This is a genomic window from Streptomyces spororaveus (genome assembly GCF_016755875.1).
GTDB classification, from domain to species: domain Bacteria; phylum Actinomycetota; class Actinomycetes; order Streptomycetales; family Streptomycetaceae; genus Streptomyces; species Streptomyces spororaveus.
On record NZ_BNED01000005.1, the window covers coordinates 6,477,501 to 6,534,743 of the forward strand.

Genomic DNA, 57,243 nt, shown 5'->3' on the forward strand with positions numbered 1-57,243 from the left:
GAAACGCCCAATATCGAATCAGGCGATGCTAAGTCCGTGAAGCCGTTCCGGACCCTTCGGGGAAAGGAAAGTGGTGGAGCCGACGAACCAGACTTGTAGTAGGTAAGCGATGGGGTGACGCAGGAAGGTAGTCCAGCCCGGGCGGTGGTAGTCCCGGGGTAAGGGTGTAGGCCGAGGGGTAGGCAAATCCGTCCCTCATTAAGGCTGAGACCTGATGCCGAGCCGATTGTGGTGAAGTGGATGATCCTATGCTGTCGAGAAAAGCCTCTAGCGAGTTTCATGGCGGCCCGTACCCTAAACCGACTCAGGTGGTCAGGTAGAGAATACCGAGGCGTTCGGGTGAACTATGGTTAAGGAACTCGGCAAAATGCCCCCGTAACTTCGGGAGAAGGGGGGCCATCACTGGTGATCGGACTTGCTCCGTGAGCTGGGGGTGGCCGCAGAGACCAGCGAGAAGCGACTGTTTACTAAAAACACAGGTCCGTGCGAAGCCGTAAGGCGATGTATACGGACTGACGCCTGCCCGGTGCTGGAACGTTAAGGGGACCGGTTAGTGACCTTTCGGGGTTGCGAAGCTGAGAACTTAAGCGCCAGTAAACGGCGGTGGTAACTATAACCATCCTAAGGTAGCGAAATTCCTTGTCGGGTAAGTTCCGACCTGCACGAATGGCGTAACGACTTCTCGACTGTCTCAACCATAGGCCCGGTGAAATTGCACTACGAGTAAAGATGCTCGTTTCGCGCAGCAGGACGGAAAGACCCCGGGACCTTTACTACAGTTTGATATTGGTGTTCGGTTCGGCTTGTGTAGGATAGGTGGGAGACTTTGAAGCAGCCACGCCAGTGGTTGTGGAGTCGCCGTTGAAATACCACTCTGGTCGTGCTGGATGTCTAACCTCGGTCCGTGATCCGGATCAGGGACAGTGTCTGATGGGTAGTTTAACTGGGGCGGTTGCCTCCCAAAGGGTAACGGAGGCGCCCAAAGGTTCCCTCAGCCTGGTTGGCAATCAGGTGTTGAGTGTAAGTGCACAAGGGAGCTTGACTGTGAGACCGACGGGTCGAGCAGGGACGAAAGTCGGGACTAGTGATCCGGCGGTGGCTTGTGGAAGCGCCGTCGCTCAACGGATAAAAGGTACCCCGGGGATAACAGGCTGATCTTCCCCAAGAGTCCATATCGACGGGATGGTTTGGCACCTCGATGTCGGCTCGTCGCATCCTGGGGCTGGAGTCGGTCCCAAGGGTTGGGCTGTTCGCCCATTAAAGCGGTACGCGAGCTGGGTTTAGAACGTCGTGAGACAGTTCGGTCCCTATCCGCTGTGCGCGTAGGAATATTGAGAAGGGCTGTCCCTAGTACGAGAGGACCGGGACGGACGAACCTCTGGTGTGCCAGTTGTCCTGCCAAGGGCATGGCTGGTTGGCTACGTTCGGGAGGGATAACCGCTGAAAGCATCTAAGCGGGAAGCCTGCTTCAAGATGAGTATTCCCACCTCCTTGAGAGGGTAAGGCTCCCAGTAGACGACTGGGTTGATAGGCCAGATGTGGAAGCCCGGTAACGGGTGAAGCTGACTGGTACTAATAGGCCGAGGGCTTGTCCTCAGTTGCTCGCGTCCACTGTGTTAGTTCTGAAGCAACGAACAGTTGCTGGTTTCTAGAGCTAGAACATAACTACAAAGTGTGCTTGTTCGCTCGAAACCGATAGGGTTTCGGTGGTCATAGCGTTAGGGAAACGCCCGGTTACATTCCGAACCCGGAAGCTAAGCCTTTCAGCGCCGATGGTACTGCAGGGGGGACCCTGTGGGAGAGTAGGACGCCGCCGAACAATCTTTCAAAGGACCCTTGGTCCAGCGTTCAACGCTGGACCAAGGGTCCTTTTTGTTTTTCACCTCTTTACGCCGAAGCGCGGCCATGGGTTGGTTGCGCGAGAATGACTAGCGGTACCCCGAAGACAGGAGTCACACCCATGTCCAACTCTCCCGACGATCGTCCGGAGCGCGAGCCTCGTCGCAACGACGGCGGTGACAGGGGCGGCTACCGCGGGGGCCGTGACGACCGTGGCGGCGACCGTCCCCCCTTCCGCCGTGACGACCGCGGTGCCAGCGGCCGGCCGTCCAGTGGCGGTGGCGGCTTCCGTCGCGATGACCGTGGTGGCCGTCCTTCCGGTGGCGGCGGCGGTGGCGGCGGTTTCCGCCGTGACGACCGCGGTGGCGACCGTCCGTCCTACCCGCGCCGTGACGACGACCGTGGTGGCCGTCCCTCCGGCGGCGGTAGCGGTGGCGGCGGTTTCCGCCGTGACGACCGCGGTGGCGACCGTCCGAGCTTCCCGCGTCGCGATGACCGTGGTGGCGACCGTCCCTCGTACCCCCGCCGTGACGATGACCGTGGTGGTTTCCGCGGTGGCCGTGACGACCGTGGTGGGGACCGTCCGTCCTACCCGCGCCGCGACGACCGCGGTGGCGACCGCCCCTCGTACCCGCGTCGCGACGACGACCGTGGTGGCCGTCCCTCCGGCGGCGGTAGCGGTGGCGGCGGCTTCCGCCGTGACGACCGCGGTGGCGACCGCCCGTCCTACCCGCGTCGCGATGACCGTGGTGGCGACCGTCCCTCGTACCCGCGTCGCGATGACGACCGTGGTGGTTTCCGCGGTGGCCGTGACGACCGTGGTGGGGACCGTCCGTCCTACCCGCGCCGCGACGACCGCGGTGGCGACCGCCCCTCGTACCCGCGTCGCGACGACGACCGTGGTGGCCGTCCCTCCGGCGGCGGTAGCGGTGGCGGCGGCTTCCGCCGTGACGACCGTGGCGGTGACCGTCCGAGCTTCCCGCGTCGCGATGACCGTGGTGGCGACCGTCCCTCGTACCCGCGTCGCGACGATGACCGTGGTGGTTTCCGCGGTGGCCGTGACGACCGTGGTGGGGACCGTCCCTCCTACCCGCGCCGCGACGACCGCGGTGGCGACCGCCCCTCGTACCCGCGTCGCGACGACGACCGTGGTGGTTTCCGCGGTGGCCGTGACGACCGTGGTGGGGACCGTCCGTCCTACCCGCGCCGTGACGACCGCGGTGGCGACCGCCCGTCCTACCCGCGTCGCGACGACGACCGCGGTGGGCGTCCCTCGTACCCGCGTCGCGACGATGACCGTGGTGGGTTCCGCGGTGGCCGTGACGACCGTGGTGGGGACCGTCCGTCCTACCCGCGCCGTGACGACCGCGGTGGCGACCGTCCCTCGTACCCCCGCCGTGACGACGACCGCGGTGGCTACCGTGGCGGCCGTGACGACCGTGGTGGCGACCGTCCGTCCTACCCCCGTCGTGACGACCGCGGTGGCGACCGTGGCGGGTTCCGTGGTGGCCGTGACGATCGCGGTGGTGACCGTGGTGGCTACCGTGGTCGCGATGACCGTGGCGGCGACCGCGACTTCCGCTCCGACCGGGACCCGGTCAAGCGCCTTCCGATCGACGAGGACGTCACCGGCCTCGAGATCGACGCCGACGTGCGCCAGGAGCTGCTGAGCCTGCCCAAGGGTCTGGCCGAAGAGGTTTCCAAGAACCTGGTCATGGTCGCGCGCCTGATCGACGAGGAGCCCGAGCAGGCGTACGCGTACTCGCGCATCGCCCTGCGGCTGGCCTCCCGCGTCGCCGCCGTCCGCGAGGCCGCCGGCTTCGCCGCGTACGCCACGCAGAAGTACAGCGAGGCCCTCGCCGAGTTCCGCGCCGCCAAGCGCATGACCGGCTCCGTCGAGCTGTGGCCCGTCATGGCCGACTGCGAGCGCGGCCTCGGCCGTCCCGAGCGGGCGCTGGCCATGGCCGGCGAGCCCGAGGTGCAGAAGCTGGACAAGGCCGGCCAGGTCGAGATGCGTCTGGTCGCGGCCGGTGCCCGGCGGGACCAGGGGCAGCTCGAAGCGGCCATCGTGACCCTGCAGAGCCCGGAGCTGGCCTCCAGCTCCGTCCAGCCCTGGACTGCGCGCCTGCGGTACGCCTACGCCGACGCGCTGCTGGCGGCCGGTCGTGAGGACGAGGCGCGCGAGTGGTTCGGCAAGACCCTCGAAGCGGACAAGGACGGGGCCACCGACGCCTCCGACCGTCTCGCCGAGCTCGACGGTGTCGAGTTCGTCGACGCCTCGATCGACCTGTCCGACCTCGCCGAGGACCAGGACCAGGACGACGACCGGAACGACGACGAGGACGACGAGGACGACGAGGACGCTGCGGAGATCGCCGCGGCCGAGCGTGCCTCCGACGTCGCCGAGTACTACGACGAGGACGACGAGGAGTACGAGCCGCTGGAGCAGTCCGCGGCCGGCGCCGACGCCGACGTCGAGGACGACAAGGCCTGAGTCACGGTGACATGAGGAAGGGCGGTACCCCGGTCGGGGTACCGCCCTTCGTCATGTCCGGGGTCCGGCGTCCGGAGGCGCTCAGCCCAGGCCGCGCAGGACCAGGCCGGTGGCTGGTTTCGGTCCGAAGGACGTGGACTTGCGGGGCATGGTGACGCCCTGGCGGGCCAGATCCCGTACGACCTCCTCGCGTACGGGGTGGAGCAGGACAGCCGTGCCGCCGTGCCGCTCGGCCATGGCCACGGTGGAAGCGGCGTCGTGGATGTACGTGATCTGGTCCGGGGCGTCGGGGATGTTCCAGAGGGCGTCGAGCAGGGTCGCGTGCAGAACGGTGGCGTCCAGCCGGCGCCAGGCTTCGGGACGGTCGTGCCGGACCGTGGTGTCGAGGAGCGCCGGGTCGGGGTCGGTGACCAGGTGGAAGGTGCCGTCGCCGGCGATCAGGAAGGCGTTGCCGCGTTCCGCGGCGTCCGCGAGCGCGTCCAGGGCCAGCGGGAGCGGTCCGTCGACCGGGTGGACGCGGAAGTGCCCGTCGACCGCGGCGAGGGCGTCCGCCACCGGGAGGCGGCGCAGCATCCGGTGGATGGCGCGGACCTGGAGCGGGTAGCGGGCGGTGTCCACGAGGAGGACCAGGCCGAAGTCCCAGGGGGTGGGGGAGTCGTGCTCCTCCTGGAGGCGCAGGTACGTCGCCCAGCGGTGGTGGCCGTCGGCGATGAGGGCCTGGCGGTGGCTGAGATCCGCCGTCACGGTGGCGAGTTCGTCCGGATCCGTGATGGCCCACAGGCGGTGCCGGAAGCCGTCCTCGGTGGTGGTCGACAGGAGGGGGGCGAGCTGGGCCGTCCGTTCGACGACCGCGGCCGCGCCCGTGTCGGGGTCGTCGCCCCGGTAGGTCAGGAGGAGCGGTTCGAGGTTGGCGGAGGTGGCCCGCATCAGGCCGGCCCGGTCGGTGACCACGTCCGGCATGACGTCCTCATGGGGCAGGACGATGCCGGCGTCGGCGGTGGACAGGGCGAGTGCGCCGATGACGCCGCGCTGGAGCATGCCGAGCCGGCGCTGTTCGTACACGTAGAGCGCCGGTTCGGGGTCGGAGCTGAGGACGCCTTTGGCGAGCCATTCGTGCAGGGTGCGCGCGGCCTGCTCGTTGCGCGCCGCCGGGGTGTCCGCCTGCGGGAGGATCAGGCGGACGATGTTGTGCGGGTCCGCGGATTCGAGGTGGTCGACTCCGTCGGGGCGCACGACCACGTCGTACGGCGGCGAGGTGACGGCGGCGAGGCTGCCGACACGCTCGGGGACGTAGCGCAGGCCATGGAACGGGGTCAGGCTCAGCCCTTGTCCCGCGGTGCCAGAAGTGGTCATTGGTGCATCGTAAGACGCGTCTCGCCATACGGGATGATCGGGGGAGTACAGAATTCGGACAAGATCGATCTCATGAGGAGCGGACAGGATGACCCGGCAGAGCAGGACCAGTCCCGCGGCGAGTGAGCAGAGTCTGCACCAGGCGTACGACACCGCTCTGCTGGATCTGGACGGTGTGGTGTACGCCGGTGGCGAGGCCATCGCGCACGCAGTGCAGTCCCTCGCCACGGCCCGGGCGGACGGGATGCACCTGGCGTACGTCACGAACAACGCGCTGCGGACGCCGGACGCGGTCGCGGAGCACCTGGGTGAGCTGGGCATCCCGACGGAGCCGGCCGAGGTGATCACCTCGGCGCAGGCGGTGGCCCGGCTGATCGCGGAGCAGGTGGAGCCGGGGTCGAAGGTGCTGGTGATCGGCGGGGAGGGGCTGCGGGTCGCGCTGCGCGAGCGTGGCCTGGTGCCGGTGGACTCGGCCGAGGAGGAGGGGCTCGCGGCGGTCGTCCAGGGGTACGGGGGTCCCGATCTGCCGTGGGGGCGGTTCGCGGAGGCCTCGTACGCGATCAACCGCGGGGTGCCGTGGTTCGCGTCGAACACCGACCTGACGATTCCGGGCGCGCGGGGGATCGCACCGGGCAACGGGGCCGCGGTGGAGGTCGTACGGATCGCCACGGGCGCGGAGCCGCAGGTGGCGGGCAAGCCGCTGCCCCCGATGCACCGCGAGACGGTGCTGCGTACCGGGGCCCGGCGGCCGCTGGTGGTCGGGGACCGGCTGGACACCGACATCGAGGGCGCCTTCAACGGGGAGGTGGACTCGCTGCTGGTGCTGACCGGGGTCACGGACGCGGAGCAGCTGTTGCGGGCCGAGCCCAGGCACCGCCCCACCTATGTGGACCGGGATCTTCGGGGGCTGCTGGCCGGGCAGCCGGAGGTGGAGCCGTACGCGGAGGGTTTCCGCTGCGGTGGTTGGACGGCGGTCGCGACGAACGGCGGTGCGCTGGAGTTGCGCGAGGCCGACGAGCACGGCGAGGGCGGAGGGGCCGGAGAGAGCGGGGATCCGCTCGACGGGCTGCGGGCGCTGTGCGCGGCGGCCTGGACGGCCGCCGGGGACGGGGTCTGCACGCTCGACGCGGCGAAGGCGCTGGCCAGGCTGGGTCTTTAGGGCCGTCCGGGAACCGGTCGGCGCACAAGATAGGTTAGCCTAACCTGTGTGTTGGTCGAGAGTCCCCCTGAACCCGAACGGAGCGCGGTGCCCCGAGAGGGCGCCGTCGCCGCCGTAGCCCGCCCGCGCCATGCCGCGCGCGCCGCCGGTCTGCTCGCCGCTCTCGCGGTGCTGGCCCTGGTCGCCGTCACGAGCATCGCCGTGGGCGCCAGGCAGATGTCCCTGGACGAGGTCTGGCACGGCCTGTTCGCCTACGCGGGTACGCCCTCCGACGTGGTCGTGCGGGACCTGCGGATCCCCCGCACCCTGCTCGGGCTGATGGTCGGTCTCGGACTCGGCCTGTCCGGTGCGGTGATGCAGGCGCTGACCCGCAACCCGCTGGCCGAGCCCGGCATCCTCGGCGTCAACGCGGGCGCCGCGGCCGCCGTGGTCTCCGCGATCAGCTTCCTCGGTGCGAGTTCGCTGAGCGAGTTCGTGTGGTGGGCCTTCCTCGGCGCCGCCTTCGTCTCGGTCCTCGTGTACGTGCTCGGCGGCAGCCGCAGCGCGACCCCGGTGCGCCTCGCGCTCGCCGGTACGGCGGCCAGCGCGGCGCTCGTCGGCTACATCAACGCGGTGCAGCTGATGGACAGCAAGGCGCTGGACAAGCTGCGCTTCTGGACGGTGGGTTCGCTGGCCTCGGCGAACATGGACACGGTCCGGCAGGTGGCCCCCTTCCTGCTCGCCGGCGCGGTGCTCGCGCTGCTGCTGGGCCGGCCGCTGAACGCGATGGCGATGGGCGACGACACGGCGCGGGCACTCGGCGCGCACCTGACGCGGACCCGGATCGGCGCCATGGTCGCGATCACACTGCTGTGCGGTGCGGCGACCGCCGCGTGCGGGCCCATCGTGTTCATCGGGCTGATGGTCCCGCACCTCGTCCGCGCGTTCACCGGTCCCGACATGCGCTGGGTGCTCGCGTACTCGGCCGTCCTGTCGCCGGTACTGCTGCTCGGCTCTGACATCGTCGGCCGAGTCGTCACCCGGCCCGCCGAACTTCAGGTCGGCGTCGTGACCGCGCTCATCGGCGGCCCGGTCTTCATCTACCTGGTTCGGCGCAAGAGGATGGCCCAGCTGTGACCGCGACCACGAGCACGACCGGGACGTCGGCCGCGGACCCGGCCGCGGACGCCACCACGGAGGCCACCACGGCCGCGGCCGGCACCCCCCGCACGGCCCGGTCCGGACCTCGCCCGCTGCGCCTGCCCGGCGGGGTCTCGCTGCGCGTCGAGCGGCGCGCCCTGACCGTCGGGGTCCTGCTGACCGCCGCGGCGCTCGCCATGTCCGTCGTGCTCATCGGCACCGGCGACTTCGAGATAGCGCCGTGGGACGTCGTACAGACCCTGCTGGGCAACGGCACCCCCGCCACCGACTTCATCGTCAACGACCTGCGGCTGCCACGGGCCCTGGTCGCGCTGCTCGTCGGCGCGGCTCTCGGGATCTCCGGAGCCGTCTTCCAGTCCGTCTCCCGCAACCCGCTCGGCTCCCCGGACCTGCTCGGCTTCGGATACGGCTCGGCGGTCGGCGCGCTCGTCGTCATCGTCCTGTTCAAGGGCGGCGCCACCGAGGTCGCGGTCGGCGCGCTGGCCGGCGGTCTGCTGGCCGGCGTCGCCGTGTACCTGCTCGCCTACAAGCAGGGCATCCAGGGCTACCGGCTGGTGCTGGTCGGCATCGGCGCCTCCGCGATGCTCATCGCCGTGATCCAGTACCTGCTCACCAAGGCCCAGCTGATCGAGGCCACCCGTGCCATGGTCTGGCTGACCGGCTCGCTGGCCGGCCGGGACTGGGCGCAGGTGTGGCCGCTGCTCGCCGTGTGCGCGGTGGTCTTCCCGCTGATCCTCGGTCAGGGCCGGGCCCTGCGGATGATGGAGATGGGCGACGACGCCGCGTACGCGGTCGGGGTGCGGGTGGAGCGGACGAGGATGCTGCTGATGCTGGCGGCGGTCGTGCTCACCACCGCGGCGAGCGCCGCGGCCGGGCCCATCAGTTTCGTCGCGCTGGCCGCGCCGCAGCTGGCCCGGCGGCTGACCCGCTCGCCCGGCGGGAACCTGGTGAACGCCGCCCTGATGGGCTCGGTGCTGCTGATGGTGTCGGACTGGGCCTCGCAGCGGGCCTTCGGCGCCGACCAGTTGCCGGTGGGTGTGGTGACCGGTCTCGTCGGCGGTGTCTACCTGCTCTGGCTGCTCGTCACCGAGCGCAAGGCGGGACGTATATGAACCTGATGAGGAGTACGCAAGTGCAGCGGCTGACCGCGGAGAACGTGACCCTCGGCTACGACCAGCGGGTCATCGCCGAGAACCTGTCGGTGGAGATCCCCGACAACTCCTTCACGGTGATCGTCGGTCCCAACGCCTGCGGCAAGTCCACGCTGCTGCGGGCCCTGTCGCGGATGCTGAAGCCGTCCACCGGGCGGGTGCTGCTGGACGGGCAGGCCATCGGGTCGATGCCCGCGAAGAAGGTCGCCAAGACCCTGGGCCTGCTCCCGCAGTCCTCGATCGCGCCCGACGGCATCACGGTGGCCGACCTGGTCTCGCGCGGCCGGTACCCGCACCAGGGGCTGCTGCGGCAGTGGTCGGCGGAGGACGAGCGGGTGGTGAACGAGTCGATGGCCTCGACCGGGGTCGCCGAGCTCGCCGACCGGGCCGTGGACGAGCTGTCGGGCGGGCAGCGGCAGCGCGTGTGGATCGCGATGGCGCTGGCGCAGCAGACGCCGCTGCTGCTGCTCGACGAGCCGACGACGTACCTGGACATCCAGCACCAGATCGACGTGCTGGACCTGTGCGCGGAACTGCACGAGACGCAGGGGCGGACGCTGGTGGCGGTGCTGCACGATCTGAACCACGCGGCCCGCTACGCCACGCATCTGATCGCGATGCGGGGCGGGAAGGTCGTCGCGGAGGGGCCGCCGTCGGAGGTGGTCACCGCGGAGCTCGTGGAGAAGGTGTTCGGGCTGCGCTGCCAGGTGATCGCGGATCCGGAGACGGGGACGCCGCTGGTGGTTCCGGCGGCGCGCAAGGCCCGTGCGGTGGTCCGGGCGGAGTAGCCTCCGGCTGGGCGGGCGGTTCTCGGGTGCCGGGTGCGGCGCCGTCGCCGGGGGCGCTGCCCCCGGACCCCCGCGCCTCAGACGCCGGCGGGGCTGGACATGGCTAGAGCATCGATTTGAGGCGGAGCAGGTCGCGGAAGCCGGCCTCCAGTCTGACCCGGCCGGAGGCCCAGGCCTTCGCGAACTTCAGCTCGCCCGCGACCAGGGACACGAGGTCGTCGCCGGTCATCGCGAGCCGGATCTCGGCCTTCGCCGCGGGCGGGCCCGGCGCGACGGCGTCCACACGGATCCGGCCCGCGTCGAGGCGGCCCGTGAACGTCTGGTCGAGGTCGGTGATGTGGCAGCTCAGGGAGCGGTCGAAGGCGGCCGCGCCGCGTACTCCGCCGTCGGCCCGGGCGAGATTGCCGGAGAGGTTGTCGAGTGCTTCGCGGCACTCCTGGATCGTAGCCATCGTGATCACGACCGTACCGCAGAGCCATGCGTGGTCGCGGGGCGCTACGAGGTAGCGTCGGGGCATGACCGACGAAGCCGCCGACCCCCGGGCCGAAGCCTCCGCCGAGCCCGCCCGGTCCGCCGAGCCCGCCGGGCCCGTGGCGCTGGGCGTCGTACGCACGCCCACCGGCCACGCCGGGGTGGACGCGCACCTGGCGCGGCTGGCGGACGCCGACCACCTCGCGGCGGACGGACACGTCGAGGTGTACGAGGATGTCCACCGGGGGCTGCGCGAGGCGCTGACCGCGCTGGACGCACCGCCCGTTCCCGGACCGTACGAAAACAGGAGCTGAACCGAACGTGGCAGGAGTGGCACGCCGCCGCCTGGACGCCGAACTGGTACGCCGCAGCATGGCCCGCTCGCGCGAGCATGCCGCCCAGCTGATCGCCGCGGGCCGGGTGACCGTGGGCGGCACCACCGCGACCAAGCCGGCCACCCAGGTCGAGACCAGCGCGGCCCTGGTGGTCCGCGCGGACGACAGCGATCCCGACTACGTCTCCCGGGGCGGCCACAAGCTGGCCGGCGCGCTGGCGGCCTTCCAGCCGCAGGGACTGGCCGTCGAGGGCCGCCGCGCGCTGGACGCCGGCGCCTCCACCGGCGGGTTCACCGACGTGCTGCTGCGCTCGGGCGTGGCCCACGTGATGGCCGTGGACGTCGGCTACGGGCAGCTGGCCTGGTCGCTGCAGAGCGACGACCGCGTCACGGTCAAGGACCGTACGAACGTACGCGAGCTGACGGTGGAGCAGCTCGACGGGGTTCCGGTCGACCTGGTCGTCGGTGACCTGTCGTTCATCTCGATCGGTCTGGTGCTGCCGGCGCTGGTGCGCTGCTGCGCGCCGGACGCGGACCTGGTCCTGATGGTCAAGCCGCAGTTCGAGGTCGGCAAGGACCGGCTGGGCAGCGGCGGTGTGGTGCGCAGCCCGGAGCTCCGGGCCGAGGCCGTGCGCGAGGTCGCGGCGCAGGCGGGGAAGCTGGGGCTGGGTGTTCTCGGGGTGACGGCGAGTCCGCTGCCGGGGCCGTCGGGGAACGTCGAGTACTTTCTGTGGCTGCGGGCGGGGGCACCGGCACTCGACCCGGCGGATGTTGACCGTGCAGTGGCGGAGGGGCCGCAGTGACAGATTCATCGGGTACAGCGGGATCGGGTTCAGGTATTGCGGGGGAAGGGCGGACGGTCTTCCTGCTCGCGCACACCGGGCGGCCGGCGGCCATCCGCAGCGCCGAGCTGGTCGTACAGGGTCTGCTGAGGTGCGGGCTGGGCGTGCGCGTCATGGAGCACGAGGCGGTGGACCTGCCGCTGCCGCCCGAGGTGGAGCTGGTCACCGAGTCCACCCCGGGGGTCCTCGACGGCTGTGAGCTGCTCATCGTCCTCGGCGGGGACGGGACCCTGCTGCGGGGCGCGGAGTTCGCGCGCGCCTCGGGGGTGCCGATGCTGGGCGTGAACCTGGGCCGGGTGGGCTTCCTCGCCGAGGCCGAGCGCGACGACCTGGACAAGGTCGTGGACCGGGTGGTGACGCGCTCGTACGAGGTCGAGGAGCGGATGACGCTCGACGTGATCGTGCGGACGAACGGCGATGTGGTCCACCGGGACTGGGCGCTGAACGAGGCCGCGGTCCAGAAGGTGTCCCCGGAGCGGATGCTGGAGGTGGTCCTGGAGATCGACGGGCGTCCGGTGACCGGCTTCGGCTGCGACGGGATCGTCTGCGCGACTCCGACGGGTTCCACGGCCTACGCCTTCTCCGCGGGCGGGCCGGTGGTCTGGCCGGAGGTGGAGGCGCTGCTGATGGTGCCGATCAGCGCGCACGCGCTGTTCGCGAAGCCGCTGGTGACCTCGCCGACCTCGGTGCTGGCGGTGGAGGTGCAGAACGGCACTCCGCACGGCGTGCTGTGGTGTGACGGGCGGCGCACGATCGAGCTGCCCGCCGGGGCACGGGTCGAAGTGCGGCGGGGTGCGGTGCCGGTGCGGCTCGCCCGGTTGCACCACGCGTCCTTCACGGACCGGCTCGTCGCCAAGTTCGCGCTGCCGGTGTCGGGTTGGCGCGGGGCGCCGCACTGAGACGCAGCTCACACGACTGTAATAGCACATCCGTTCGAACAACTTCGAGCGGGTGACGTCACATGGCACCCATGAAACCTCGGTATCGTCGTCCCGTGCTTGAGGAGATGCGGATACGGTCGCTCGGGGTCATCGACGACGCGGTGGTCGAGCTGTCGCCCGGATTCACCGCGGTGACCGGCGAGACCGGCGCGGGCAAGACGATGGTCGTCACCAGCCTCGGGCTGCTGCTCGGCGGTCGCGCCGACCCGGCCCTGGTGCGGATCGGGGCCAAGGCCGCGGTCGTCGAGGGCCGCATCGTCATGCGCCCCGGCGCCCCCGCCGCCGTACGCGCCGAGGAGGCCGGGGCCGAGCTGGACGACGGCGCCCTGCTGATCAGCCGGACCGTGTCCGCCGAGGGCCGCTCGCGCGCCCACGTCGGCGGCCGCTCCGTGCCCGTCGGCCTGCTCGGCGAGCTCGCCGAAGACCTGGTCGCCGTGCACGGGCAGACGGACCAGCAGGGGCTGCTGCGCCCGGCCCGGCAGCGGCAGGCGCTCGACCGGTACGCCGGGGACGCCGTCGCCGTCCCGCTGGAGAAGTACGGCTCGGCCTACCGCAGGCTCCGCGCGGTCGCCGTCGAGCTGGAGGAGATCACCACCCGGGCCCGCGAGCGGGCCCAGGAGGCGGACCTCCTGCGCTTCGGGCTGGACGAGATCGCGGCCGTGGAACCGGTGGCCGGCGAGGACACCGAACTCGCGGCCGAGGCGGAGCGGCTCGGGCACGCGGAATCGCTGGCCTCGGCGGCGCAGCTGGCGCACGCCGCGCTCGCGGGCAACCCCGAGGACCCGGAGGCCATCGACGCGAACATGCTCGTCGCGGGCGCCCACCGGGCGCTGGAATCCGTACGCTCCCACGACCCGGCCCTCGGCGGCCTCGCCGAGCGGATCGGGGAGCTGGGCATCCTGCTGTCCGACGTGGCCGGGGAACTGGCCGGCTACGCCGACGACCTGGACGCCGATCCGCTGCGGCTGGCCGCGCTGGAGGAACGGCGGGCCGCCCTGACGCAGCTCACCCGCAAGTACGGCACCGAGGGCACCGTGGACGCCGTGCTGGCGTGGGCCGAACAGGGCGCCGCGCGGCTGCTGGAACTGGACGGCGACGACGAGCGGATCACCGAGCTGACCGCCGAACGTGACGGACTGCGCGATGAACTGTCCCTGCTGGCGCAGGCGTTGACCGACGCCCGGGTGGAGGCCGCGACCCGCTTCGCCTCCGCGGTGACGCAGGAGCTGGCCTCCCTGGCGATGCCGCACGCCCGCGTGACCATCGACGTCCGGCAGGCCGACGACCCCGACGGTGTGGACGTGGACGGCCGCCCGGTCGCCTACGGCCCTTCGGGCGCGGACGAGGTCGAGCTGCTGCTCGCCCCGCACCCGGGCGCCCAGCCGCGGCCGATCGCCAAGGGCGCCTCGGGCGGTGAGCTGTCCCGGGTGATGCTGGCCGTCGAGGTCGTCTTCGCGGGCTCCGACCCGGTGCCCACCTACCTCTTCGACGAGGTCGACGCGGGCGTCGGCGGCAAGGCGGCGGTCGAGGTGGGCCGCCGGCTGGCGAAACTGGCCAAGTCGGCGCAGGTCGTGGTCGTCACGCACCTGCCGCAGGTGGCGGCCTTCGCCGACCGGCAGCTGCTCGTCGAGAAGACCAACGACGGCTCGGTCACCCGAAGCGGCGTCACCGTCCTGGAGGGCGAGGACCGGATCCGCGAGCTGTCGCGCATGCTGGCCGGCCACGAGGACTCGGCCTCGGCGCGGGCGCACGCCGAGGAACTGCTGGCGGCGGCGCGCGCGGACGCGTGAGGTGCCCGGGGCCGCGATGACCCGTGGCCAGGGCACCGCGATGCCACGAGGGCCCGGAACGCACGCTGTTCCGGGCCCTTCGCCGTGCCCTTCGCCGCGCCCGGGCCGACCCGGAGATAGTCCGTGTGGGTGAGGCTGAAGGGCGTCCTGCGGTATCTCGCACGGGATCCGCACCCGTATGGTCCCGGAACGCGCGTGCGGACTGGCATCCTTGGCGACGTCTCTGACTCCCTCACCCTGGAGCTTCGGCCCGTGAGCAGCTCCCCGGTCTCCACCTCCCTCCCGGCCCAGCCCTACGGCCGGCCGCCGCTGCGCACCGTGCAGGTACTCGGCGGCGGCGCGGGCGCGGGCAGCAGCGCGCACGTACGGTCGCTGGCGACCGGCCTCGCCGCGCGCGGGGTACGGGTCACCGTGTGCGCGCCCGTCCAGGCGGAGGGCGAGTACGACTTCACCGGCGCCGGGGCGCAGTTCGCGCCCGACGCGGTCAGCGTGCTGCGGGCCGCCTGCGCCGGAGCGGACCTCGTGCACGCGCACGGCGTGCGCGCCGGGATGCGCGCCGCGCTGGCCATACGCGGGCGCCGGGTGCCGCTGGTGGTGAGCTGGCACGGCGAGGGCCCGGCGGCGGCCGGCGCGCTCGGGCGGCTGAGCCGGCTGCTGGAACGGCACGTCGCCCGGGCGGCGGCCGTGGTCCTCGGGGCCTCCTCGGACCAGGTGGACGTCGCGCGCCTGCGGGGTGCCCGGGACGCCCGGCTGGCCCCGGTGGCGGTACCGGCGGGCCGGGGAGGCCAGGAAGCGGAGACCGACCCCGGCAAGGTGCGGGCCGAACTCGGCGCGGTGGAACGGCCGCTGCTGATCGCCGTCGGCAGCCTGGTGCCGCACCGGGGCTACTCCGTACTGCTCGACGCGGCACGGGAATGGCGCGGCCTGGACCCGGTGCCGCTGCTGGTGATCGCGGGAGAGGGACCGCTGCGGGCGGAGCTCTCCCGGCGGATCGAGGCGGAGGGGCTCCCGGTACGGCTGCTGGGGCGCCGCCGGGACGCGGCGCAGCTGCTGGCGGCGGCGGACCTGGCGGTGCTGCCGAGCCGGTGGGAGGCGCGGGCGCTGCTGGCACAGGAGGCCCTGCGGGTGGGCGTACCGCTGGTGGCCACGGCGGTGGGCGGTGTGCCCGAACTGGTGGGCGAGGGTGCGGTACTGGTCCCGCCGGGGGAGTCCGAGCCGCTCGCCTCGGCCGTGTCCGGCCTGCTGTCCGACCCGGACCGCCGGGCCGCACTGGCGGCCGCGGGGCGCGTCCAGGCCGCGACGTGGCCCTCGGAGGACGACACGGTGGCGCAGGTCCTGTCCGTCTACGACGAACTGATGGAACGCCGCCGGTAGCCTCCCGGCGGGGCTCGAACTGAGCCCCGCCCGGCGCTTGAGGCGCGGGTCCGGGCAGAGCCCGGGGAACGGCGTCAGGAAAGGGTGTGGCGGCGGGCGCGGAGGGCCAGGCTCAGGGAGAGGACCGTCTCCGGGTCGTCCAGGTCCGTGCCCAGGAGCTCCGAGATGCGGGCCAGCCGGTTGTACAGCGTCTGCCGGTTCAGGTGGAGCTCACGCGCCGTCTCCGCCTTGCGGCCCGCGTGGGCCAGGTACGTCTCCAGCGTGGGCAGGAGCGGGGGCCGCGACGCCGTGTCGTGCGTGCGGAGCGGCCCGATCGCACGGTCCACGAAGGCCGCCAGGTCGGGGTGTTCGCGCAGCCGCCACAGCAGCAGGTCGATGTCCAGGCGCCGGGCGTCGTACCAGGGCCGGGCCGGCAGGCCGTGCGCCGCCGTGGCGGTCTCCGCGGCGTGGCGCAGGCCCGCCGAGGCCGCCGCCCAGCCGCCCGCCACGCCGACGACCACGGCCGGCGGGGCGTCGGCCCGGTCCAGGCCGGCGCGTTCGACGCCCGCCCGCAGCGCGGCCGAGACCCGGTCCGCCACAGCCGTACGCTCCGACTCGGCGCGCAGGGAGACCAGGAGCGGGACCCGGCCCTCGACCGGGCGGACGCCCAGCAGGACCGGAACCCCGACGGACGACAGCTCCTCCAGCACCGCACGGGCCAGGACGGCCCAGTTCCCGGACGGGCCGAGGTCCGAGGCCAGCCGCATGACCACCGGCAGCAGCGGACCGCCGCCCGGCTTGAAACCCAGGACGCGGGCCTGTGCCGGGGCGTCCTCCGCCGAGATGCGGCCCTCCGCCAGGTCCGTCAGGAAGTCCCCGCGTCCGCGCGCCGCCAGTTCCTCCTCCTGCCGCGCCTGCATCAGGACGACGGCCAGGACGCCCGCCGTGCGTTCGGCCGCCATCCGGTGCACGGGGAGCAGCGGGGCCGAGATCCCGACCAGGACGACCCGGGCCCGGACCGAGCCGGTGCCGTGGCCCCCGCCCGGTACGTCGACCACCACCGTGTTCGTGGAGGGTTCGGCCTCGCGCTGGCCGCGCAGGCCCTCCCACACCTGGAGCGGGTCCGCGCCCGCGTCCCCGGCCGCGCTGCCGGCCGCGTACAGGAGCTGCCCGTCGGGGGTCTCCAGGAAGACCGGGTTCCCGGTGAAGTCGGCCAGGATCCGCAGGACCTGCGGGATGCCCCCACCGCCGAGCAGGGCCTCCGTACAGCGGCGGTGGACCTCCTCGGCCCGCTGGAGCAGCGCGTAGTGGTGGTTGACGATCTCGGTGTGGACCTCCTCCGTGACCGCCACGAAGGGGACCTCCCGGTGGAGCTGGACCAGGGGCAGCCCCGCCGAGCGCGCGGTCTCCACGAGGGTCGCCGGCAGCCGGGTGAAGCGCGGGCCCAGTTCGACCACCAGCGCGGCGATCCCGCGGTCCGCGAGGCGGCGTACGAAGGCGCGCTGCTCGGCCGGCCGGGTGCCGAGTCCGAGGCCCGTGGTCAGCAGCAGCTCACCGCCCTTGAGCAGCGAGGCGATGTTCGGGACCTCGCCCGCGTGCACCCAGCGCACGGTCCGGCCCAGGCGGTCGGCGCACGCGACCACCTCCGGCAGTCCGCCGCGCAGCCCCGGCAGCTCCAGCGCCCGCTGAACCGTGATCCCGCCCTGGTTCTCCATATCGCGGGACGCTACCGGCAGGCCTGTGCCCATCGTCAGGCGGGCTGGATGTTGTGGTTGAAGCGGAAGACGTTGTCCGGGTCGTACTGCCGCTTCAGCGCGCCCAGCCGCTGCATGTTCTCGCTGCCGAGGCCGGAGACCACCCGCGCCGCGCCCTCGTCGCCGGTGAAGTTGAGGTAGACCGCGCCCGTGCTCCACGGGCCGACGTCGGCGCGGACGTCCTTGACCCACTGCCGGCAGCGCTCGTCGTCGGCCGCGTCCTCCCAGATCCCGAACGGGTGCACCGCCCACGGCGCGTCGCGGTAGGGAATCGGGTAGTCGGCCGGGCCGGAGGCCACCGCGCCGCCCTGCGGGAAGACCAGGTGCTGGGTGCCGGTCGGTACCGGCATGTCCCCGGCGCGGGCGCAGAAGACGTCGACGAAATCGTCGGGGCAGCCGGTGAGGTACTCGGCCGACCAGTAGTTCCGCATGCCCGGGGGGTCGTCGATCATGCACTGGAGGTCGGCGTAGGGGATGGCCGTGACGATCTCGGACTCGTGGGGGATGGCCAGCAGCGGCTCGGCCAGCTTGCGCATCTCGTCCTCGGGGCCCGCGTACGTCAGCAGCGCCCCGGCCAGCAGCCGGCCGACCAGGTGCTGCGGGACGAACTCCTCGGGCGGGCCGGTGATGTAGAGGGCGGCGCCCGAGGCCTCGGGCGGTGCGGCCTCGATGACGTCCCGGTACGTACGGACCACCTCGGGCCCGCGTTCCGGCAGGTACAGCAGCATCGCGATCGACATGGCGGGCAGTTCGTACAGCCGCAGGGTCAGCGAAGTGGCGATGCCGAAGTTCCCGCCGCCGCCGTGCAGCCCCCAGAACAGCTCGGGGTGCTCCTCCGCGGTGGCGTGGACGAGCTCGCCCTCGGCGGTGACCAGGTCCACGCCCAGCAGGTTGTCCACGGCCAGGCCGAACTTGCGGTCCAGCCAGCCGCTGCCGCCGCCCAGGACGTAGCCGCCGACGCCGGTGGTGGAGGCGCGGCCGCCCGTCGTGGCCAGCGCGTAGGGCTCGCAGGCCCGGTCCAGGTGGCTCATCGTGGCGCCGCCCTCGATATGCGCCGCCCCGGCCGCCGGATGGACCGTCACCTCGTGCATCCGCCGCAGGTCCACGACGAGGCCGCCGTCGTTCAGGGACATCCCGGCCACGCTGTGCCCGCCCCCGCGCACGGCGATGTTCAGGTCCAGTTCCCTGGCGAAGCGCACGGCGGTCACCACGTCCGCCGTGCTCTCGCACTGGGCGATGACGGCGGGTCTGCGGTCGATCATCGCGTTGAAGAGGGTCCGGGCCTCGTCGTACCCGGGATCCTCCGGGGCGAAGACCTCGCCGGACAGATCCTCGCGGAGCGCGGTCAGGGCCGCGCCCGCCTTCGACAGGGGAGCCATGGCTGCCCCCTTCCACCGGAGGGAGGGCATAGGACCCTTCCAGCGTAGGCGCGGACGATCACCGGGGCGCGGCGAGAAAGTCCGCGGCCCCGGCGGGTCGTCCCGTTTCAGCCCCCGTATGCCCCGCTGGCCGTCAGCCGCAGGGCCGTGTCGATCAGCGGAACGTGGCTGAAGGCCTGCGGGAAGTTCCCGACCTGCCGCTGGAGCCGCGGGTCCCACTCCTCCGCCAGCAGGCCCAGGTCGTTGCGCAGCGACAGCAGCCGCTCGAACAGCCGCCGCGCCTCGTCGACCCGGCCGATCATCGCCAGGTCGTCGGCCATCCAGAACGAGCACGCGAGGAAGGCTCCCTCGTCGCCCTCCAGGCCGTCCACGCCGGCCTCCTCGCCGGTCGTCGGGTAGCGCAGGATGAACCCGTCGGGCGTGGACAGCTCGCGCTGGATCGCCTCGATGGTGCCGATGACCCGCTTGTCGTCCGGCGGCAGGAAGCCCATCTGCGGGATCAGCAGCAGGGAGGCGTCCAGCTCCTTCGACCCGTACGACTGGGTGAAGGTGTTGCGTTCCTTGTCGTAGCCCTTCTCGCACACGTCCTGGTGGATCTCGTCGCGCAGCTCGCGCCACCGCTCCAGCGGGCCGTCCGCGTCGCCGCTCTCGATCAGCTTGATCGTGCGGTCCACCGCCACCCAGGCCATCACCTTCGAGTGCACGAAGTGGCGGCGCGGGCCGCGCACCTCCCAGATGCCCTCGTCCGGCTGGTCCCAGTGGGTCTCCAGGTAGCGGATCAGCTTGAGCTGGAGCACCGAGGCGTAGTCGTTGCGGGCCAGGCCCGTCATGTGGCCCAGGTGCAGGGCCTCGGTGACCTCGCCGTACACGTCGAGCTGGAGCTGGCCCGCGGCGCCGTTGCCGACCCGGACCGGGCGGGAGTTCTCGTAGCCGGGCAGCCAGTCCAGCTCCGTCTCGCCGAGCTCCCGCTCGCCCGCGATCCCGTACATGATCTGCAGGTTCTCCGGGTCGCCGGCGACCGCGCGCAGCAGCCACTCGCGCCAGGCGCGGGCCTCCTCGCGGTATCCGGTGCGCAGCAGCGAGGAGAGGGTGATGGCCGCGTCCCGCAGCCAGGTGTAGCGGTAGTCCCAGTTCCGGACCCCGCCGATCTCCTCGGGGAGGGAGGTGGTGGGCGCGGCGACGATCCCGCCCGTGGGGCCGTAGGTGAGGGCCTTGAGGGTGATCAGCGAGCGGATCACGGCCTCCCGGTAGGGCCCGTGGTACGTGCACTGCTCGACCCACTCGCGCCAGAAGTCGGTGGTCGACTCCAGGGCCGCCTCGGCGTCGGGGGTCTCGGGCGCGTCGCGGTGCGAGGCCTGCCAGCTGATGCTGAAGGCCTTGCGGTCGCCCGGGCCGACGGTGAAGTCGGAGTACGTCGTGAGGTCCTTGCCGTAGGTCTGCGCGTCGGCGTCCAGCCAGACGGAGTCCGGGCCGGCCACGGCCACGGTGCGCCCGTCGACCTTGTGGACCCATGGCACGACCCGCCCGTAGCTGAATCGCATCCGCAGCGCCGAGCGCATGGGCACGCGCCCGCTGATGCCCTCCACGATGCGGATCAGCTGCGGTGCGTGGTCCTCGCGGGGAGGCATGAAGTCGATCACGCGGACCCTGCCGCGCGGCGTGTCCCACTCCGACTCCAGCACCAGCGAGTCACCGCGGTAGCGGCGGCGGGTCGCACGCGGGGCCTCGGTGCCGGCCGGGAACGACGGGCCGATCCGCCAGAACCCGTGATCCTCGGTGCCGAGAATGCTCGCGAACACGGCGTGCGAGTCGAAGCGTGGCAGGCACAGCCAGTCCACCGCTCCGTCCCGACAGACCAGTGCCGCGGTCTGCATGTCCCCGATCAGTGCGTAATCCTCGATGCGCCCGGACACGTGCATCTCCAGTCGAACGGCCACGTCCGCCCCCGCGGGGGCGCTTGCATTGCGCTGTTGCGCGGTCTCCTGTGTGCAGGGAGTGCCGCGTGAGCCCCATGATTCCGCATACCGGCCCGGTTAGGCCGTCCGACGGACTGCTCGGCGGCGCTGTGTGCAATATCCGAGCAGGATATGACGGCACCCTAGTGATCTCCGTGAGCCTCGGAAGAATGCGGTTGCGCCGAACGGGTGAGCTGCGGTCTTGCCGCCCCGGCGCACTCGGGAGCCCCGGGCGGAGCCCGCGCGCCGCGTGCCCGGAGGCGGACCGCCCCGGGCGCTGATAGGCTGGTACCCCGTGGACCGGTGGTCTGCCTGTGCGAATCAGGAGCCCCGAAACCGCAGCTTCGGCGCCCCCCGAGACCCTTCCGGATCGACGGCGGCCGGCGCCGGACGCACCTCACCTCGCGACCACGGGAGCCCCCTCTTGGCGATGCCGCCCGCTGCTTTTCGAAACAGCACAGCCATGACGACCAAGCACATCTTCGTCACCGGGGGTGTCGCTTCCTCCCTCGGCAAGGGCCTGACGGCCTCCAGCCTGGGTGCGTTGCTCAAGGCGCGCGGTCTGCGGGTCACGATGCAGAAGCTCGACCCGTACCTGAACGTCGACCCCGGCACGATGAACCCGTTCCAGCACGGCGAGGTGTTCGTCACCAACGACGGCGCCGAGACCGACCTGGACATCGGCCACTACGAGCGCTTCCTCGACGTCGACCTCGACGGCTCGGCCAACGTCACCACCGGCCAGGTCTACAACACGGTCATCGCCAAGGAGCGCCGCGGCGAGTACCTCGGTGACACCGTGCAGGTCATCCCGCACATCACCAACGAGATCAAGCACCGCATCCGCCGCATGGCGACCGAGGACGTCGACGTCGTCATCACCGAGGTCGGCGGCACCGTCGGCGACATCGAGTCGCTGCCGTTCCTGGAGACCGTCCGCCAGGTCCGCCACGAGGTCGGCCGCGACAACGTCTTCGTCGTGCACATCTCGCTGCTCCCCTACATCGGCCCCTCCGGTGAGCTCAAGACCAAGCCGACCCAGCACTCGGTCGCGGCCCTGCGCAACATCGGCATCCAGCCCGACGCCATCGTGCTGCGCGCCGACCGCGACGTCCCCACCTCCATCAAGCGCAAGATCTCGCTGATGTGCGACGTGGACGAGGCGGCCGTGGTCGCGGCCATCGACGCCAAGTCCATCTACGACATCCCGAAGGTCCTGCACACCGAGGGCCTGGACGCGTACGTCGTGCGCAAGCTCGACCTGCCGTTCCGCGACGTGGACTGGACGGTGTGGGAGGACCTGCTCGACCGGGTCCACAACCCCGACCACGAGGTCAAGGTCGCGCTCGTCGGCAAGTACATCGACCTGCCCGACGCCTACCTGTCGGTGACCGAGGCGCTGCGCGCCGGCGGTTTCGCCAACAAGGCCCGGGTCCAGATCAAGTGGGTCACCTCCGACGACTGCAAGACCCCGGCGGGCGCCGCCGCCCAGCTCGGCGACGTCGACGCGATCTGCGTGCCCGGCGGCTTCGGCGACCGTGGCGTCAACGGCAAGGTCGGCGCGATCACCTACGCCCGCGAGAACAAGATCCCGCTGCTCGGCCTGTGCCTGGGTCTGCAGTGCGTGGTCATCGAGGCCGCGCGCAACCTCGCGGGCATCGACGACGCCAACTCCACCGAGTTCGACGCCTCCACCCCGCACCCGGTCATCTCCACCATGGAGGAGCAGCTGGCCTTCGTCGAGGGCGCGGGCGACCTGGGCGGCACCATGCGTCTGGGCATGTACCCGGCGAAGCTCGCCGAGGGCTCCATCGTGCGCGAGGTCTACGGCGACGAGGCCTACGTGGACGAGCGCCACCGGCACCGCTACGAGGTCAACAACGCCTACCGCGGCGAGCTGGAGAAGAAGGCGGGCCTCGTCTTCTCCGGCACCTCCCCGGACAACAAGCTCGTCGAGTACGTCGAGTACCCGCGCGAGGTGCACCCCTACCTGGTGGCCACCCAGGCCCACCCGGAGCTGCGCTCGCGCCCGACGCGCCCGCACCCGCTGTTCGCCGGCCTGGTCAAGGCGGCCGTGCAGCGGCAGCAGTCCGCGAAGTGAGGGCCTGACCGCATAACGTAGGCAGCCGGGGCACGGATCGTGCCCCGGCTGTCGCGTTCTCGGGGAAGGTATCGGCCATGGCCATGGGCAACGACATCGTGGACACACCGGAGTCGTGGGAGGTCGTCGCCTCACGGACACCGTTCGAGGGCGCGAAGACGGCCGTGCGCTCGGACCAGGTCCGGATGCCCGACAGCTCGGTGGTGCGCCGCGACTACCAGGTGCACCCGGGCTCGGTGTGCGTCCTCGCCCTCGACGAGGAGCAGCGGGTGCTGGTCCTCAAGCAGTTCCGCCACCCCGTGCGGCACCGGCTGTGGGAGCTCCCGGCCGGGCTGCTGGACGTACCCGGTGAGAACCCGCTGCGCGCGGCCCAGCGGGAGCTGTACGAGGAGGCGCACGCCAAGGCGGGCGAGTGGCGGGTGCTGGCCGACTTCTTCACCTCGCCCGGCGGATCCGACGAGGCCGTCCGGATCTTCCTCGCGCGGGATCTGGCGGAGGCCGAGGGGGAGCGGTACGAGGTCTCCGAGGAGGAGGCCGACATGGAGATCGCCCGCGTCCCGCTCGCGGACCTGGTCGGCGGGATCCTCGCGGGCGAGCTGCACAACCCGGGGCTGGTGACCGGAGTGCTGGCCCTGGCCGCGGCCCTCGCCTCCGAAGGCGGCATCGAGGCCCTGCGCCCGGCCCTGGCCCCCTGGCCGGCCCGACCCTACGAGGTGTAGTCCGGGGCCGGCGCCATCGGGCACGGCGCCCGACGCGCCGGACGCGCCGGAGGCGCATCGGAAAATGGGACCATCTGCTGATCCGATTGGGGGATTTGCCCGCCGCGCTCCACACGGGTCGTCGCTCTGCGTGAACTACGCTCGCAATCCGGTGGCAGGGAGAGGAGCGGATCCGTGGCGGATTTCGTCGGGCGGCGGCGTGAGCTCAAGGAGCTGCGCGAGGACATCGCGCGAACCGGACTCGACACCCTCTCCGGCCGCAAGGCCAAGGCGCCCCGGGCCCGGGTGCTGCTCGTCGCCGGGCGGCCGGGGTCCGGGCGCACCGCCCTCGCCGAGGCCTTCGTGCGGGAGGTCGCCGAGGAATACCCCGACGGAGTGCTCCGCACCCGGCTCACCGCCCCCGGCGGGGAGACCGTGGCCACCGAACGGGCCGTCCGGAGCCTCCTGGAGGGCCTGGGGCTGCCCACCCCGCCCGGGGCCGGTGAGGACGAGCTGAGCTCCGTCCTGCGCACCGCCCTCGAAGGCCGCCGGGCGATCATCATGGTCGACGACGCCGCCGATCCGCAGCAGGTGGACGCCCTGCTGCCGGACACCCCCGAGTGCCTCGTCGTCGTCACCGCCGAGGGGCCGCTCACCGGTATCCCCGACGTCCGGCCCTGCACCCTCGGCGGACTCGACACCCCCTCCGCCGTGGAGCTGCTGGCCCAGCGCATCGGTGACACCCGGGTCACCGCCGACCCGCGGGCCGCCGACACCCTCGCCGAGGAGTGCGGGGGCCAGCCCGCCGCCCTCGTCCTCGTCGGCGGGTGGCTCGCCGCCCATCCCAAGGAATCCGTCGCCGACGTGGCCAAGCAGCTGCACGACATGCCCGCCACCACCGGCGGCCCGCTCGCCCGCGGCTTCCGGCTCGTCTACGAGTCCCTGCCGCAGCCCGCCCAGCGGACGCTGCGGCTGCTGCCGCTCGCCCCAGCCGGGATCGTCGACTCGCACACCGCCTCCGCCCTCGCCGGGTGCTCTGTGGCCGCCGCCCAGTCCACTCTCGACGACTTCGCCGGGCTGGGCCTCGTCCGCCCCTCCCGCGACGGCCTCTTCCTGCTGCCCGGCTGCCTCGCGCCGATGCTCCAGGCGCTCCTGGAGGCCAAGGAGCGCCCCGCCGAGGTCCAGCTGGCCCGGGCCCGGATGCTGGAGCGGACCGTACGGCTGCTGCACTCCTGCCGCGCCATGGCCGAGGCCGAGGAGCCCGGGGTGGACGCCGCCGTCGACGACGGTCTGCGCGAGCTGCTCGACGGGCTGCCGCGCGCACTGCGGTTCCCCGACCGGCGGGCCGCCGCCACCTGGCTCGACACCCGGCTGCCCGCGCTCACCGCGGCCGCCTCCCTGGCCGTGGCCGACGGGGAGCTGGACACCCTGGCCCGCCGGCTGGTCGCCGCCCTCGTACGGGCACTGGCGGACCACCGGGGCACGGCCGGGGCCGCCCCCGAGCTGTACGGGCTGCACCGCCTGGTCCTGGACGTGGCCGAGCGCCGCGACCTGCACCGGGAGCAGGCCGCCGCGCTGCTGAACCTGGCCGACCTGGACGCCGGGACCGGCCGGACCCAGGAGGCGCTGGAGCGCTACCGGGCCGCGCTGGATGCCGGACGGGCCGCGAACGACCCGTACGCGACGGGCCGCGCGATGGAATCCGTAGGAGGCGCGTACCAGGAGCTGGCGGACTGGCACCGGGCCGCCGACTGGTTCGGCCGGGCGCTCTCCCAGGCCCTCGCGCGGGGCGAGCGCGCGGACGAGGCGCGGCTGTACGGGCGGCTCGGCAACGTCCACACCTACGCGGGGCGGTACGGGGACGCGCTGCGCAGCTGGCGGGCGGCCGCCGCGGGCTACCGGAAGCTGTCCGATGTCCCCGGTCAGGCAAAGGCGTTGAGCGAGATGGCGCGGGTCCAGGAGTACGCCGGGCGGCCCGAGGAATCGCTGCACACCTGCCGCGAGGCGGTGGAGCTGGCGCGCCGGGCCGGGGACCAGCGGCTTCAGGCCGCACTGCAGGTCCGGCTGGCCGACACGCTGGACAGACTGGGGGACCCCGCAGCTGCCAGGCTGCACCGCTCCGCAGCCGACAGATTGCTGGGAGATGACCCCGCAGCCTGCGAAATCCGCAGTGCTTCCGACTGAGATTATTGGTTTGCAAGGCTAGACAGCGACTCATCCTTCATTAGACTGGGTTCACCGCGGCTTCCCGTGGTGCATCCCGTTGCGCGTTCTTGTGGGCGGGTATGTATGGAAGTGCCCCCGAAAATCCCCTGAGCCAAGGACCGTGATCGACGATGAAGGTCGGCATCCCCCGCGAGGTCAAGAACAACGAGTTCCGGGTCGCCATCACGCCCGCCGGCGTGCATGAGCTGGTCCGTAACGGCCACCAGGTCTTCATCGAGCAGAACGCCGGTGTGGGTTCCTCGATCACCGACGCCGAGTACGTCTCGGCCGGCGCCGAGATCCTCGCCACGGCGGACGAGGTCTGGGCCACCGCCGACCTGCTGCTCAAGGTCAAGGAGCCCATCGCGGAGGAGTACCACCGCCTCCGCAAGGACCAGACGCTCTTCACGTACCTGCACCTGGCGGCCTCCCGCGAGTGCACGGACGCCCTGCTGGAGTCCGGCACCACCGCCATCGCCTACGAGACGGTCGAGCTCGCCAACCGCGCGCTCCCGCTGCTCGCCCCGATGTCCGAGGTCGCGGGCCGCCTGGCCCCGCAGGTCGGCGCCTACCACCTGATGCGCTCGGCCGGCGGCCGCGGCGTCCTCCCGGGCGGTGTCCCCGGCACCCACGCCGGCGAGTGCGTCGTCATCGGCGGCGGCGTCTCCGGCTGGAACGCCGCGCAGATCGCCATCGGCATGGGCTTCCACGTGACCCTGCTCGACCGCGACATCAACAAGCTCCGCGAGGCCGACAAGATCTTCGGCACGAAGATCAAGACGATCGTCTCCAACGCCTACGAGCTGGAGAAGGCCGTCGTCGAGGCCGACCTCGTCATCGGCGCCGTGCTGATCCCGGGTGCGAAGGCCCCGAAGCTGGTCACCAACGAGCTCGTCGCCAAGATGAAGCCCGGAAGTGTCCTTGTCGACATTGCGATCGACCAGGGCGGCTGCTTCGAGGACTCCCGTCCGACCACGCACGCCGAGCCGACCTTCCAGGTCCACAACTCGGTCTTCTACTGCGTCGCCAACATGCCGGGCGCGGTGCCGAACACCTCCACCTACGCGCTGACGAACGCGACGCTGCCCTACATCGTGCAGCTCGCCAACCTCGGCTGGGCCGAGGCGCTGCGTCGTGACGCCGCCCTCGCGCTGGGCCTCAACACCCATGACGGCCAGGTCGTTTACGGTCCCGTCGCCGAGGCCCACGGCCTGGAGACCCTTGAGCTGAGCACGCTGCTCGGCTGACACGTCAACGACTGACGTCAATCTCACGTATCCGGCCGGACCTTGCCCGCAAGGTCCGGCCGGACGCGTTTGAGCGGTGCCCCGGGACCCCGCTCAACTCGCCTCGAACGTAACCCTTTAACCCTTTCGCACACCCGCGAAACTTCGCAGCGACAGCTCGTGCGCCCTTGACAGAGTGGTGTTCGGTTGCCGACACATCGTGCCGGGTCCGGCGGATTGTGTTGCCGCTGAGCGGTGACACGCCATAGAGTCGCCAACCGTCGGCATGGTGCCACGCTGACCTATCGATAAGTGTCCTGGTCACGTCCGAGGAGGTAAGACGACTTGTGAATGAGTCGACATTTGCTCCTGGGGGTGGTCGAGCAGGGATGCCTGAGCGGGGCCAGGGCCCTACCGGGCTCGAAGCCGTCGGCTCCGTCGCAGTACGCACCTTCGCAAACCACCAGCACATGACGACGCCCCAAAAGAGCATGGACGGCCTAGACGTGAACTCCAGGGCCGGCGACCTGAGCGGCGAAAAGCCCGTGGGTTTCGCCGACTACGACAATGTGCCCGAGGGGCACTTCTACGACCCCGACGCGGAGTACGAACCGGACCCCGAGTACGCGGCCACTCTCGCCCCCGACGCTGCCCGCCAGCGCCGTGAGCGGATCGGCCCGACCGGACGCCCGCTCCCGTACTTCCCGATCCCGGGTCCGCTGACCGACCACGGTCCGGCGAAGATCATCGCGATGTGCAACCAGAAGGGCGGCGTGGGCAAGACCACGTCGACCATCAACCTGGGTGCCGCGCTCGCCGAGTACGGGCGCCGCGTGCTGCTCGTCGACTTCGACCCGCAGGGCGCGCTGTCCGTGGGTCTCGGCGTGAACCCGATGGAACTCGACCTGACGGTCTACAACCTGCTCATGGAGCGGGGCATGTCGGCCGACGAGGTGCTTCTCAAGACGGCGGTCCCCAACATGGACCTGCTGCCGAGCAACATCGACCTGTCCGCTGCCGAGGTGCAGTTGGTCAGCGAGGTCGCGCGCGAGTCCACCCTGCAGCGGGCCCTGAAGCCCCTGCTGGCCGACTACGACTACATCGTGATCGACTGTCAGCCCTCGCTCGGTCTGCTGACCGTGAACGCCCTGACGGCGGCTCACAAGGTCATCGTCCCGCTGGAGTGCGAGTTCTTCGCGCTGCGCGGCGTGGCGCTGCTGACCGAGACCATCGAGAAGGTGCAGGAGCGGCTCAACCCGGAGCTGGAGCTCGACGGCATCCTCGCCACGATGTACGACTCCCGTACGGTGCACAGCCGTGAGGTGCTGGCGCGCGTCGTCGAGGCCTTCGACGACCACGTCTACCACACGGTCATCGGCCGCACGGTGCGCTTCCCGGAGACCACGGTCGCCGGTGAGCCGATCACGACGTACGCCTCGAACTCCGTCGGCGCCGCCGCCTACCGCCAGCTGGCCAGGGAGGTGCTCGCCCGGTGTCACGCCGAGTGAGTCTGCCCGGAGCCGACGAACTGTTCCGTACGACCGGGGGGATGGCGCTCCAGTCGTCCTCGCCGCGGCGCGGGGTCGAGGAGGCCCCCGCCGCGGAACACTCGGCCACCTCGGCCGAGGGCGCGGCACGTGAGGGCCGCGGCCGCGAGGCCGCGGACGCCGGCGGACCCGTGGTGGGGCAGCCGCGGCGGCCGCAGGAAGGTTCTGCCGGCCCGGCCGGCGGCGTGGGGTCCGCCCCGGGCGGCGCCGGCCGCCGGGGCAAGGGGCAGGGCCGGGGTGCGAACCGGCGCCCCAGCGGCCGCGAGCGCCACGACGAGAAGATCACGGTCTACGTCTCCGCCGAGGAGCTCATGGACCTGGAACACGCGCGGCTGGTCCTGCGCGGGGAGCACGGGCTGGCGGTGGACCGGGGCCGCATCGTCCGCGAGGCCGTCGCGGTCGTCCTCGCCGATCTGGAATCCCGCGGTGACGCGAGCATCCTCGTACGGCGCCTGCGGGGCCGCTGACCGCCCTGCGGGCCTTCCCGGAACTTCGGCCCGTCGTGGCCACCCGCCGCGCGGGGAGCTTCCCGCGGGCGGCGGAGCGCCGGTCCGGGCGGTACGGCGCCGTGCCGGGGCGGGGTCCGCCCGGTCGTACGGGCGAGCCCGTACGCTGCTGGTGGCCGCGGCCACGGCGCCCGGTCCTCCACACCGCCCCCCTGCACCTCCTGGACCGCGATGCCCCTCCCCGCCGAATCCGGCCGACCGACCCGGCGCGTCCTGGGGCGCGGCCCCGGCGCACCCGACGCGGACCGCCGACCGGAGGCGCACGACGGGGGAGCGGACCGCGAAGGCCCTGAGGCGCCCGCTGAGCCCCCGGCACCGCCGGTCGGCGGTACGGAGCCGGAACGTTCCCCCGGGCCCGCAGACGGGCAGCAGGAGCCCCCTGAGTCCCTTCCGGACCCCGCACGGGCCGCGGACCCGGCCGCGCGGCCGGACGCCGCGAGCCCCGTGGGCGGCGACGGGCGGTTCACGCTGCGGCTCGCCAACTTCGAGGGGCCCTTCGACCTGCTGCTCCAGCTGATCTCGCGGCACAAGCTCGACGTCACCGAGGTCGCGCTGTCCAAGGTCACCGACGAGTTCATGGCGCACATCCGCGCCATGGGGCCCGACTGGGACCTCGACCAGACCACCGAGTTCCTCGTCGTCGCCGCCACCCTCCTCGACCTGAAGGCCGCCCGGCTGCTGCCGGTGGCCGAGGTCGAGGACGAGGCGGACCTGGCGCTGCTGGAGGCCCGGGACCTGCTCTTCGCGCGCCTGCTCCAGTACCGCGCGTACAAACAGATCGCCGAGATCTTCGAGCGGCGCGCGGAGGCCGAGGGCAGGCGGTACCCGCGGACCGTGGGGCTGGAGCCGCACCACGCCGACCTGCTGCCCGAGGTCGTCATCAGCATCGGGCCGGAGGGATTCGCCCGGCTCGCCGTGAAGGCCATGCAGCCCCGGGCCAAGCCCCAGGTGTACGTGGACCACATCCACGCGCCCCTGGTCAGCGTGCGCGAGCAGGCCGGGATGGTGGTGCGGATGCTGAAGGCGCGCGGGGAGGCCACCTTCCAGGAGCTCACCGAGGACGCCGGGGACACCCTCACCGTCGTCGCGCGCTTCCTGGCCCTGCTGGAGCTCTACCGGGAGAAGGCGGTCGTCCTCGACCAGGAGGAGGCCCTGCAGACCCTGCGCGTGCGCTGGAGCGGCGGGGACGGTGACGGCATGCCGGCCGTGACCGACGAGTTCGACCGGATCGCGGAGGCGAAGGATTGAGCGGCGACGTGAGCGCGGTGGCCGCGCTGGAGCTGAAGCCGGCCCTGGAGGCCGTGCTGATGGTCGTGGACGAGCCGGCCACCGAGGCGCACCTGGCGAAGGTGCTGGAGCGCACCCCGCGCGAGGTCGCGCGGGCGCTGCGGGAGCTCGCCGACGAGTACACGGCCGCGCGCCGGGGTTTCGAGCTGCGGCTCGTCGCCGGCGGCTGGCGGTTCTACACCCGGGCCGAGTACGCGCCGGCCGTGGAGGGCTTCGTACTGGACGGCCAGCAGGCCCGGCTCACCCAGGCGGCCCTGGAGACCTTGGCGGTCGTCGCGTACCGCCAGCCGGTGAGCCGGTCACGGGTCTCCGCCGTCCGCGGAGTCAACTGCGACGGGGTCATGCGGACCCTCCTCCAGCGCGGTCTGGTGGAGGAGGCGGGGACGGAACCCGAAACAGGTGCGATCCTGTACAGGACGACGAACCACTTTTTGGAGCGGATGGGCCTGCGCGGCCTTGACGAGCTCCCGGAGCTCGCGCCCTTCCTCCCCGAGGCGGAGGCGATCGAAGCCGAGACGCAGGAAGGTGTTCCGTCGTTCGATCCGGACGCACCGGACACAGATGCAGACGACGACAAGACGACGGAACTTTGATGCGAAGCAGCGGCAACGGCAACGGTGGCGGCAACAGGAACAGCGGCGGCGGCGGTGGCGGCGGGCGCGGTAACTCCCGCGGCGGCTCCTCCAGCGGCGGCGGTGGCTACCGCGGGAGCGGCTCCGGCGGTGGCAGCGGCTCCGGCGGCTCCCGCGGCGGCAGCTCCGGCGGCGGCTACCGGGGTGGCAGCTCCGGCGGCTCCGGCGGCTCCCGCGGGGGCAGCTCCGGCGGCGGCTACCAGGGCGGCGGCTCCCGCGGGGGCAGCGCCGGCGGCGGCTACCAGGGCGGCGGCTCCCGCGGCGGCAGCTCCGGCGGCGGCTACCAGGGCGGCGGCTCCCGCGGCGGCAGCTCCGGCGGCTACCAGGGCGGCTCCGACTCGCGCGACCGCGACCAGCCGGCCCCCCGCATCCGCAACCCGCGTCCCGAGGAGCGCCGCTACGACGTAGGCCCCGAGGGCGAGCGCAGCGGACGCAGCGGCCCCAAGGCGGGCGGCGGCGGTGCCCGCGGCGCGGCGGCGCGCGGTGGCGCCAAGGGCGGTCCCCGTACCTCCAGGACCCCCGGCATCGGCGGCGCCGGCGGCCCGCGCAGCGGTCCCGGCAGCCGCAGCGGCCAGTCCCGTCCGCGCGAGCTGGACGCGCGCATCGAGGAGCGCGTGCGCGACCGGTACGCCGACAAGCCCGTGGTCAAGACCCCGAAGACCTTCCCGGGTGCCGAGGAGGAGGGCGAGCGTCTGCAGAAGGTGCTCGCCCGCGCCGGCATGGGTTCGCGCCGCGCCTGCGAGGAGCTCATCGAGCAGGCCCGCGTCGAGGTCAACGGCGAGATCGTGCTGGAGCAGGGCAAGCGCGTCCTGCCGAAGGACGAGATCAAGGTGGACGGCCTGACCGTCGCCACCCAGTCGTACCTGTTCTTCGCGCTGAACAAGCCCGCCGGTGTCGTCTCCACCATGGAGGACCCGGACGGCCGCCAGTGCCTCGGCGACTACGTCACCAACCGTGAGACCCGTCTCTTCCACGTCGGCCGGCTCGACACCGAGACCGAGGGCATCATCCTGCTCACCAACCACGGTGAGCTGGCCCACCGCCTCACGCACCCGAAGTACGGCGTGCAGAAGACGTACGTGGCCGCGATCACCGGCTCGCTGCCGCGCGACATCGGCAAGCGGCTCAAGGACGGCATCGAGCTGGAGGACGGCTACGCCCGCGCCGACAACTTCCGCGTCGTCGACCAGGTCGGCAAGAACTACCTGGTCGAGGTCACCCTCCACGAGGGCCGCAAGCACATCGTCCGCCGCATGCTGGCCGAGGCGGGCTTCCCCGTCGACAAGCTCGTCCGGACCTCCTTCGGTCCGATCGAGCTGGGCGACCAGAAGTCCGGCTGGCTGCGCCGCCTGACCAACACCGAGGTCGGCATGCTGATGCGCGAGGTCGGTCTCTAGGACGCAGGCCGGTCGCCGCGCAGGCGGCCGGCCCGATCGCAGAAAACCCGCGGTGCCCCTGGGCGCCGCGGGTTTTCTGCTTGTCGGGGACCCCGATCCCTGTTTATAGTCAGTGTGACCATTAAACAGTCCGAGGGGGGTCGTCATGAGCTGGACCATGAGCTGGACCGAGGTGCTGGGCTTCGCCACCGGCGCCCTGTGCGTCTGGCTGGTCGCCCGGCAGCACGTGGCCAACTGGCCGATCGGGATCGCCAACAACGTCTTCTTCATCGTGCTCTTCGCCCAGGCCGGCCTCTACGCCGACGCCGGGCTCCAGATCGTCTTCATCGCCCTCGCCGCCTACGGCTGGTGGTCCTGGACCCACGGGGGTGGACCAGGATCCGCCGAGGCCCTGCCGGTGCGCCGCACCACGCGCACCGAATGGACCGCGCTCGCGGCGGCGGGGGCGGTGGGGGTGCTCGTCCTCACCCTGCTGCTGAGCCGGGCCACCGACTCCACCGTCCCCTTCTGGGACGCGCTCACCACCGGGCTCTCGCTCGTCGCCACGTACGGGCAGTGCCGCAAGCTCGTCGAGTCCTGGTGGCTGTGGATCGCCGCCGACCTGATCTACATCCCGCTCTACGCGTACAAGGGCCTCTACCTGACCTCCGCGCTCTACGCGGGCTTCCTCGCCCTGTGCGTGGTCGGACTCCTCGGCTGGCGGCGCACGCTGCCCGCCCGGGACGCCCGTACGGCGGCGGAGGCGACGGCATGAGGCGCCACGGCCACGGCCTGGTCCTCGGCAAGTTCTACCCGCCGCACGCCGGGCACCACCACCTCGTCCGCACCGCCCAGGACCAGTGCGAGCGGCTGACCGTGCTGGTGTGCGCGGCCTCCGTGGAATCGGTGCCGCTCGCCGACCGGGTCGCCTGGATGCGCGAGGCGCACCCCGGGGCCGAGGTCGTCGGCGCGGTCGACGACATCCCCGTCGACCTGCACGACCCGGACATCTGGGAGGCCCACATGGCCGTCTTCCGCGGCGCGGTCCCCGGGAGGGTGGACGCCGTGTTCACCTCGGAGGAGTACGGGAGCGAGCTCGCCCGGCGGTTCGGCGCCGAAGAGGTCCTGGTGGACCGGGAGCGGACGCTGTTCCCCGTTTCCGGGACGGCGGTGCGCCGGGACCCGGCCGGCTCCTGGGAGTTCCTCGGACCGGCCGTCCGGGCCGCCCTCACCCGGCGGGTCGTCGTCCTCGGCGCCGAGTCCACCGGGACCACCACCCTGTCGCGGGCCCTCGCGGACCACTACCGCCGCCGCGGCGGCGTATGGGCCAAGACGGGCTGGGTCGCCGAGTACGGGCGCCGGTACAGCGAGGAGAAGCTGGCGGCCGCCCGCGCCGCCGCCCCGGCGGCCTCCTGGGCGGACGTGTCCTTCACCTCGCAGGAGTTCCCGCTCATCGCCCGCCACCAGGACGCGGACGAGGAGCACGCCGCCCGGCTCGGCTCCCCGGTGCTGTTCTGCGACACCGACTCCTTCGCGACCGGGATCTGGCACGAGCGGTACATGGGCGGCCGCAACGAGGAGGTCGAGCGGATCGCCGACCTCACCCGGCGGGACCTGTACCTGCTCACCGACCACACCGACGTGCCCTTCGAGGACGACGGACTGCGGGACGGGGAGCACCTGCGGCCCTGGATGACCGAGCGGTTCCGGGCGGAACTGGAGCGCACCGGAAGGCGTTTCCTCGTCGTACGCGGGGACCGGGCCGCCCGGCTGGAGGAGGCCGTCCGAGCCGTGGACGGAGTGCTGGCCGAGGGCTGGCACTTCACCGACCCCCTCCCGGAGAACCGATGACCGCCGGCTATGACCCGCACGCCTTCGAGCCGTTCGCGGTGACCGTCGACCTGGCGGTGTTCACCGTCCGCGCCGGCGCCCTGCACGTCCTGCTGATCCGGCGCGGCCAGGAACCGTACACCGGCGCCTGGGCGCTGCCCGGCGGGTTCGTCCTGCCGCGGGAGTCCGCCGAGACCGCCGCCCGGCGCGAACTCGCCGAGGAGACCGGCCTGCCGGAGGAACTCGTCGCCGCGCTCCACCTGGAGCAGCTGCGCACGTACAGCGAACCGGACCGCGACCCCCGGATGCGGGTGGTCTCGGTGGCCTTCACCGCCCTCGTACCGGACCTGCCGGAGCCGGCGGCCGAGGGCGGCGGGGACGCGGCGCACGCCCGCTGGCTCGCCGTGCACGACGTCTCGGAGCTCGCCTTCGACCACGCGGTGATCCTGGCGGACGCTCGCGAGCGGATCGGCTCCAAGCTGGAGTACACCTGCCTCGCCACCGGCTTCTGCCCGCCCGAGTTCACCCTCGGGGAGCTGCAGTCCGTCTACGAGACCGTCTGGAACACCAGCCTCGACCGCCCCAACTTCCGCCGCAAGGTCCTGGCGACACCCGGCTTCGTCGAGGCCGTGCCGGGCGCCGCCCGGCTGACCGGCGGCCGCGGCAAACCGGCCGCCCTCTACCGGCCCGGTCCGGCGACCACCCTCCACCCACCCCTGCTGCGACCGGAAGGATCCACCCGATGACGACCAAGCGAGCCGCGACGGGCGCCATGATCGGCCTGGCCCTGGGTGATGCCCTCGGCTTCCCGACCGAGTTCAACGACGTGCCCTCGATCCTGGCCAAGACGGGGCCCTGGCGCGAGATGGGCCTCCCGCGCCCGGCGATCGTCACGGACGACACCCAGATGACCCTCGCCCTGGCCCGCGGCATCCGTACGGCGGCCGAGCGCGGCCCGGTGGGCCCGCTGCGCCTGACCCGGCCGGTCCGCGAGGAGTTCGTCGACTGGTACCACTCCCCGGAGAACAACCGGGCCCCGGGCCGCACCTGCATGACGGCCTGCCAGCTGCTGGACACCCCGGACCGGGACTGGCGCGACGCCAGCCAGATCGGCTCCAAGGGCTGCGGCGCCAACATGCGCGTGGTCCCGGTCGGGCTGGTGCCGGACTGGACCGAGGAGGAGCGGGCCGGCGCCGCGCAGCTCCAGTCGGCCCTCACCCACGGGCACCCCACGGCGCTCGCCGCCTCCGACCTGACCGCGCGGGCGGTGTACCTGCTGGCCGAGGGCACCGAGGTGACGGGGCTCGTCGGACGGCTGCGCTCGTACGCCCTGGAGAACCGCACCCGCTACCACGAGCGCTGGCTCGGCGACCTGTGGACGCGGACCGCGTCCGACGCCTCCCCGGAGTCCTTCATCGCCCGCGGCTGGGACGAGTGCCTGGCGGTCCTGGACCGGCTGGCCGCCGCCCTGCGGTCCCCCTCCCCGGAGACCGACCCCTGCCTGGCCACGGGCGACGGCTGGATCGCGGAGGAAGCCCTCGCCACCGCCCTGCACTGCTTCCTGCTCTTCCCCGACGAGCCGCTCGCCGCGCTGCGCCGGGCCGCCTGCACGCGCGGCGACTCCGACTCCATCGCCTGCCTCGCCGGCGCCTTCGCCGGAGCCCACCTCGGCGCGGACGTCTGGCCCCGCGAGTGGGAGGGCCGCATCGAGTACCGGGACGAACTCCTGGCCTTCGGCACCCTCTGGGATGCTTGATCCATGCTGGACGCACTGAGTCTCGACCTGACCCCCGTCGTGGCGGAGCAGCCCGACCCGCTGCTCTTCGCCACGGTCTCCGGCGCGCACCTGTACGGCTTCCCGTCCCGGGACTCCGACATCGACCTGCGCGGCGCCCACCTGCTCCCGGCGCAAGACCTGCTGGGCCTGCGCGATCCGGAGGAGACCCGGAGCCGCATGTGGGACCGGGACGACGTGGAGATGGACCTCGTCACGCACGACCTGCGCAAGTTCGTCCGCCTGATGCTGAACCGCAACGGCTACGTCCTGGAGCAGCTGCTCTCCCCGCTCGTGGTCCACACGACGGCGGCGCACGAGGAACTGATCGCGCTGGCCCCCGGCGTGCTGACCTCCCACCACGCCCACCACTACCGGGGGTTCGCGGGCACCCAGTGGCGGCTCTTCGAGAAGAGCGCCGAACTGAAACCGCTGCTCTACGCGTTCCGGGCGCTGCTCACCGGCATCTACCTCATGCGGTCGGGCGAGGTGCAGGCGCACCTGCCGACCCTGCTGGCCGAGGTCCCGGAGGCGCCCCCGTACCTCGCCGCCCTGATCGAGGCCAAGGTGGCCGCCGAGCACGGGGGCTACGCGGGCCCGCCGCTCGACGGAGTGCGCGCGGAGATCGAGGCGCTGCACGCGGTGCTGGACGCGGCGCAGGCCGTGTCCGCGCTGCCCGAGCAGGGGTCGGCGTACGACGCGCTCGACGAGTTCGTCGTACGGCGGCGGACGCAGCGCGACTGACGCAGCGCGACTGGCGCTACGCGGCTGACGCGCGCCGGGTGCGGACCAGGAAGTCCTGCACCCGGGCCAGGTCCGGCTCCGCGGGCAGCACGGTGGAGGACAGGGCCGACTCCGTCTCCTCCTGGAGGCGGGCCATCCAGGCGTCGGCCTCCTCCCAGGTCAGCTCGCCCCGGCGGACCGCGAGCAGGCGGTCGCGGTGCGGGCCGGCGTCGATGGTCAGCCGGCCGGAGCGCAGCAGGTCACGGCAGGACAGCAGCAGGCGCAGCAGGTGCATGGCGTGCTTCCAGCGCGGGGCCCCGTGGACGCGGACGTCCGCGAGGAGTTTGCCGCGCTGGGAGGCGGCGTACCGGCTGAAGCTGGTGTGGGCCCGGCGGGAGAGGAAGGCCCCGCGGAGGGAGAGCAGTTCCTCGCCGACCGGGGTGACCACTTCCACCAGCGGGGAGTGCAGGCACTCCAGGATGTTCGGGTTGGCCCGCAGGGCGAGTTCGCAGAAGCGCTCCAGCTCCCAGGAGAACTCCTCGTCCCGCGGGCCCTCCACGTGCGTGGGGGGTTTCCCGAACCGCCAGAACAGCGGCGTCGGGGCGAGGTAGACACCGCGCAGGTCGGTGTCGCTCGCCTCCGTCGCCAGTCCGAACGCCCGGGAGCCCATCACGCACCGGTAGACCGTGTGGTCCCGTACCAGCGTCAGATCGTCCATCCGGGGAGCGTAGGCGTCTGACCTGCCGCTATGCCAGCGAGATATTGCCGTCCGCCGCGACCTTGATCTTCTTCTCCGCCAGCCCCTTGGTGGCGGGCCCCTTGGTCACCGCGCCATCGGCGATCGCGAACTTGCTGTTGTGGCACGGGCAGTCGATGCTTCCGTCCTCCACCTTGTTGACCAGGCAGCCCTGGTGGGGGCAGACCGCCGTGAAGCATTTGAAGGTGCCGGCCTTGGGCTGGGTGACCACGACCTTCTCCTCCTTGAAGACCTTTCCGCCGCCCACCGGGACGTCCGCCTTCTTGGTGAGGGCCTTGCCGGCCGCTCCCGCGTCGGGGGTGGCGGGGGCGGCCGGGGCGGCGGGCTCGACGGCCGCGCCGTTCGGTTCCCCCGGCGAGGCCTTCTCGCCGCTGCCACCGCCGCAGGCGGTGATCGCGCCGCCGGCCAGGGTGGCCGCGCCGATCGTCAGTACCGTGCGCCGGGCGGTGTGCGTGAGGTCGCTCATGAGTCTCTCCTCGCTTCGTGGCCGGATGGCGTCAGCATCCTGGCCTGCGGCGGGCCTCGGGTGAAGCCTGCCGCGCCGGTTCATCGGCCCGGTTCCCATGGGGCCAGTGAGGCAGGGCTGCCGGGTGTGCGTACGACCTCCCACACGTGGATCACGGCCTCCCGGTTCAGCGGGCCGTGAACATGCGGGTACCGCCCGCCGGAATCACTCTCCCGGCGGACCTCGGCGGTCAGCACGTCCTCGTCGAGCTCCACCGCGAGCAGGATCCCCGGTACCGCCCGGTAATGCGCGTCGACGATCGCCAGAGCAGTGGGGCGGTCCGCCGAACAGTGGACGAACCCCTCGGCCTCCAGCGAGGGCGGGGCGTACGGGAGCTCGGGCGCGGCGGTCCAGTCGGTGAGCGGGACGATGTGGAAGATCATGCGGATCGTTCTACCGCAGAGGACGCGGACGTGTGCGCCAGGTGGCGGCACAGGTGGGTATGGGTGACATTGTCCGTGTCTCGAAGCCGGGTACGCCGCCCTCCGCGCGGCCCGGTCCCTCTTCGAAAGGCATGACGATGGCGGGTAACGACCTCGGCTCCCTTCTCGGCGGCCTCCTGGGCGGGAGCGGCGGGCAGGGCGGGAGCGGCGGTGGCGGCAACATCCTCGGCGCGCTGCTCGGCGCCCTCACGGGCGGGGCCGGCGGTTCCCAGGCCGGCGGCGGAAACCCGCTCGGCGGGCTGCTGGACATGCTGACCAAGTCGGGGCTGGCCGACCAGGCCCAGTCCTGGATCGGCACCGGTGACAACCAGTCGGTCAGCGGTGCCCAGATCGCCGAGGCGCTGCCCGACGAGGCCCTGCAGAAGGCGGCCGCGCAGGCCGGCGTCAGCCCGGAGGAGGCCGCCGACCAGATCGCCCGGGCACTGCCGGCGGCCGTCGACAGGCTGAGCCCGGAAGGGCAGCTTCCGTCCGGTTCGCTGGAGGACATCATCCGGGCACAGAAGTTCTGACCGCCCGGCAGCGGTGCACGAGGGCCCGGCCGCCGTCCCACGGGATGGGCGGTCGGGCCCTCGTGCCGCGGGTGCTGGATACCCTGGCCGGACAGTCCGTCAGCTCGCCTTTTCGTCCCCTGGGAGTGCCTCGTGAGAACCGCCGTCGTCATCGGAACCGGACTGATCGGCACCTCCGCGGCGCTCGCCCTGTCCGCCCGGGGGATCACCGTCCACCTCGCTGACCACGACCCGGACCGGGCCCGTACGGCGGCCGCCCTCGGGGCCGGCACCGACGAGCCCGCGCAGGAACAGGTCGACCTCGCGATCGTCGCCGTACCGCCGGCCCACGTGGCCACGACCCTGGCCGACCTGATCGGGCGCGGCGCCGCCCGCGCCTACGTGGACGTGGCCAGCGTCAAGGGCGGACCGCGGCGGGAGCTGGCCGCGCTCGGCGTGGACGTCACCGCGTACATCGGGACGCACCCGATGGCCGGCAAGGAGCAGTCGGGGCCGCTCGCCGCCACCGCGGACCTCTTCGAGGGCCGCCCCTGGGTGCTGACCCCCACCCGGGACACCGACCACGAGGTGCTCAACCTCGCGCTGGAGCTGGTGGCCCTGTCCCGGGCCGTACCGGTGGTGATGGACGCCGACGCCCACGACCGCGCCGTGGCGCTGGTCTCGCACACCCCGCAGCTGGTCTCCAGCATGGTCGCGGCCCGGCTGGAGGAGGCCGACGAGACGGCGGTCCGGCTGTGCGGGCAGGGCATCCGCGACGTGACCCGGATCGCGGCCTCCGACCCGCGGATGTGGGTGGAGATCCTGTCGGCCAACCCGGGACCGGTGGCCGACGTCCTCGCCGGGATCGCCGCCGACCTGGAGGAGACCGTGGACGCACTGCGCGGCCTGCAGTCCGCCGACGTGGAGAAGCGGCGCGGCGGCGCCGCCGGCATCGAGGACGTGCTGCGCCGCGGGAACGCGGGCCGCGTCCGGGTACCGGGCAAGCACGGCGCGGCCCCCACGGTGTACGAGACCGTGGCCGTGCTCATCAGCGACCAGCCCGGCGAGCTGGCGCGGATCTTCGCCGACGCCGGGCGGGCCGGGGTCAACATCGAGGACGTACGCATCGAGCACGCGACGGGCCAGCAGGCCGGCCTCGTCCAGCTCATGGTGGAACCGCGGGCGGCGGCCGGCCTGACCGCCGAGCTGCGCGAGCGGGGCTGGGCGCTGCGGCAGCAGTAGCGGACCGGCGCGGCGGCGGGCGGCCGGCGGAGAACGGGCGGCGGAGAACGGCGGCGGCGGGGACCGGCGGCGGGGACCGCGGCGGGGGCGGCCGGCCCCCGGAGCACAGGGCGGGGACGGGGGCCGTCCGGGGCCGGTAACCTTGGGGAGGGGCGCTTTGCCGCGCCCGGACACGTACGCGCAACCAGGAAGGTGCCCGCACCGTGGAAACCGCAGCTCCGTCCGCCGTGATCGTCGCCATCGACGGTCCCTCCGGCACGGGCAAGTCCAGCACCTCCAAGGCCGTGGCCGCCAAGCTCGGGCTGCGCTACCTGGACACCGGCGCCCAGTACCGGGCCATCACCTGGTGGATGATCACCAACGGCGTCGACACCGACGACCCGCAGGCCATCGCGATCGCCGCCGGCAAGCCCGCCATCGTGTCCGGCACCGACCCGGCCGCACCCACCATCACCGTGGACGGCCTCGACGCCGCCGGTCCCATCCGGACCCAGGAGGTCACCTCGAAGGTCAGCGCCGTCAGCGCCGTCCCCGAGGTGCGCACCCTGATCACCGACCTGCAGCGCTCCATCGCCGCCGAGGCGGCCCAGGAGGCCGACGGGATCGTCGTCGAGGGCCGGGACATCGGCACCACCGTCCTGCCCGACGCCGACCTCAAGGTCTTCCTGACCGCTTCCGCCGAGGCGCGCGCCGCCCGGCGCAGCGGCGAGCTCCGCGGCAAGGAGGCCGCCGGCCTCGCGGCCACCAAGGAAGCGCTGATCAAGCGCGACGCGGCCGACGCCGGCCGCAAGACCTCCCCGCTGGCCAAGGCCGGCGACGCCGTCGAGGTGGACACCACCGAGCTCACGCTCGACCAGGTCATCGAGTGCGTCGTGACGCTGGTGGAAGAGAAGCGGGCGGGCCGCAAGTGAGCCGAGCGCCCTCACTGAAGGGTGCGGCGGTCGGCAGGCGCATCGGCATCGGGCTCATGTACGGGCTCTGGAAGCCGCGCGTACTGGGGGCCTGGAAGGTGCCCGCCTCGGGCCCCGTCATCCTCGCCGTGAACCACTCGCACAACATCGACGGCCCCATGGTCATGGGCACCGCGCCCCGGCCGCTGCACTTCCTGATCAAGAAGGAAGCCTACGTGGGCCCGCTCGGCCCCTTCCTCGACGGGATCGGGCAGGTCAAGGTCGACCGCGGCGGCCCCGACCGGACGGCGATAGGCCGCGCCCTCGGCGTGCTCGACAATGGAGGGGCCCTGGGGATATTTCCCGAGGGCACCCGGGGCGAGGGAGACTTCGCCTCGCTGCGCGCGGGCCTCGCGTACTTCGCGGTCCGCAGCGGCGCACCCATCGTCCCCGTCGCCGTCCTGGGCAGCGGGGACACCCCGGGGCGGGTCGTCAAGGGCCTGCCGGCCCTCAAGAGCCGGGTCGACGTCGTCTTCGGCTCGGCCTTCGACGCGGGCGACGGCAGTGGCCGCCGTACCCGTACCGCGCTGGACCAGGCCACCGTACGCATCCAGGACCGGCTGACCGCCCACCTGGCCGACGCCAAGCGCCTCACCGGGCGCTGAGCGAGACTTGAAACCAGTAGTGGAACCGCGCTGCGCGGGTACCACCGACCACCACGAACGACGAGGAACGGACTTCATGAACGACCAGCACGACCACGGAGCACTTGGCGACGCCGAGTACGCGGAGTTCATGGAGCTCGCCGCGGAAGAGGGCTTCGACATCGAAGAGGTCGAAGGCGCGATCGAGGAGGCCGGTCACGGCCCGCTTCCCGTCCTCGCCGTCGTCGGCCGCCCGAATGTCGGCAAGTCGACCCTGGTGAACCGGATCATCGGCCGCCGTGAGGCGGTCGTCGAGGACAAGCCCGGCGTCACCCGCGACCGCGTCACCTACGAAGCCGAATGGGCCGGCCGCCGCTTCAAGGTCGTCGACACCGGCGGCTGGGAGCAGGACGTCCTCGGCATCGACGCCTCCGTCGCCGCCCAGGCCGAGTACGCCATCGAGGCCGCCGACGCGGTCGTCTTCGTCGTCGACTCCAAGGTCGGCGCCACCGACACCGACGAAGCCGTCGTACGGCTGCTGCGCAAGGCGGGCAAGCCCGTCGTGCTGTGCGCCAACAAGGTCGACGGCCAGAGCGGCGAGTCCGACGCGGCCTCCCTGTGGTCGCTCGGCCTCGGCATGCCGCACCCGGTCTCCTCGCTGCACGGCCGCGGCACCGGTGACATGCTCGACGCCGTCCTGGAGGCCCTGCCCGAGGCCCCCGAGCAGACCTTCGGCGGCGCCGCCCCCGGCGGCCCGCGTCGCATCGCGCTGATCGGCCGCCCGAACGTCGGCAAGTCCTCGCTGCTCAACAAGGTGGCGAAGGAGGACCGCGTCGTCGTCAACGAGCTGGCCGGCACCACCCGCGACCCGGTCGACGAGCTGATCGAACTCGGTGGCATCACCTGGAAGTTCGTCGACACCGCCGGTATCCGCAAGAAGGTCCACCTGCAGCAGGGCGCCGACTACTACGCCTCCCTGCGCACGGCCGCCGCCGTCGAGAAGGCGGAGGTCGCGGTGATCCTGATCGACACCACCGAGACCATCAGCGTCCAGGACCAGCGCATCATCACGATGGCCGTCGAGGCGGGCCGCGCGATCGTGATCGCGTACAACAAGTGGGACGAGCTCGACGAGGAGCGCCGCTACTACCTCGAGCGCGAGATCGAGACCGAGATGCAGCAGGTCGCCTGGGCGCCCCGGGTGAACGTCTCGGCGCTCACCGGCCGCCACATGGAGAAGCTGGTCCCGGCGATCGAGACGGCGCTCGCGGGCTGGGAGACGCGCGTCCCCACCGGCCGGCTGAACGCCTTCCTCGGTGAGGTCGTCGCCGCCCACCCGCACCCGATCCGTGGCGGCAAGCAGCCCCGCATCCTGTTCGGTACCCAGGCGGGCAGCAAGCCGCCGCGGTTCGTCCTCTTCGCCTCCGGCTTCCTGGAGCACGGCTACCGGCGCTTCATCGAGCGCCGCCTGCGTGAGGAGTTCGGCTTCGAGGGCACCCCGATCCACATCTCGGTGCGGGTGCGCGAGAAGCGCGGTGCCCAGTACAAGAAGAAGAAGTAGTTCCCCGTCTGATCAAGCCCCCCGCCTGCGTCTTCTCCGCAGGCGGGGGGCTTGGCGCTTGCCCCGGGCCGTCTGTGGGCCGTCGAACGCCTCCCGACGCCGACCGACGTCCACCAACAGCGACCGCTCGGCAGTAGGTCAGGGCGGGAGCGTTCCGGGGGTCAGTAGCCCCGGCGCGGAGCGGGCGGCAGGGCTGCCGGGATGTGCGTCATCCCGGTCTGGTGCTGCCGCCCTTCGGCGTATCCGGGGCTGCCCGCGTACGAGTACGCCGACTGCGGCTGCGGGGTGTACGAGGGCTGCCAGCCGTCGACGCGCTGCCACGCGGAACCGGTCCAGCCGCTGCCGTACGTGTACGAGCCCCCGTAGGAGAAGGACGTGAACCCGTGGTCCTCCTCGCCGGTGCGGTCGCCCGGCAGCGCCCGGAAGGCGCGCAGGTACTCCGAGTACAGCGTGTCGTAGATCGGGGTGTGCGAGACGGCCGGGGAGGTGTCCCGGTCCCGTACGGGACGCATCGCGGGGACGGTGCTCGGATAGGACGGGGCGCGGGAGGAGTCGTATGGATGCACGTATCAGCCAACGAACCCGGCGCCCTGCGGATGCGGGGTGGCGGGGGAGGAAACGCAGATCGCCGGGGGTGTGCGGGACGGACCGCACACCCCCGGCGCACGCCGCCCGGCCCCCTCGGCAGGGAGCTGGGCGGCCGTTCCGGTACCGGCTGGATCAGGCGCCGGGCGTACCCGCCAGCGGCATCGCGGCGGCCACGAGCTTGCCCGCGGCGGCGGCCTTGTCCAGCGCGTCGCGCAGGAGGTCCTCACGGGGCTGCTGGCCGATGGAGCCGACCGGGGCGGCGTAGATGAGCACGCGCTGGGTCTTGTTGACGGCGTTGCGCCAGCCGTCGGTGACCGACAGCGCCTGGTGCGCCTGCCACCAGGCGACCTGGCCGCCGCCGTCGTTGCCCGGCTGCAGTACGGCGTGCAGCTGGCCCGCGGCGAGCAGGACCGACCAGCCGCCGAGCAGGGTGGGGACCTCGGAGGTGTCGGTGACCGGGATGAAGCCCTGCTCGATGAGGAGCGGCAGGAAGTCGTCGCCGGGGCCGTCGCTGCCGGGGCGGGCGATGGGCGCGGTCGGCTCGACCACCAGGGCGGGGTGCAGTTCCCCGGCGATCAGGATCAGGCCGCTGGTGATGCCGAGGACGGCCTGGCCGCCGGCCACGTTCTGCGGGGCGGCGGGACCGCCGGAGGAGGCCGGGCTGTCGCCGGTGATGCTGCGGACGGCGCCCTGGAGCTGCTCCTCGGAGACCGAGACCACCTGTGAGGGGATGCAGGTGGCGTGGGCGAAGGCGAGTACCGCGGTCTCCTCGCCGACGAACAGCACCGTACTGGTGCGGTCGTTCTCGGGGTCGCCAGGGGTGCGGCAGGAGGTGCAGTCGTAACTGCGCGGCGCGTCCTCGCCGACGAGCAGCCTGTCGGCTTCTTCGTCACCGATCTCGGCACGTACCTCATCACTGACGTCGAGCATGCGCGGCACGGGGTGGCTCCTCGGCATAGGTGCGGGTCCGGGAGGTTCCCGGCTCGCCGGGCTCAACGGCCGAGCGGCGGCCGGGGTCACGCCATTTGAGGGAACGGATTCGAACCTGGCCCCCGGAAGGGTGAACCGTCCGACCGGAGCGTTACTTTCGGGCCAACTCTTTTCGTTTTGTGCGCAGTTGATGCCCGGGTGTGGCCGATCGGGCGGTGGTGGTGGTCGGCCGACCGGGTGGGGTGCGGTGGCCCGCCGCGCGGCGGGCCGGAGACGGCCCGGGGCGGCTGCGTAGCGTGACCCGATGCCCAACCACCGGACCCGCCGGGCCGCCTCCGGCGGCGCCGTCGTCCTCGCCGCCGTGCTGGCGCTCGCACTGCCCCGGGGGACCGCGGCCGCGGCTCCGCCGCCGCCCGCGCCCGGCCCGGCCGGGGCGGCGCACCCCGGCTCGCCCGGTGTGATCGGGGACGGTCCGGGGGACTGCGGACCGGGCGGGGAGTGGCCCTGGGACTGCGTGGCCGACTGCGAGAGCGGCGGGCGGTGGGCGGTGAACACCGGCAACGGCTTCTACGGGGGGCTGCAGTTCTGGCAGCCGACGTGGGAGGAGTACGGCGGGCTGGTGTTCGCCCGGCGGGCCGACCTGGCCAGCCGGGTGCAGCAGATCCGGGTCGCGGAGGACGTCCTCGGCTCGCAGGGCTGGAACGCGTGGCCGGTGTGCTCCAAGCGGTACGGGCTGGCCGGGCGGATGCACGCGGTGCGTGAGGGCGACACGCTGGAGTCCATCGCCCGCAAGCACCGGGTCCGGGGCGGGTGGCGGGCGCTGTACGAGGCGAACCGGGAGCGGATCGGGCCGAAGCCCGGGGCCCTGGCGGTGGGCATGCTGCTGGCCGTCCCCACCACGGAGCCGGCCGCCCCTGAGCACGCCGCCCCGGTGCCCGCCGCTCCGCCGCAGGTCCCGGCCGGGCCCGCGGCGGCCCCGCCACCGTCCCCGCCCCCGTCCCGGCGCCCCTGACCCGGGCCGTCCGGTCCGTCCGCGCGTTGCGCGATGCCGTGCGGGCGCCGACCCTGGAAACGACGAGCCGAACGGTTCGCTCGGACACCGGTGGTGAGCCATGGTCCAGAGCAGCAGACGCCCCCGCGCACACCCGAGGGCAGCCGCACGCGCCGCGGCCTGCACGGCGGCCGCGGTCCTGCTGGCCGCACCGGCGGTCGCGGGGTGGCCGTCGCCCGCGGTCGCGGCGGGGGCGCCGGGCCCGCCGTACGCCGCGGTCCTGAGCGTGCCGGCCGCGGACGAGCCCGCGGATCCCGCGGCGGCCAAGGAGCAGATCGAGAAGAACTGGACCGCCTTCTTCGACCCGAAGACCCCGACCGACGAGAAGGCCGCGCTGCTGCAGCACGGAGACCTGCTCAAGGTGCTGCTGGACGGCTTCTCGGCCGGTGCCGAAGCGGCCAAGGCCTCCGTCGAGGTCACCGACGTCGTCTTCACCTCGCCCACCGGGGCCGAGGTGACCTACGACCTGAAGGTCGGCGACGACACGGTAGTGCCGGGCAGCAAGGGCACCGTGGTGTTCGAGGACGGGGTCTGGAAGGTCTCGCTGAAGACCCTCTGCTCGCTCGTCGAGCTCAGCGGCGCCGAGGCGCCACCGCTGGTCTGCTGAGGACCGGCCGGCCGCGGCGCGCTGGCAGACTCGGGGGATGCTCGATACCTCGGCACGACTGCTGCGCCTGCTGTCCCTGCTGCAGGCCCACCGCGAATGGACCGGGGCCGATCTCGCGGACCGCCTCGGCGTCACCGCGCGGACGGTCCGGCGCGACGTGGACCGGCTGCGGGAGCTCGGGTATCCCGTGAACGCAAGCCCCGGGACCGGGGGCGGCTACCAGCTGGGCGCGGGGGCCGAGCTGCCGCCGCTGCTGCTGGACGACGACGAGGCCGTGGCCGTCGCCGTGGGCCTGCGGACCGCCGCCGGGAACGGGATCGAGGGCATCGGGGAGGCCTCCGTACGGGCCCTCGCGAAGCTGGAGCAGGTGCTGCCGTCGCGGCTGCGCCGCAGGGTGTCCGCGCTCAACGAGTTCACCGTGCCGATGCTGCGCGGTGCCCAGCGCTCGACGGTGGACCCCTCGGTGCTGACCGAGCTGGCCTCGGTCTGCCGGGACGCCGAGCGGCTGCGCTTCGGGTACCGCGACCACGAGGGCAACGTCAGCCGCCGCACCGTCGAGCCGCACCGGCTGGTGTGCACTGAGCGGCGCTGGTACCTGGTCGCCTGGGACCTGGACCGGGAGGCGTGGCGGACCTTCCGCGCCGACCGGATCGAGCCCAGACCTCCGCACGGACCGCGGTTCACCCCGCGCCCGGCGCCCGCCGAGGACCTCGCCGCCTATGTCTCCCAGGGCGTGTCGCAGCGGGTGTACGCGGCCCGCGCGGTGGTGCGGCTCATGGTCTCGGCGCAGGACGCGGCACGGATCGTCGGGCCGAGCGACGGGACCCTGGAACCGCTCGACGGGCAGAGCTGCCTGCTGCGCACCGGGGCGGTCAGCCTGGACGTTCTGGTGATTCACATCATGCTGCTCGGCTGTGAGTTCGAAGTGGTCGAGCCGCCTGAGCTGACGGATCGGATCAGGGCCGCGCGGGATCTCCTGGGGAGGGCCGTGGAGGCCGGAGAAGTGAAGGAAATGTAGGGGAGATGAGGGGGATTCAACTGGTCTGGTCCAAGGGGGTCATGGCAATCCCGGACAGGAATTCGGTCGCCTTCGGCACGAATTCCAAACCGTCTGAACCCCGGGCGTGTCGCGGATCGGTAAACAATTTGCGGCTGTTGATATTCTGTGACACAAGCGTGACCCGGGACGGACGAACGTCCGGGCGCGGCGCTGACGAACGGCGAAGGCGGGCCGGGTCCGAGGACCCGGCCCGCCTTCGTGTGCCGCTTCGCGCGCCGTGCGGGGTGGTGGTGCGTACCGCCCCCGCGGTGGGACGTCAGCCGCCGGCGACCGGACGGGCCGCGGCCCCCCGGGCGGCGGCCCGTTCGGTGTGCGCCGGGCGGCGGCTGCCGGCCGGGGTGACCGGGGTCCGCTCGGAGCGGATCACGTGCGGCCGGCCGGCCGGGTGCACGGCGGGCCGGGCGGTGGGGGAGTGCACGGTGACGGTGGTCGTGCCGCTCGGGGTCGCCGCGGCGGCCACGGTGGCCGTGACGGGCTGCGGGACCTGCCCCTCGGAGGCGCCGGCGCCGGGGGCGGCGTCGGCGGCGGGGCGCAACTGCCACTTGCCGCCGGCCGAGAGCAGCGGGGTGAGCGCGGAGACGACCGGCGCGGGCATCCGTCCGGTCTCGGCGCGACGGCGCAGCCGCTCGCGCACGTCGAAGACGTAGGCCTCGGTCCGGGCGATCAGCGGCTCGAACCAGGGGAGGGCCAGCAGGATCAGCAGGCCCGCGGACCAGCCGAGCAGGACGTCGCTGACCCAGTGGGTGCCCAGGTACACGGTGGTGGCGCCGACGCTCAGGGAGACGACCGCGGACACCACGGACAGCACCCGCCGGGTGACCACGGTGGAGGCCAGGTAGGCCAGGATCCCCCAGGTCACGACGGCGTTGGCGGTGTGGCCGGAAGGGAATATATCGCCACCGGCGAAGAGTTCGGCGGATCCGATCTCCGTGGCGTAGTGCGGACCGAGCCGGCCGAGGCCGAGCTTGACGGACCCGACGGTGACGTTGAGCAGCAGCAGCGCCACGCCGAGGGTGATCAGCGGCCGGAGGGTGTGCTGGCGCCAGCAGCGCCAGCCGAGCCAGGCCGCGACCATGACGGCGGTGGGACCGCGCTGGCCCAGCACGACGAGGTAGTCGAGGAAGGCGTGCACCTGCGGCCACTGCTCGTAGGGCCGGAAGAACATGATCTGCCAGTCCAGGCGGACCAGCCAGGAAGTGGTCAGTACGGCAACCACGATCGCGAGATAGAAGGCGAGGGTCGATCCCAGGAGTACGACGCGGTGCCGGCTCATCTGCGGGGTTTGCAGATGAGCCGGTCGCTCTGGTTCCCGGTCCAGCCGGGCGAACACCCGCTCCAGACGGGTCAGGATTTGGTCGGTACGCACTCAATCGACGTTACCGCCCGCCGATGGTCGGCCCGGGCGAATCGCGGGCTTTGTGATGACCATGTGATGTGGAGTTGGTCTCATGCGGGACTTAATTCCCGTTATTTCGACAGCGGTTGGCCGCCGCTTGATCCACCGCCCCGGCAATTGTTTCGGGTAACTTATCCGGACTTTATTGCCGTGCGGGCCATTTCTTTTGCTGAAAGATTGACCGGAATGATCCATTCCGTGACGTGGGCGCTCTACGGAGGACCCGAGCCGTTCAGCCAGAACGCCCCGTAGACCGCCGAGAGCAGGGCCAGCGCACCCACCGCCGACGCCGCCCGCCCGGTCCGCCACCGCGCCAGCGCCACCGCCGGCGGCAGCATCAGCGGGAAGGCGGGGAGCAGCAGCCGGGGCTTGGACCCGAAGTACCCGGACGCGCACAGCGCCAGCGCCACGACGATCCCGCAGTACACGAGGAGCGGTACCGGCTGCCGCTGCCGGACGCACTTCCCGTACAGCCACAGCACCAGTACGACGCCCGCGATCAGCCCCACCCCGGCGGGGAACGCGGACGAGGCCAGCTTCGCCCCGATGAACCCGGCGAACGCCCAGCCGCCGTCGAAGCCGTTGCCCCAGCCGCCCTGCACGTCCAGGTACCCCAGCAGGCCGCCCCCGGTGCGCGCGCCGACCCACAGCACGTACGCCGCCGCGCCCGCCGGAGCCAGCAGCGCCCCCGCGACCGTCCGCCAGGAACGCTCCCCGCGCCGCCAGGCCAGCGCGGCGGCCACCCACACCGCCGCGACCACCGCCGCGCCGACCGGGCGGGTCAGCCCGGCCCCGGCCGCGAGCAGCCCCGCCGTCAGCCACCGTCCGCGCAAGGCCCCGTAGAGCGCCCAGGCGGCCAGGGCGGTGAACAGCGACTCGCTGTACGCCATGGACTGCACGATCCCGACCGGCAGCGCCGCCCAGAGCGCGACCGCGAACACCCCGGCCCGGCGGCCGTGGACCAGATCGGCCACCGCGAAGATCCCCCAGGCCGCGGCGAGCCCCGCGACCACCGACACCACCAGACCCGCGGAGCCGTACGAGAGCCCGGTCGCGGCCGAAACCACCCGTTCCAGCCACGGCAGCAGCGGGAAGAACGCGAGGTTCGAGTGGACGTCCCCGTTGGGGAGCAGCACCTCGTACCCGTACCCCTCCGCGGCGATGCGGGCGTACCAGAGCGAGTCCCAGCGGGCCGACAGCAGCGTGTGCGGGCTGCTGCCGACCACCGCGCCCCACACCGCGAGCACGGTCAGCCCGAGCAGCCGGACCGCCGCGAAGACGGCCAGCGCGGGCGCGGCCCGGCGAAATCCAAGATCTTCCACGGGCACGATTATCGGTGGCCCGGGCCGCACCCCCTTCAAAGGGGCGGCCCGGGGCCGGGCACCGCGGCGGCGGGGTCACCACGGGCCGTGAGCAGGCACGCACACCGGGGAAGGATGAGGGCGGGGGGAGTGGCGCACACCACACGGGGGCCTCCGCCGGGATGAGAGCTTGACCACGTGTCGGGCAGACGAACTCGCGTACCCTGACCGTTCACCCGCGTGTCGATGCCGGACCCCGTTGGACGCCGCACAGCGCACCACCCCCCGTGGCTCCACAAGACGCTGGTCCGCCGAGCGCGAGGGATCACCTGGGAGGTACATGCATGTCGGGGACGAACGCGGCCGGGGTCCGGAACCCTTCCCCCTGGCAGCGGCTCCACGCGGCCTCCGGTGGGGCCAACCGCTGGGTCGTCCTGGCGGTGCTCTGCGTCAGCCTGGTCCTCGTCGCGCTCGACGCGACGATCCTGCACGTCGCCGTCCCGTCCGTCACCGAGGACCTGCGCCCCGGCTCGATCGAGCTCCTGTGGATCGTCGACGCCTACCCGCTGGTCTGCGCCTCGCTCCTCATCCTCTTCGGCACCCTCGGCGACCGGGTCGGCCGCCGACGCGTCCTCCTCCTCGGCTACGGGCTCTTCGGCGTGGCCTCCGCGATAGCGGCCCTCGCCGACAACGCCCAGGTCCTCATCGCCGCGCGCGCCCTGCTCGGCATCGGCGGCGCGATGATCATGCCCGCCACCCTGTCGATCCTGCGGCAGGTCTTCCCCGACCGGCGCGAGCGGGCGCTCGCCATCGGCATCTGGACCGCCGTCGCCGCCATCGGCGCGGCCAGCGGTCCGGTGCTCGGCGGCTTCCTCGTCCAGCACTACTGGTGGGGCTCCGTCTTCCTCATCAACATCCCGCTGATGGCACTGATCCTGCCCCTCGGCCGCTGGCTGCTGCCGGAGTCGCGCGGCTCCGCCGACGGGCCGTGGGACGTACTCGGCGCGCTGATGGCCGCCGCCGGTGTGCTCGGCGCGGTCCTCGGGGTCAAGCGGCTCGGCGCCGAACGCCGGATCCTCGACGCCGAGGCGCTCGTCCCGCTGCTGCTCGGCGTGGTGCTGCTCGTCCTGTTCGTGCGCCGGCAGAAGCGGCGCGAGCACCCGCTGATCGACATGCGGATGTTCTCGCGGGCCGCGTTCTCCACGTCGGTCGCGTGCATCGTCCTCGCCATGCTGGCCCTGGTCGGCCTGGAACTGATCGCCGTCCAGTACCTGCAGCTCGTACTGCACCTCGGTCCGCTGGAGACCGGCCTGCGGCTGCTGCCGCTGACCTTCGCCGCGATGGCCGCGGGCGCCACCGGCTCGTACACCCTGAACCGGGTCGGGCCGCGCACGATGGTGTCGCTGGGCTTCGTCCTGACCGCCCTCGCCGTGCTGCTGCTGACGCTGATGGGCCAGCACGACCGGCCGCTGCTGCTGACCACCGGATTCATCCTCCTCGGCTTCGGGCTGCAGACCACGCTGTTCGCGGCGTACGAGTCGATGCTGAGCGAGGCTCCGGCAGCCACGGCGGGCGGCGCGGCCTCGATCGGCGAGACCTCGTACCAGCTGGGCGCGGGCATGGGCATCGCGCTGCTGGGAAGCGTGATGAACGCGGCGTACCGGCCGGGGCTCATGGGCGTGCCGGGGGTGTCGGCGGCGGATTCGGCGGGTGCGGCGAATTCCCTCGGCGAGGCCTACCAGATCGCCGCGCACCTCGGGGGGCCGGCGGGGGCCTCGCTGTACGCGGCGGCGCGGCAGTCGTTCGTGCACGGGCTGCATGTGACGTTGCTGGTGAGCGCGGTGCTGCTGTGCGCGGGGGCGTTGATGGCGCTGAAGCTGCCGCGGGTGATGGACTGCGGTGCGTCCGGCGACGCCGAGCCGGTGCGGTTGCCCGCGCAGGCGAAGGGTGAGGTGCGGGGGGCTCCCGTGGAGCAGGCGGGCTGACCCCGTCGGCCTCTCGGCCTCTCGGCCTCTCGGCCCGCAGGTGCGGCGCCGTTGCCGGGGGGCGCTGCCCCCGGACCCCCGCGCCTCGAACGCCGGCGGGGCTGGATTTGCGGGGCCCGGGCCCATAGCTTCGGGTGGGCGCAAAACGTGCGCCGCTAGGTTACTGCTCAGGCCGCCGGGAGGCCCCGTGTCCTTCGTTCCCACCGATCCGCTCGGGCTCGACGAGCTCCTCGGGCCCGAGGACCTCGCCGTCCGGGACACCGTCCGCGCCTGGGCCGCCGACCGGGTCCTGCCGAACATCGCGCAGTGGTACGAGAGCGGCGAGCTGCCCGGGATCCGGGAGCTGGCGCGGGAGCTCGGCGCCATCGGGGCGCTCGGCATGTCCCTCCAGGGCTACGGGTGTGCCGGTGCCAGCGCCGTGCAGTACGGGCTGGCCTGCCTGGAGCTGGAGGCCGCCGACTCCGGGATCAGGTCCCTCGTCTCCGTGCAGGGCTCGCTCGCCATGTACGCGATCTGGAAGTACGGCTCGGAGGAGCAGAAGCAGCGCTGGCTGCCCGGTATGGCCGCGGGCGAGCTGATCGGCTGCTTCGGGCTGACCGAGCCCGACGTGGGATCGGATCCCGCGGCGATGCGCACCTACGCCAAGCGCGACGGCACCGACTGGGTGCTGAACGGCCGCAAGATGTGGATCACCAACGGTTCCGTCGCCGCGGTCGCCGTGGTGTGGGCGCAGACCGACGAGGGGATCCGCGGCTTCGCGGTGCCCACCGACACCCCCGGCTTCTCCGCGCCGGAGATCAAGCACAAGTGGTCGCTGCGGGCCAGCGTCACGAGCGAGCTGGTGATGGACGACGTACGGCTGCCGGCCGACGCGGTGCTGCCGCTGGTCACCGGGCTCAAGGGGCCGCTCGGCTGCCTCAGCCACGCGCGGTACGGGATCATCTGGGGATCCATGGGCGCGGCGCGGTCCAGCTTCGAGTCCGCGCTCGACTACGCGAGGACGCGGGAGCAGTTCGGCAAGCCGATCGGTGGGTTCCAGCTCACCCAGGCCAAACTGGCGGACATGGCCCTGGAACTCCACAAGGGCATCCTGCTCGCCCACCACCTGGGCCGGCGGATGGACGCGGGCACCCTGCGGCCGGAGCAGATCAGCTTCGGCAAGCTCAACAACGTCCGCGAGGCCATCGAGATCTGCCGCACCGCGCGGACCATCCTCGGCGCCAACGGGATCTCCCTGGAATATCCCGTCATGCGGCACGCCACCAACCTCGAATCGGTCCTCACCTACGAGGGGACCGTCGAGATGCACCAGCTGGTGCTGGGCAAGGCGCTCACCGGCCTGGACGCCTTCCGGTGAGAGCCCTGCTCAGCTCTGGTTGAAGAAGTCGCGTGAGCGGCCGCCCGCTTCGCCGCTGACGATCTGGGTGTCGGCCGGGGTCAGGAGGAAGACCCTGGTCGCCACCCGCTCGATCGAGCCGCGCAGCCCGAAGGTCAGTCCGGCCGCGAAGTCGACGACGCGCTTCGCGTCGCCCGGGTCCATCGACGACAGGTTGACGATCACCGGGACCCCGTCGCGGAACAGCTCGCCGATGCCCCGCGCGTCACGGAAACCGTCCGGGGTGACCGTCGCGATGCGACGGCCGTGCTCCACGGCCGACTCGGAGGCCACCCGGACCCGGGGGTCGGTGACCCACTGCTCGCCGGGGCCGGCCACCGAACCACCCTGGGCGGCCTCCGCGTAGTCGTCGTCGTAGTAGCGCTCGTCGTCGCTGTCCTCCACGAGACCCAGCCAGGCACTCGCCTTGCGCACCGAACCCATGGACTGCCTCCTTTCACCGCGGTCAGTCTGTCTTCTCTCCGCTGCCCCTATGCTCGTCCATGATGCTGACAACGCGCCAAGTGGATAGTCGCCGCGCAGGGGTTTCGTGACGGTACTGGTGCAGAACATCCGTTGCACGGTCAAGGATCCTGGTGGCTACCACTGCTGACTGAGTGAAAATACGACCGCCGCCGCCGTACGGGTGAGCGACGCGGACGTACGGGTGAAAGCCGCGGGTCGATACGATGCCCGGCAAGCACGCGTACGACACACGGGGGAAGCAGCTTGTTCGGCATCGTGAGGCCTTGCACGCACCGGCTGGGGGAGCGGTTCAAGGCGGAGTGGATGGCCCATCTGTGCGGGCTGTGTCTGGCACTTCGGGGAGACCACGGACAGTTCGCCCGGATCGTGACGAACTACGACGGGTTGCTCGTCTCCGTTCTGACGGAGGCTCAGTCGGGTACCGCTCCCGACGCCCGGCGCACCGCCGGACCCTGCCCGCTGCGCGGCATGCGCACCGCCTCCGTGGCCCAGGGAGAGGGAGCGCGGCTCGCCGCCGCCGTCTCGCTCGTGCTCGCCTCCGCGAAGGTGCGCGACCACGTGGCCGACCGGGACGGGCTGTTGGCCCGCGCCCCCATAGCCCTGGCCGCGCGCAAGGTGGCCCGCGGCTGGGACCGGGCCGGGGCCCGCACCGGGGCCTCGCTCGGCTTCGACACCGCCGTGCTCGTCGACGCCGTGGACCGGCAGGCGGGCATCGAGACGCTCGCGGGCCCGGGCACCTCCGTGCTCGTGGTGACCGAGCCGACGGAGACCGCGACGGCCGCCGCCTTCGCGCATACCGCGCAGCTGGCCGGACGGCCAGGCAACGCCCCCGCGCTGGCCGAGGCCGGCCGGTACTTCGGCCGGCTCGCGCACCTGCTGGACGCCGTGGAGGACCAGGGCGCCGACGCCGTCGCGGGCGCCTGGAACCCGCTCACCGCCACCGGCACCCCGCTCGCCGAGGCCCGCAGGCTCTGCGACGACGCGCTGCACGGCATCAGGCTGGCACTGCGCGAGGTCGAGTTCACGGACGCGGGGCTCGCCCACCGGCTCCTCGTGCACGAGCTGCGCACCTCGGTGGACCGGGCCTTCGGCACCAGCAGCTGCGGCCACACGGCGACGGCCTCCGCCGGACAGGGCGGCAACCCGTACGCGGGCGGTCCGCACGCGGTGGAGAACCCGTACGGCCAGGCCCCGTACGGCGCGAACCCGTACGGCGGCAACCCCTACGCCCCGAACGCCCCCCAGGCCCCCGGCGGCCCCGGCATGCCGCCGCCCATGGGGCCCGGCGGCGGCGGTGGCGGCGGCCTGCCCCCGCAGCGGCCGCGCCGCGGGCTGCTCGCGGGCTGCGCGGTGGCCATCGGGCTGTTCTGCACCTGCCAGATGTGCTGCACGGAGTACGAGGGCCCGTGGTCGCGGGAGCGGCGCGAACCGCTCTGCGACGGCGAGGACTGCTGCGACGGCTGCGACTGCTGCAGCAACTGCGGCTGCGACGATTGCTGCTGCTGCCCCTGCGACGGCTGCTGAGGCTCTTTCAGATTTCACAGGTCCGGACGGCGTACGCGGGGATTCCCGTCCGGACCCGCGTGGAAGGGCTGAGCGGGATGAGCGACGACGCAGACGACCCGCACGCCGCGTGGCGGGAAAGGCGCGAGCGCAGGGCGGCGGCCGTGTCCGCGCCCTGCGGCCCCTTCGCGCCGACCGGAACCCTCGCCCCGGACTCCGTCCGAGGGGACCCCCCGGCCCGCCGACCACCCGGAAGGTCGAATTCCGGACGTTCCGGAGGCTGAAAGCCGCCCTTGCGACCGGTATCTGACGACAGGACACTCCCGACAGCGCTTGTCAGGGGCACGGCCAAAGTTCATGCGCCCACCGTGCCCCGGGCTGCGCCTCACGGGCTCTGGCACCCCCACGACCACCGGGCCCCCGACCCTCTCCAGGAGGACGAGAAGTGAGGATCAAGCGCATGACCCGTACCAGGCTGCTCGCGGCGGCCACCGGCCTGGCCGCCGCCGCAGCGCTCGCCGTCCCCACGGCCGCGAGCGCGGACTCCGGCCGCGACGGCAAGGACACGCCCTTCAGCGCCGACCGGCTCGCCTCGGCCGGCGCCTCCGTCCTGCGCGCCGACGTGGCCGGCACCGCCTGGCACACCGACCCCGCCACCGGAACCCTCGTGGTCTCCGCCGACTCCACGGTCTCCGACGCCGGAATCGCCAGAATCAAGCGCGAAGCCGGAGCCGACGTCGGAGCACTGCGCATCGAACGCATCCCCGGCAAGCTCACCAAACTGGTGTCCGGCGGCGACGCCATCTACGCCACCAGCTGGCGCTGTTCACTGGGCTTCAACGTGCGCAGCGGCAGCACCTACTACGCCCTGACCGCCGGGCACTGCACCGACGGCGCCGGCACCTGGTGGAGCAACTCTGCCCGCACCACCGTCGTGGGATCCACGGTCGGCTCCAGCTTCCCGACCAACGACTACGGCCTCATCAAGTACGCGAGCAACACGCCCGTGCCCCCCGGCACCGTCGGCAGCCAGGACATCACCAGCGCCGTGAACGCCACCACCAACATGTCCGTCACCAGGCGCGGATCCACCACCGGCATCCACAGCGGCCGGGTCACCGGCCTCAACGCCACCGTCAACTACGGCGGCGGCGACATCGTCTACGGCATGATCCGCACCAACGTGTGCGCCGAACCCGGCGACAGCGGCGGCCCGCTCTACTCGGGCACCCGCGCCGTCGGTCTCACCTCCGGCGGCAGCGGCAACTGCACCTCCGGCGGGACGACCTTCTTCCAGCCCGTGGTCGAAGCCCTCAACGCCTACGGTGTCAGCGTCTACTGACGGTGACTCACGCGCCCCCGCCGCACCCCTGGACGTCCTCCCGCCTTCTGGGAGGATGTTCCAGGCGGCCGTGTCCACGGGGGAGGCTGGTTTCTGCATGAAACGAATCGGCGTAACCGGGCACCGAGCCCTTCCGGACTCGGTGCTCGGCCGTGTGGAGAGCGGTCTGCGGGCCGTACTGAGCGGCCACGATGGCCCGTTGGAGGCCCTGTCCAGCCTCGCCGAGGGGGCGGACCAGCTCTTCGCCGCCATCGCCCTCGAATACGGCGCCGACCTCACCGTGGTGATCCCCAGCGGGGACTACGAGGCCGCCTTCGAGGACGCCGAGGCCCTCGCCCGCTACCGGGGCCTCAAGAACCGGGCCGCCCAGGAGGTCCGGATGGACTTCGCCCGCTCCACGGACGAGGCCTACTACGCCGCCGGCACCTACATCGCCGACTC

50 protein-coding genes, 2 rRNA genes and 2 pseudogenes (2 of these 54 running past the window's edge) are annotated in these 57,243 nt (G+C 72.5%); 41 read left to right on the plus strand and 13 right to left on the minus strand.

The genetic code is table 11. The features are described 5' to 3' along the window. The 5 genes and pseudogenes from Sspor_RS31785 to Sspor_RS31800 all read left to right on the plus strand — a co-directional run. A 23S ribosomal RNA gene (locus Sspor_RS31785) occupies positions 1-1,596 on the plus strand; it begins 1,527 nt to the left of the window's first position. Positions 1,597-1,702: 106 nt separating this feature from the next. Next, a 5S ribosomal RNA gene (gene rrf, locus Sspor_RS31790) occupies positions 1,703-1,819 on the plus strand. A gap of 183 nt (positions 1,820-2,002) precedes the next feature. After that, a pseudogene (locus Sspor_RS31795) lies at positions 2,003-3,052 on the plus strand (hypothetical protein); the annotation flags it as partial. Between the two features lie 102 nt (positions 3,053-3,154). Next, positions 3,155-3,373, plus strand: a pseudogene (locus tag Sspor_RS41745) (hypothetical protein); the annotation flags it as partial. Positions 3,374-3,490: 117 nt separating this feature from the next. Continuing rightward, complete coding sequence (locus tag Sspor_RS31800) at positions 3,491-4,333, plus strand: tetratricopeptide repeat protein (RefSeq protein ID WP_202202168.1); 843 nt, start codon at positions 3,491-3,493, stop codon at positions 4,331-4,333. Positions 4,334-4,414: 81 nt separating this feature from the next. Here the strand turns inward: Sspor_RS31800 and Sspor_RS31805 are convergent, their stop codons facing one another. Continuing rightward, complete coding sequence (locus Sspor_RS31805) at positions 4,415-5,686, minus strand: DUF1015 family protein (protein ID WP_202202169.1); 1,272 nt, start codon at positions 5,684-5,686, stop codon at positions 4,415-4,417. An 88-nt stretch (positions 5,687-5,774) separates the two neighbouring features. On the opposite strand from Sspor_RS31805, the gene Sspor_RS31810 reads away from it, so the two are divergent. From Sspor_RS31810 to Sspor_RS31825, 4 genes are read left to right on the plus strand one after another with little or no spacing between them, the layout of a single operon-like run. Beyond that, positions 5,775-6,845 carry an HAD-IIA family hydrolase gene (locus Sspor_RS31810; RefSeq protein ID WP_202202170.1) on the plus strand — a complete coding sequence of 357 codons (1,071 nt, stop codon included), beginning with the start codon at positions 5,775-5,777 and terminating at the stop codon, positions 6,843-6,845. A gap of 48 nt (positions 6,846-6,893) precedes the next feature. Beyond that, a complete protein-coding gene (locus Sspor_RS31815; protein WP_202202171.1) occupies positions 6,894-7,961 on the plus strand; it encodes a FecCD family ABC transporter permease in 1,068 nt (355 codons plus the stop codon). Further along, complete coding sequence (locus tag Sspor_RS31820; RefSeq protein WP_202202172.1) at positions 7,958-9,097, plus strand: FecCD family ABC transporter permease; 1,140 nt, start codon at positions 7,958-7,960, stop codon at positions 9,095-9,097. Before Sspor_RS31815 ends, Sspor_RS31820 begins: the two co-directional genes overlap by 4 nt. Positions 9,098-9,117: 20 nt before the next feature. Next, positions 9,118-9,924, plus strand: coding sequence for an ABC transporter ATP-binding protein (locus tag Sspor_RS31825; RefSeq protein WP_202202173.1), 807 nt, complete (start codon positions 9,118-9,120; stop codon positions 9,922-9,924). 103 nt (positions 9,925-10,027) lie between these two features. Here Sspor_RS31825 and Sspor_RS31830 read toward each other — a convergent pair whose 3' ends face one another. Beyond that, positions 10,028-10,375 carry an SCP2 sterol-binding domain-containing protein gene (locus Sspor_RS31830; protein WP_202202174.1) on the minus strand — a complete coding sequence of 116 codons (348 nt, stop codon included), beginning with the start codon at positions 10,373-10,375 and terminating at the stop codon, positions 10,028-10,030. Between the two features lie 64 nt (positions 10,376-10,439). Here Sspor_RS31830 and Sspor_RS31835 point away from each other — a divergent pair, with 64 nt between their 5' ends. The 5 genes from Sspor_RS31835 (at position 10,440) to Sspor_RS31855 (ending at position 15,676) form a co-directional block, all read left to right on the plus strand. Continuing rightward, positions 10,440-10,709 (plus strand): hypothetical protein, encoded by a 270-nt coding sequence (locus Sspor_RS31835; protein ID WP_202202175.1) that lies wholly within the window; start codon positions 10,440-10,442, stop codon positions 10,707-10,709. A 7-nt stretch (positions 10,710-10,716) separates the two neighbouring features. Next, positions 10,717-11,532 (plus strand): TlyA family RNA methyltransferase, encoded by an 816-nt coding sequence (locus Sspor_RS31840; protein WP_202202176.1) that lies wholly within the window; start codon positions 10,717-10,719, stop codon positions 11,530-11,532. After that, positions 11,529-12,470 (plus strand): NAD kinase, encoded by a 942-nt coding sequence (locus tag Sspor_RS31845; protein ID WP_237404119.1) that lies wholly within the window; start codon positions 11,529-11,531, stop codon positions 12,468-12,470. Before Sspor_RS31840 ends, Sspor_RS31845 begins: the two co-directional genes overlap by 4 nt. Before the next feature lie 107 nt (positions 12,471-12,577). After that, on the plus strand, positions 12,578-14,302 hold the full coding sequence (gene recN, locus Sspor_RS31850) for a DNA repair protein RecN (protein WP_202203997.1): 1,725 nt from the start codon (positions 12,578-12,580) through the stop codon (positions 14,300-14,302). A gap of 252 nt (positions 14,303-14,554) precedes the next feature. Further along, positions 14,555-15,676, plus strand: a complete 1,122-nt coding sequence (locus Sspor_RS31855; protein WP_202202177.1) for a glycosyltransferase family 4 protein — start codon at positions 14,555-14,557, stop codon at positions 15,674-15,676. Between the two features lie 74 nt (positions 15,677-15,750). Here the strand turns inward: Sspor_RS31855 and Sspor_RS31860 are convergent, their stop codons facing one another. The 3 genes from Sspor_RS31860 to Sspor_RS31870 all read right to left on the minus strand — a co-directional run bounded on the left by Sspor_RS31860 (position 15,751) and on the right by Sspor_RS31870 (position 20,707). Next, positions 15,751-17,370, minus strand: a complete 1,620-nt coding sequence (locus Sspor_RS31860; RefSeq protein ID WP_202202178.1) for a PucR family transcriptional regulator — start codon at positions 17,368-17,370, stop codon at positions 15,751-15,753. A 35-nt stretch (positions 17,371-17,405) separates the two neighbouring features. After that, positions 17,406-18,788, minus strand: coding sequence for an FAD-binding oxidoreductase (locus Sspor_RS31865; RefSeq protein WP_202202179.1), 1,383 nt, complete (start codon positions 18,786-18,788; stop codon positions 17,406-17,408). A gap of 107 nt (positions 18,789-18,895) precedes the next feature. Further along, the gene (locus Sspor_RS31870; RefSeq protein WP_202203998.1) at positions 18,896-20,707 is read right to left on the minus strand and encodes a glycoside hydrolase family 15 protein; all 1,812 of its coding nucleotides are present in this window, start codon (positions 20,705-20,707) and stop codon (positions 18,896-18,898) included. Positions 20,708-21,173: 466 nt separating this feature from the next. Here Sspor_RS31870 and pyrG point away from each other — a divergent pair, with 466 nt between their 5' ends. The 14 genes from pyrG (at position 21,174) to Sspor_RS31940 (ending at position 36,669) form a co-directional block, all read left to right on the plus strand. Then, positions 21,174-22,844, plus strand: coding sequence for a CTP synthase (gene pyrG, locus Sspor_RS31875; protein WP_202203999.1), 1,671 nt, complete (start codon positions 21,174-21,176; stop codon positions 22,842-22,844). An 83-nt stretch (positions 22,845-22,927) separates the two neighbouring features. Continuing rightward, entirely contained in the window at positions 22,928-23,563 is a 636-nt protein-coding gene (locus tag Sspor_RS31880) for an NUDIX domain-containing protein (protein WP_202204000.1), read from the plus strand. Positions 23,564-23,737: 174 nt separating this feature from the next. Further along, on the plus strand, positions 23,738-25,726 hold the full coding sequence (locus Sspor_RS31885) for a tetratricopeptide repeat protein (protein WP_237404120.1): 1,989 nt from the start codon (positions 23,738-23,740) through the stop codon (positions 25,724-25,726). Positions 25,727-25,878: 152 nt separating this feature from the next. Next, positions 25,879-26,994: an alanine dehydrogenase gene (gene ald, locus Sspor_RS31890; protein WP_202202180.1), complete on the plus strand. Its 1,116-nt coding sequence runs from the start codon at positions 25,879-25,881 to the stop codon at positions 26,992-26,994. A gap of 368 nt (positions 26,995-27,362) precedes the next feature. Continuing rightward, complete coding sequence (locus Sspor_RS31895) at positions 27,363-28,481, plus strand: ParA family protein (RefSeq protein WP_078851667.1); 1,119 nt, start codon at positions 27,363-27,365, stop codon at positions 28,479-28,481. Then, entirely contained in the window at positions 28,466-28,987 is a 522-nt protein-coding gene (locus tag Sspor_RS31900; RefSeq protein ID WP_202202181.1) for a hypothetical protein, read from the plus strand. The genes Sspor_RS31895 and Sspor_RS31900 overlap by 16 nt, the downstream gene beginning before the upstream one ends. 210 nt (positions 28,988-29,197) lie before the next feature. Continuing rightward, complete coding sequence (locus tag Sspor_RS31905; protein WP_202202182.1) at positions 29,198-30,274, plus strand: segregation and condensation protein A; 1,077 nt, start codon at positions 29,198-29,200, stop codon at positions 30,272-30,274. 59 nt (positions 30,275-30,333) lie between these two features. Next, positions 30,334-30,906 (plus strand): SMC-Scp complex subunit ScpB, encoded by a 573-nt coding sequence (gene scpB, locus Sspor_RS31910; protein WP_372499813.1) that lies wholly within the window; start codon positions 30,334-30,336, stop codon positions 30,904-30,906. Next, positions 30,906-32,342, plus strand: a complete 1,437-nt coding sequence (locus Sspor_RS31915; protein ID WP_202202184.1) for a pseudouridine synthase — start codon at positions 30,906-30,908, stop codon at positions 32,340-32,342. Before scpB ends, Sspor_RS31915 begins: the two co-directional genes overlap by 1 nt. Positions 32,343-32,487: 145 nt before the next feature. Beyond that, positions 32,488-33,096: a nicotinamide riboside transporter PnuC gene (pnuC, locus tag Sspor_RS31920; RefSeq protein ID WP_202202185.1), complete on the plus strand. Its 609-nt coding sequence runs from the start codon at positions 32,488-32,490 to the stop codon at positions 33,094-33,096. After that, positions 33,093-34,172, plus strand: a complete 1,080-nt coding sequence (locus Sspor_RS31925; RefSeq protein WP_202202186.1) for an AAA family ATPase — start codon at positions 33,093-33,095, stop codon at positions 34,170-34,172. Before pnuC ends, Sspor_RS31925 begins: the two co-directional genes overlap by 4 nt. After that, positions 34,169-34,897: an NUDIX hydrolase gene (locus Sspor_RS31930; RefSeq protein WP_202202187.1), complete on the plus strand. Its 729-nt coding sequence runs from the start codon at positions 34,169-34,171 to the stop codon at positions 34,895-34,897. Before Sspor_RS31925 ends, Sspor_RS31930 begins: the two co-directional genes overlap by 4 nt. Further along, positions 34,894-35,907 carry an ADP-ribosylglycohydrolase family protein gene (locus tag Sspor_RS31935; protein WP_202202188.1) on the plus strand — a complete coding sequence of 338 codons (1,014 nt, stop codon included), beginning with the start codon at positions 34,894-34,896 and terminating at the stop codon, positions 35,905-35,907. Before Sspor_RS31930 ends, Sspor_RS31935 begins: the two co-directional genes overlap by 4 nt. 3 nt (positions 35,908-35,910) lie before the next feature. Then, positions 35,911-36,669: a nucleotidyltransferase domain-containing protein gene (locus Sspor_RS31940; protein ID WP_202202189.1), complete on the plus strand. Its 759-nt coding sequence runs from the start codon at positions 35,911-35,913 to the stop codon at positions 36,667-36,669. Positions 36,670-36,685: 16 nt separating this feature from the next. On the opposite strand, the gene Sspor_RS31945 is transcribed toward Sspor_RS31940, so the two are convergent. The 3 genes from Sspor_RS31945 to Sspor_RS31955 form a co-directional block, all read right to left on the minus strand. After that, complete coding sequence (locus Sspor_RS31945) at positions 36,686-37,366, minus strand: nucleotidyltransferase domain-containing protein (RefSeq protein WP_202202190.1); 681 nt, start codon at positions 37,364-37,366, stop codon at positions 36,686-36,688. Between the two features lie 28 nt (positions 37,367-37,394). Next, entirely contained in the window at positions 37,395-37,871 is a 477-nt protein-coding gene (locus tag Sspor_RS31950; protein ID WP_202202191.1) for a Rieske (2Fe-2S) protein, read from the minus strand. Between the two features lie 80 nt (positions 37,872-37,951). After that, complete coding sequence (locus Sspor_RS31955) at positions 37,952-38,293, minus strand: DUF952 domain-containing protein (RefSeq protein WP_202202192.1); 342 nt, start codon at positions 38,291-38,293, stop codon at positions 37,952-37,954. Between the two features lie 59 nt (positions 38,294-38,352). Between Sspor_RS31955 and Sspor_RS31960 the strand changes: the two genes are divergently transcribed. The 5 genes from Sspor_RS31960 (at position 38,353) to der (ending at position 43,178) form a co-directional block, all read left to right on the plus strand. Beyond that, positions 38,353-38,862 (plus strand): YidB family protein, encoded by a 510-nt coding sequence (locus Sspor_RS31960; RefSeq protein WP_372499612.1) that lies wholly within the window; start codon positions 38,353-38,355, stop codon positions 38,860-38,862. A gap of 132 nt (positions 38,863-38,994) precedes the next feature. Continuing rightward, the gene (locus tag Sspor_RS31965; RefSeq protein WP_202202194.1) at positions 38,995-40,083 is read left to right on the plus strand and encodes a prephenate dehydrogenase; all 1,089 of its coding nucleotides are present in this window, start codon (positions 38,995-38,997) and stop codon (positions 40,081-40,083) included. A 203-nt stretch (positions 40,084-40,286) separates the two neighbouring features. Further along, entirely contained in the window at positions 40,287-40,994 is a 708-nt protein-coding gene (gene cmk / locus Sspor_RS31970; protein WP_202202195.1) for a (d)CMP kinase, read from the plus strand. A gap of 56 nt (positions 40,995-41,050) precedes the next feature. Then, positions 41,051-41,638, plus strand: a complete 588-nt coding sequence (locus tag Sspor_RS31975; RefSeq protein WP_202506599.1) for a lysophospholipid acyltransferase family protein — start codon at positions 41,051-41,053, stop codon at positions 41,636-41,638. Between the two features lie 76 nt (positions 41,639-41,714). Then, complete coding sequence (gene der, locus Sspor_RS31980) at positions 41,715-43,178, plus strand: ribosome biogenesis GTPase Der (RefSeq protein ID WP_202202197.1); 1,464 nt, start codon at positions 41,715-41,717, stop codon at positions 43,176-43,178. Between the two features lie 161 nt (positions 43,179-43,339). On the opposite strand, the gene Sspor_RS31985 is transcribed toward der, so the two are convergent. Then, positions 43,340-43,690: a hypothetical protein gene (locus tag Sspor_RS31985; RefSeq protein WP_237404121.1), complete on the minus strand. Its 351-nt coding sequence runs from the start codon at positions 43,688-43,690 to the stop codon at positions 43,340-43,342. 208 nt (positions 43,691-43,898) lie between these two features. Then, positions 43,899-44,705 carry a DUF8842 C-terminal domain-containing protein gene (locus tag Sspor_RS31990; protein ID WP_202202199.1) on the minus strand — a complete coding sequence of 269 codons (807 nt, stop codon included), beginning with the start codon at positions 44,703-44,705 and terminating at the stop codon, positions 43,899-43,901. Between the two features lie 295 nt (positions 44,706-45,000). Between Sspor_RS31990 and Sspor_RS31995 the strand changes: the two genes are divergently transcribed. From Sspor_RS31995 to Sspor_RS32005, 3 genes are all read left to right on the plus strand, one after another. Continuing rightward, complete coding sequence (locus tag Sspor_RS31995; protein ID WP_202202200.1) at positions 45,001-45,708, plus strand: LysM peptidoglycan-binding domain-containing protein; 708 nt, start codon at positions 45,001-45,003, stop codon at positions 45,706-45,708. A gap of 100 nt (positions 45,709-45,808) precedes the next feature. After that, positions 45,809-46,354 carry an MTB12 C-terminal domain-containing protein gene (locus tag Sspor_RS32000; RefSeq protein ID WP_202202201.1) on the plus strand — a complete coding sequence of 182 codons (546 nt, stop codon included), beginning with the start codon at positions 45,809-45,811 and terminating at the stop codon, positions 46,352-46,354. Between the two features lie 37 nt (positions 46,355-46,391). Beyond that, the gene (locus tag Sspor_RS32005) at positions 46,392-47,372 is read left to right on the plus strand and encodes a helix-turn-helix transcriptional regulator (protein WP_202202202.1); all 981 of its coding nucleotides are present in this window, start codon (positions 46,392-46,394) and stop codon (positions 47,370-47,372) included. Positions 47,373-47,670: 298 nt separating this feature from the next. Here the strand turns inward: Sspor_RS32005 and Sspor_RS32010 are convergent, their stop codons facing one another. Then, positions 47,671-48,780 (minus strand): phosphatase PAP2 family protein, encoded by a 1,110-nt coding sequence (locus tag Sspor_RS32010; RefSeq protein ID WP_202202203.1) that lies wholly within the window; start codon positions 48,778-48,780, stop codon positions 47,671-47,673. A gap of 242 nt (positions 48,781-49,022) precedes the next feature. Further along, complete coding sequence (locus Sspor_RS32015) at positions 49,023-50,171, minus strand: putative hexosyltransferase (protein WP_373318860.1); 1,149 nt, start codon at positions 50,169-50,171, stop codon at positions 49,023-49,025. 284 nt (positions 50,172-50,455) lie between these two features. Between Sspor_RS32015 and Sspor_RS32020 the strand changes: the two genes are divergently transcribed. Together Sspor_RS32020 and Sspor_RS32025 are read left to right on the plus strand one after the other, a co-directional pair. After that, entirely contained in the window at positions 50,456-52,096 is a 1,641-nt protein-coding gene (locus tag Sspor_RS32020) for an MFS transporter (RefSeq protein WP_202202205.1), read from the plus strand. Positions 52,097-52,283: 187 nt separating this feature from the next. Then, positions 52,284-53,453, plus strand: coding sequence for an acyl-CoA dehydrogenase family protein (locus Sspor_RS32025; protein WP_202202206.1), 1,170 nt, complete (start codon positions 52,284-52,286; stop codon positions 53,451-53,453). Between the two features lie 9 nt (positions 53,454-53,462). Here Sspor_RS32025 and Sspor_RS32030 read toward each other — a convergent pair whose 3' ends face one another. Continuing rightward, on the minus strand, positions 53,463-53,915 hold the full coding sequence (locus Sspor_RS32030) for a cell division protein SepF (protein WP_202202207.1): 453 nt from the start codon (positions 53,913-53,915) through the stop codon (positions 53,463-53,465). A 285-nt stretch (positions 53,916-54,200) separates the two neighbouring features. Between Sspor_RS32030 and Sspor_RS32035 the strand changes: the two genes are divergently transcribed. The 3 genes from Sspor_RS32035 to Sspor_RS32045 form a co-directional block, all read left to right on the plus strand. Then, complete coding sequence (locus Sspor_RS32035) at positions 54,201-55,481, plus strand: DUF5685 family protein (protein WP_202202208.1); 1,281 nt, start codon at positions 54,201-54,203, stop codon at positions 55,479-55,481. A 424-nt stretch (positions 55,482-55,905) separates the two neighbouring features. Beyond that, positions 55,906-56,802 (plus strand): S1 family peptidase, encoded by an 897-nt coding sequence (locus Sspor_RS32040; protein WP_372499611.1) that lies wholly within the window; start codon positions 55,906-55,908, stop codon positions 56,800-56,802. Positions 56,803-56,899: 97 nt separating this feature from the next. Further along, positions 56,900-57,243: the 5' portion of a hypothetical protein gene (locus Sspor_RS32045; RefSeq protein ID WP_202202210.1), read on the plus strand. It continues 136 nt past the right edge of the window; only the first 344 of its 480 coding nucleotides appear in the window; the start codon lies at positions 56,900-56,902; the stop codon falls past the right edge of the window.

Bases quoted from the DNA above. Each gene is read 5' to 3' on its own strand.
- Sspor_RS31805 (WP_202202169.1), bottom strand. From the start codon at position 5,686: ATGACCACTTCTGGCACCGCGGGACAAGGGCTGAGCCTGACCCCGTTC.
- Sspor_RS31905 (WP_202202182.1), top strand. From the start codon at position 29,198: ATGCCCCTCCCCGCCGAATCCGGCCGACCGACCCGGCGCGTCCTGGGG.
- ald (WP_202202180.1), top strand. From the start codon at position 25,879: ATGAAGGTCGGCATCCCCCGCGAGGTCAAGAACAACGAGTTCCGGGTC.
- Sspor_RS31950 (WP_202202191.1), bottom strand. From the start codon at position 37,871: ATGAGCGACCTCACGCACACCGCCCGGCGCACGGTACTGACGATCGGC.
- Sspor_RS31955 (WP_202202192.1), bottom strand. From the start codon at position 38,293: ATGATCTTCCACATCGTCCCGCTCACCGACTGGACCGCCGCGCCCGAG.
- pnuC (WP_202202185.1), top strand. From the start codon at position 32,488: ATGAGCTGGACCATGAGCTGGACCGAGGTGCTGGGCTTCGCCACCGGC.
- Sspor_RS31975 (WP_202506599.1), top strand. From the start codon at position 41,051: ATGTACGGGCTCTGGAAGCCGCGCGTACTGGGGGCCTGGAAGGTGCCC.
- Sspor_RS32020 (WP_202202205.1), top strand. From the start codon at position 50,456: ATGTCGGGGACGAACGCGGCCGGGGTCCGGAACCCTTCCCCCTGGCAG.
- Sspor_RS31835 (WP_202202175.1), top strand. From the start codon at position 10,440: ATGACCGACGAAGCCGCCGACCCCCGGGCCGAAGCCTCCGCCGAGCCC.
- Sspor_RS31830 (WP_202202174.1), bottom strand. From the start codon at position 10,375: ATGGCTACGATCCAGGAGTGCCGCGAAGCACTCGACAACCTCTCCGGC.
- Sspor_RS31865 (WP_202202179.1), bottom strand. From the start codon at position 18,788: ATGGCTCCCCTGTCGAAGGCGGGCGCGGCCCTGACCGCGCTCCGCGAG.
- Sspor_RS31810 (WP_202202170.1), top strand. From the start codon at position 5,775: ATGACCCGGCAGAGCAGGACCAGTCCCGCGGCGAGTGAGCAGAGTCTG.
- Sspor_RS32030 (WP_202202207.1), bottom strand. From the start codon at position 53,915: ATGGGTTCGGTGCGCAAGGCGAGTGCCTGGCTGGGTCTCGTGGAGGAC.
- Sspor_RS32005 (WP_202202202.1), top strand. From the start codon at position 46,392: ATGCTCGATACCTCGGCACGACTGCTGCGCCTGCTGTCCCTGCTGCAG.
- pyrG (WP_202203999.1), top strand. From the start codon at position 21,174: ATGCCGCCCGCTGCTTTTCGAAACAGCACAGCCATGACGACCAAGCAC.
- der (WP_202202197.1), top strand. From the start codon at position 41,715: ATGAACGACCAGCACGACCACGGAGCACTTGGCGACGCCGAGTACGCG.
- Sspor_RS31870 (WP_202203998.1), bottom strand. From the start codon at position 20,707: ATGCACGTGTCCGGGCGCATCGAGGATTACGCACTGATCGGGGACATG.
- Sspor_RS31995 (WP_202202200.1), top strand. From the start codon at position 45,001: ATGCCCAACCACCGGACCCGCCGGGCCGCCTCCGGCGGCGCCGTCGTC.
- Sspor_RS31985 (WP_237404121.1), bottom strand. From the start codon at position 43,690: ATGCGTCCCGTACGGGACCGGGACACCTCCCCGGCCGTCTCGCACACC.
- Sspor_RS31860 (WP_202202178.1), bottom strand. From the start codon at position 17,370: ATGGAGAACCAGGGCGGGATCACGGTTCAGCGGGCGCTGGAGCTGCCG.
- Sspor_RS31945 (WP_202202190.1), bottom strand. From the start codon at position 37,366: ATGGACGATCTGACGCTGGTACGGGACCACACGGTCTACCGGTGCGTG.
- Sspor_RS31915 (WP_202202184.1), top strand. From the start codon at position 30,906: ATGCGAAGCAGCGGCAACGGCAACGGTGGCGGCAACAGGAACAGCGGC.
- recN (WP_202203997.1), top strand. From the start codon at position 12,578: ATGCGGATACGGTCGCTCGGGGTCATCGACGACGCGGTGGTCGAGCTG.
- Sspor_RS31935 (WP_202202188.1), top strand. From the start codon at position 34,894: ATGACGACCAAGCGAGCCGCGACGGGCGCCATGATCGGCCTGGCCCTG.
- Sspor_RS32000 (WP_202202201.1), top strand. From the start codon at position 45,809: ATGGTCCAGAGCAGCAGACGCCCCCGCGCACACCCGAGGGCAGCCGCA.
- scpB (WP_372499813.1), top strand. From the start codon at position 30,334: ATGGTCGTGGACGAGCCGGCCACCGAGGCGCACCTGGCGAAGGTGCTG.
- Sspor_RS31940 (WP_202202189.1), top strand. From the start codon at position 35,911: ATGCTGGACGCACTGAGTCTCGACCTGACCCCCGTCGTGGCGGAGCAG.
- Sspor_RS31895 (WP_078851667.1), top strand. From the start codon at position 27,363: ATGCCTGAGCGGGGCCAGGGCCCTACCGGGCTCGAAGCCGTCGGCTCC.
- Sspor_RS31930 (WP_202202187.1), top strand. From the start codon at position 34,169: ATGACCGCCGGCTATGACCCGCACGCCTTCGAGCCGTTCGCGGTGACC.
- Sspor_RS31880 (WP_202204000.1), top strand. From the start codon at position 22,928: ATGGGCAACGACATCGTGGACACACCGGAGTCGTGGGAGGTCGTCGCC.
- Sspor_RS31960 (WP_372499612.1), top strand. From the start codon at position 38,353: ATGGGTGACATTGTCCGTGTCTCGAAGCCGGGTACGCCGCCCTCCGCG.
- Sspor_RS31925 (WP_202202186.1), top strand. From the start codon at position 33,093: ATGAGGCGCCACGGCCACGGCCTGGTCCTCGGCAAGTTCTACCCGCCG.